Genomic DNA, 55,868 nt, shown 5'->3' on the forward strand with positions numbered 1-55,868 from the left:
AAATAACCACATCAAACACTTCCATAACAAATACAGACTAAATTATCCGCCAGTAATCAGCCGATAGCCGACAGGTTATTTCTACTAAAAAACAATGGGAACTCCCATATAATTACAGGAATCCCCACTTTTCAACTATTTCTAATCCTCAAACTGGATACTAATATGCTACCGAAAGCGGAGCACGTAATTTTTGAGCATACTCCGCCATATATTTATTCCAGACATCAGCTGTCTTGATGGCAGCCTTATCCCAGGCAGAACCCCAGTAATAAGTATATTCAGAACCCGGTTCATATTCGCTGATAGCCAACACATGACCGTCGGCTCCTCCACGTTCTTTCTTTTCCTTTTCCGAGAAAAGAACCGCTTTAGCTTCTTTTACCTGTGCGGGGAATGCAGCGCCGACAAATATCTTGCCGTTCGCACCGCTACGGTCGGTTGTCGGGTCAACGTAAGTGATATAACCGTTTGCGGCATCTGCTACAACTGCACCGTCCGGTTCACGCAAGACGAGTCCGGTAGTCACAGGCATTGCCTCTTTCAGATTAGTATATGAGATAACTGCCTTATTGAGGTATGAGCCTGCATCCAAAGAGATGACACGTGTTTCTATCACGTTAGAATCACCACGAACCACAAGCGGGTTGAATTCCAGCTTTACAGTAAAGCGTAGCGGGCCGTTATCGAGGATTTCCTGAGTACGATAGCAGTAAGGATAGATAATCGTATCGCCAGCCATCAAAGCAGCCGTACCGCCGCCCAATGTAGGGCCTACGGCGTAGCAGTCCATTCCGTAACCATGATCAACATGGTAAGAGATGGCACGCCCCAGTTCGGCAGCCGCTTTCGGGTCTGTCTTTTTCAGTTCAGCTATCTTGGCACGCTTCTCCTTATTCAGTTCTTCAGCATACATACTTTCCAGGACAGGCTCGGTAGTATTATACTTCGTGAAGATATCGTAACCAAAGCCACGCTCGTTTCTTGCCTGTAAAGCAGGGCCATAGGCACGGAAACCTACGAGATCGTTCTCCCAGGCAACGTCATCCAGGCGTTCGGGGTAATATTTACCACAGGCAATTACGTTGAAAGGTTCCGGAGTACCCGGTTGGATGGTATAAGTAGCTGTGCCGTTTGCTTTTACCGTAGCAGGGAAAACGACTTTCTCGTCATATGTCACCTGGTAAGGCACTTGCTGACCGTCAGCGTCAAGTACTATAATCTGTGCCGTGTCTGCCAGTTGCAACTTTGCAACTACATCACCCATCGGTACTTCAACCATTTCCCCTACACGTTCCAAAGCCAGGGGATTGGTCACTGTGACCGTCATTGTCTGTTTACTGTCGGCACAGGAAGCAAAAGCCGTCAAAGCAACAGCAAGCAGAAAAAATATCTTTTTCATGATTGATTCTTATTAAATAAAAAATAAGGTGACAGATGAAAAGAGGATGCTCTTTGCCATTCTATCACCTTACGGATTAACTTTCTATCTTGTATTATTTCGGTTGTTTTCCGATATAAGCGAGGATACCACCGTCTACGTAAAGAACGTGACCGTTGACAGCGTTAGATGCTTCAGAAGCAAGGAACACGGCAGGGCCTGTCAGCTCTTCCGGATCCAACCAACGACCAGCCGGAGTCTTGGCGCAGATGAATGAATCGAACGGGTGACGGCTTCCATCTGCTTGCGGCTCACGAAGAGGAGCAGTCTGCGGAGTAGCGATATAACCCGGGCCGATACCATTACATTGGATGTTGTATTCACCATATTCAGAACAGATGTTGCGAGTCAGCATCTTCAGACCACCCTTAGCGGCAGCGTAAGCAGATACAGTTTCACGACCCAGTTCAGACATCATAGAGCAGATGTTGATGATTTTACCGGCACGTTTTTCCATCATAGCGGGAAGAACAGCCTTAGCAACGATAAACGGAGCGTTCAAGTCGATATCGATTACACGACGGAAATCAGCAGCATCCATCTCGTGCATAGGAACACGACGGATGATACCTGCATTATTTACAAGAATATCAATTGTACCTACTTCTTTAGCGATAGTAGCAACCATAGCCTGTACAGCCGGTTCGTCTGTTACGTCACATACATAACCGTGAGCCTTGATACCCTTTTCTGCATAAGCAGCCATACCTTTGTCTACCAACTCCTGATTGATGTCGTTAAAACAAACAGTAGCGCCTTGTTCTGCAAAAGCAGAAGCGATAGCAAAACCGATACCATAAGAAGCACCTGTAACGAGAGCTACTTTACCTTTCAAAGAAAAATTCAAATACTGATTCATAATTTTTTGTTATTAAATTAAGAAAACTTATTGTAGTTGTTTATTTCAAGTCTGTTATTAATGAGAAGTCCTGGTCGCCGTAGTCGAGGTTCTCGCCGCCCATACCCCAGATAAAGGTATAGTTGTGAGTAGCGGCAGCCGAGTGGATAGACCATTCGGGCGAAAGAACCGCCTGGTCGCCTTTCATCCAGATGTGACGCGTTTCGTCCACTTCACCCATGAAATGGCAGATAGCATGGTCTTCAGGAATTTCGAAGTAGAAATAAGCTTCCATACGACGGCTGTGTACGTGAGCCGGCATCGTGTTCCATACGCTTCCCGGAGCCAGTTCCGTCATACCCATCTGGAGTTGGCAGGTAGGCAATACCTGATTTACCAGCATCTTATTGATGTTACGATGGTTGGAACCTTCCAAAGAACCCATTTCAGCCACTACTGCATCGGCTTTCGTCACCTTGCGGTCGGGATAGTTGCGGTGTGCAGTCAGCGAGTTGAAGTAGAACTTGGCGGGATGCGTAGCATCCTTGCTTTCAAAAGTCACTTCACGGTCGCCCGAACCCAAATAAAGGGCTTCTTTATAATCAAGTTCAAATTCAGCGTCGCCTGCTTTCACGATACCGGGGCCGCCCACATTGTAAATACCCATCTCGCGGCGGGTCAGGAAGAACGGGGCTTTCAGCGGGTCAATCGCTTCGAGCGTCAACACCTCTCCTACCGGAAGAGCTCCACCCACAACCATACGGTCATACATGGAATACACCATATTCACTTCATTGGGGACAAATATCTTTTCGATTAAGAAATCTCTGCGGATTCTTGTAGTATCATAACTTTTTGCATCCTCAGGATGCGCAGCATAGCGAATTTCATAGTTCGTTTTCATACCTTATCTATTTATAGTTATTGAATAAGTTCTCTTTCTACGTGCACGTCGTTTACGTACACGGTGCAAAAATAGCAAAAGAAAACGGGTTAACCTTGCAATTTTGTTCCAATTATCCACCAAAAATGTCCATAATTGTTGCAATGTACACTTTTTTAACGAACTATAATACGATTGGAAGGAGATTTTCACCTATATGAAAGAAAAAGCGCGAAAGCTTTACTTTTTTTAGTATTCCGGAACAAAGTCATCAAACAGGAGGTAAACCAGATATCCGACCTCTTTCGTAACATCGCCATGAACCGTTCACAATTACCGTCCGCCTAGGAGCATACTTTGGCGGATGAAAAGAGACAGGAAGATATATTCAAGATACAAACCACACATTATCAACCGATTATTCATCTGTGTAGTATAGAAATAGTAGTCCGATTCTCCATTTTTTTCATCCTGACGTATTCGATACGATGCCCGGAATTTGAGTGAATAACAAGAAAAGCTTTACTTTGCCCCAAAATAAAAAAGCTATGAATCACTCCTTACTCAAAAAAACAGTATTCAGTCTCCTGTTGGCGTGTGCCACATATATATCGGGATATGCCGCGCCTGTCCGGGCGACCGCCACATTCTCCTACCATCCCGATTCGGTACGTGCGATATTAGAAGAAGAGCAACGTGCCGCATTCAATCATTTCTGGCAATTCGCCAATAAACAGACCGGTATGATTCACGCAGGCACAAACGTCAATAACAAGAACCTGACCACCGGTGGCAGCGGCTTCGGCGTCATGGTGATACTGACGGGAATAGAACGGGGATGGATTACCCGCAAAGAGGGGGCAAAGCATATTCTCACACTTGTACGCTACCTGGATAAAGCCGAACGCATAAAAGGGGCATGGTCGCACTGGATGAATGTAGAGGGGAAGCCTGTCAAGTTCGGCAAACAGATAGAATCCGGCGACCTGGTAGAAACGTCTTTTATGATGATGGGGCTTTATGCAGCCCAGGCTTATCTGACGGAGAACAACGCTGTAGAAAAAGAGATACGGAAAACAGTGGACAGTTTCCGTAAAACGATACAATGGAATGAGTTCGTGCACAACGGAGAACTTTACTGGCTATGGGAACGTACCAACGAAACGTTTACATTGCCGCTACGCGGATACAACGAAGCATTGATTACCTACATCCTCGCCATGGGTGCCCCCGACAAGTATGCTGTCGATGCGGATGTATACAAAAACGGATGGCAGCAGAACGGCAAGATATTCAAGCCCCGGCAGGCGCACTACGGTTACCCTTTTGTTATGGGAACCCATCTGAGCGGCCCGCTCTTCCTGTCACACTATTCGTTTTTGGGGATGAATCCCAAGACAATGCAGGACAAATACGCAGACTACCAGCAATATGGCACATACCACGCCATGATACACAGGCATTATTGTATGGAAGAAGCGCCCGGAGAATATCAATACGATGCGTTCAACTGGGGACTAAGTGCAGGTTCAGGCCCCAATCAGCCTGTCAAGAAGGGGTACAAGCCGCGCACTCCGAAACGCGATGACGGCGTGATAGCTCCTACCGCTGCCCTTTCGTCCATGCCTTACACACCTTTCTACTCCATACAGATGTTGCTCAACCTGCATTACAACTGCCCGCAGCTACGCACTCCGGGGGGATTCGGCGACGGTTACAGCCTTGTGGACAACTGGTACTTCAAAGGTAGAATCGCCATCGACCAGGCACCGGTTGTTATTATGATAGAGAACTACCGCAGCGGCTTCCTGTGGAAACTGCTAGCCAATCATCCCGACATCCGGAAAGGAATGGAAAAGGCAGACATACATCTTCCCGTCCATCCCACAGGCTTCCCGTATGCGATTGCGGATACGCGCACAGGCTATTACGATATGCTCCGTCACCCGGACAGGAAAATGTACGAACTGGATTTTTATCTGGAAGAAGCAGGTACAACCTCTTTCCAGATTGCAAACGAAACCGGTACGCAAGTTCTTTCGGAAATCCGGGCGGAAGAGTATCCGCGAGGTCTCAACCTGCTCTCTTTCGACCGCAGCAGGTTGAAAGATACAAAACGCTGCATCATCCGTCTGCTGAAGGATGGCAAAGTGAAAGCAGAAATAAAAGTCCAACTCAACTAATCCCCTTATCGAATATGAAACTTCAACCGATACTCTGTCTCTTCCTGCTGGCTGCCGCCTGTTCGTGCAGTTGTTCGGACGAACCGGTCTTCCACTCGGACGAACAGCCGGAGCTACCGTCTCTCCCTGCCATTACCGAAGGGAGCTATTTTGCCGATTCACTGGAATATACGCCGGAGAAACAAAGACAGACACTGACCGACATACAGCAAGGTTATTTCCGTTTCTTCTATGAAGACTATCAGAAAGATAGCAAGATGGCGCTTATCGGTACGGAACGTCCCGCAATAAACGTGGCGTTAGCCGGGTCGGCTTATGCCGCCACCGCCATTCCCGTAGCCGTAGAACGCGGATGGATAAGCAGGAAGGAAGGAGCACAGCGCTTCTTGGATATGTGTACTTTCCTCAACAGAGCCGAACGTTATCACGGTGCATGGTCGCACTGGATGAACGGAAAGACGGGAGCAGGCTCACCTTTCAACCCCAAACAGCAGTCGGCAGGCGATTTGGTAGAGACTGCCTTTATGATGATGGGATTATTCATCTGTTCGGAGTACTTTGACTCGGAAGACGCAACGGAAACCAATGCAAGGGAACTTGTGGCAAAGTTCCACAACGAAATAGACTGGAACTTCTACACCAACGGCGAGCCAACCCTCTATTGGGCATGGGACAAGAACCTGGGCTTCGCCCCATTGAAAATAACCGGTCCGTGCGAAGCTCTCCCCGCCTACTTATTGGCATTATCCGCCCCCGAAGAGTTTGCCATTACAGAAGATGTATACACTCACGGATGGCGCGGGAAGAAGTTCTTCAACGAGGGACGTACTACCTACGGATACACGTTCGAACTGGGTGGAGAAGAAAAAGGCGGCCCGCTCTTCACCACACAACACCCGTTCTTATGGATAAACCCTTTCATCTATCAGGATAACTATGCAGATTATTGGGAGTTCTGCACCAACCACGCACTGATAAACCGGCAATACTGCCTGAATGACGCCCCGAAAGAGTATCTGTACGACGAGCGGAACTGGGGGTTGAGCGCTTGTTACGGCCCGGCACCGCTAGGCTACAAAGGTCGTTCACCCGCGCAGGGACGCGATGACGGCACTATTTGCGCCACAGGAGCCATGGGAACCGTCACGGTCACTCCATTCTATGCCCTGCAAGTCATTAACTCGCTCTACCAAACACCCGGCATGAAAGGAACTTACGGCATTACAGACGCGTACAATACAAGCCTGGCTTGGGCAGACTCCCGATATTTATCCATCTCCGTAATGCCCATCGTGTCCATTATCGAAAATTACCGTACCGGACTAATCTGGAAACTGGCTTGGCAAAGCGAACCTATCCGCAAGGGACTTGAACTGGCAGGATTCAGGGAATCCGCCTATACGGAAGGATTCTGCCAGAACCCCGTCAATCTTCAGACAGGGGCGGCCGATTTGACCGCACACCCCGATACGGAGAAGTACATGATACGATACTGGAGCGATACAGCCTCAGCGAATATCCATTTCACCCTTAGCTGCGGAGACACGGTGCGCAAGGTTATCCCCGACACAGTAGACAAAGGCATCAACACCCTGCTGCTTCCCTACGGCCAATGGAGCAAGCGCGCATACCGCCTGAACATGTATAAAGACAATAAATTAACAGACACTTTAAACATTAACCTAAGATGAAAACCCCATTCCTTCAAAAGGGCATCAGCACGGCAGCCCTCTCTCTGGGCGCCGTAGCCGCCTTTGCCGCAGAAGACCGCCCGAACATACTCTACATCATGTCCGACGACCATTCTTTCCAGACCATCGGCGTATATGCGTCGGTACTGAAAGACTACGTGAAAACTCCGAATATCGACCGTATCGCGCACGAAGGAGTCAGGATGGACAACTGTTTTGTCACCAACTCCATCAGCACCCCTAGCCGGGCAGCTATCCTGACGGGACAATACAGCCACCACAACCAGGTATATACCCTCGCCGACGAACTTCCCGCCGGACACCCTTCCATGGCAAAGGAACTCCAAAAGAACGGTTATCAGACCGCCATCATCGGCAAGTGGCACATCGGCACACAGCCCGAAGGGTTCGACTTTTACAGCGTCATGCCCGGACAAGGCAAATATGAAAATCCCGGTTTCATGGAGAGCGGACTTCCTTTCGACGTGAAACATGCCGTACGCACCCAAGGCTACTGCACGGACGTCATCACGGACAAATGCATCGACTGGATGGAGAAAGCGGACAAAAACAAGCCCTTTTTCCTGATGTGCCACTTCAAAGCCCCACACACGCCTTTTACCCCGGCGGAACGTCACAAAGACCTGTACAAAGACATCGTGTTCCCCGAACCGGACAACCTGTACGAGAACCTCGACAACCGCCCCATACTGAAATCCGTACACAACAAGATTTCCAGCGGACGCTTTGCCGACAAGACATTGCCCAAGGAAGACAGGGTGAAAGATGCCTATCAGGAATATATCCGCACTTACCTCTCTTGCATCGCCGGAATAGACGAGAACGTAGGACGCCTGCTCGAATGCCTCGAAAAGAACGGGCAACTGGACAACACCATCATTGTCTACACTTCCGACCAAGGCTTCTACATGGGCGAACACGGGCTTGTAGACAAACGGCTGATGTACGAAGAAGCACTGCGTATGCCCCTGGTCATCCGCTACCCCCGGAAAATACGGGCAAATACCACCTGTCAAACTTTCGTGCAGAACATTGATTTTGCCCCGACACTCCTTGAATATGCAGGTATCCGGACTCCCGGTTATATGGACGGCAGAAGTTTCTGCGCCTCTCTCACCGGGAAAAAGGCCCCCGATGCACGGAAAACAGCCTATTACCGTTACTGGATGAACTTCAAGGGCTACAACATCCCCGCTCACTACGGGCTGCGTACCGACCGTTACAAACTGATTTATTTCTACGGCAAATCCTGCGGAACGAAAGGTTCCATCGACAAGCCCGGCTTCCAGCCTGTATGGGAGTTCTACGACTTACAGGAAGACCCGCACGAAATGACCAACCAGTACGGGAACAAGAAGTACGAGAAAGTGATAAACGAATTGAAAGAAACACTCCGGCAGACTCAGGAAGAAGTCGGAGACAAGCAATAATCAACAACCTATAAATTCACCAATATGAGAAATACTATTTTTATCCAATGTGCCGTCGCACTCGCCACCACGCTATTCATCGGCGGATGTTCCGACGACGATGACGCTGCACAGGGCGGAAACAAGCAAGGCATCACCACCACCGAAGCCGTCATCCCGAAACCTCTGCAATGGAATACGGATAATACCATTGCCTTATACGCGAAGAAGGCGGACGCTGAAAAGACACTCTTCTACACCGAAGAATCGCAAGTGAACCGGGCTACGTTTGAAGCGGTCAAGAAAGCGTTTCCCACCCCGCAGGAAGGTGACTATATACGTGCATTCTATCCCGCAGGAAAAGCCAAAGAGAAAGCAAACGTGACAGGTACTCTCCTGCCCGCCCCCGGTACCGACCCTACCGATACTCAATACATACTTACCCAAAAAGGAAATGCCACAACAGGGCATCTTTCTGCTTTCTACTATATGTATGGTGTCAGCACCTATGAAGAGGGTATCATCCAACCGATTGAATTTCAGCCGCAGATGTCCGTACTGACATTCAAAATCACATTGCCCGAAGCACTCATCCCTTCGACATTGGAAATCAGCACCGGCGGCAAGGATTTTATCAAGTCGGTCAATTGCAACAATTATCCGGCCGATGCCGCAAACTTCAAACTGACAACCAACGAAAGCACTAACAAGGTAACGTTGAACCTGAAAGATTGCGGCACCTTGCAGAAGTTGGAAGCTAATCTGTTAATCGTCCCTGTCGACTTGAGCGGCAAGCAATTCACCGTATCCGTTACAGATGCAAATAATGAAGTCTACACCGCTACCCTGGAAGGTATCACCTTCGAAAAAGGAAAGCAGCACACGTTTGAAATAGCCGTAGCCAAAGACGAAGAACCGGAGCCGGAACCAAATGATGACTACACCCAAACGGGAGAAGGTACAGCAGAAAGTCCCTGGATTATCACAACTGCCGGACAACTGCGTGCTATCAGCCGCGACTCGCACGAAGGCGATGCTATCACAGACTTTGCCGGAAAATATTTCAAACTGGATGCCGATATTTCCCTTGACGGAGAAAACTGGGAACCTGTTGGAAGCAATACACTTCCCTTTGCCGGTATATTGGACGGTAATAATAAAACAATCAGCGGAATGAAGATTTCCGGAACAAACACATCAAAAGGTATCGGATTCTTCGCCCATACCAAAGCCGCTAAAATCATGAATCTGACTATTGCCGGCTCCATCAATATCACAGCAACGGATGCCACTCAGACGGGAGGATTGATAGGACAAGCTACAAACAACACCATATTATCCGGTAATATTCGTTCGGAAGTCGACATAACTGTAGAAGCTACGGTGAAAGGAGATATAAAAACCGGAGGAATAATCGGTGAATTAGCAAGTACTTCATCGGTGGAAGGTTGTAACTTATCCTACAAAGGAAATATCAAAGTGGATAATCAGGGAACACAAAATGCCCACACAGGAGGAATCATCGGCGGGATGGTATCAGTCCCTGCCATTAACGGCATGGCTGATGCAATATGTACCGTTGAAAAGGGTACTACCATCTCTACTGAATCCCAGACAGGAACCGTATGGCTCGGAGGATTCTTGGGCAATTCCGCTCCCGGCTTACTAGCAAAACTTCCTGCCACGACTTCCCAGATGCTAGGAATATTATCAGCCAAGGCAAATGGAACCAAAGATGCCATCATCTGCTACATGGTAGGATGGAGCCAAAACGCAGCAACTACCAAAGGCTTCAGCGAGGTTTTCAAAAACAATGCCAACTATACTCTGGAAGGCTCTACCGTAACTTCAGCAAGCGGTAAGGCATATAAAAACGGAGAAGAAGTAGCCGCACCGTAAGAATGAGCATATTCCCGGCTTATGCCTATATATGGGTACTACAGTGTCCATATATAGGCAAAGCCGTGTCAATGTATCGGTATCATAGTGTCTATATACAGGCACAACCGCATATAAGTAAGAATAAGTTTTCATATCTCCCTTTGTACCGTTGCCAAAGTTTTGTATTTTTGCAATGAACTTCCTATACGATGTTGCAACTATGAAATACATTTGTGCGCTCATTACCATATTATTTGCCACAGCTACCGCTTTGGCAGCTTCCATCCCTTTCGTCAAGAACTTCACGAACAAGGAAGTGATGTGTCAGAACTGGGACATCGGACAAGACAGTAAAGGCATTATCTATATTGCCAACCGCTACGGCCTGGTATGCTACGACGGAAAGACATGGCAGACCTATACCACCAACGAAAACCGGACTATCCGTTCCCTGCATATCGCACCGGACGACCGTATCTACATCGGCAGCTATGAAGAATTCGGCTACTTCGAAAGAAACGAATACGGCAAGCTGGTCTACTCTTCCATCTCCTCTCTGTTCCGTCACAAGGAATTGAAGAACAAGGACATATGGAGCATCGAGCAGGAAGAGAACCTGATTTATTTCCAATCTTTTGCCGGATACTTTTCTTTTGATACCCAATCGAGGAAAGTAGCTTTCTACCCGGTAAAGAACATGATGCAACGCCTGTATAAGGTAGAGAACAAAATCTATGCGGTAGTCCAGGACGAACTTTACCGGCTGGAGAAGAACACCCTTACCAAACTGCCCGCCACCAGTTCTCCCCTTCAAAGCCCCGTACGTAGCATATTGCCCTACGACGGCAACCGCCTGCTCATCCAAACGGAAAACCAGGGATTCTGGATTTACGACCAGGGACAATATACCCCGCAGGCAACCATCAACAAAACCCCGAACATCTCCGGAAACAATGAAGCGCTCTATGCCGGAAACGGCAACCTGCTGGCAGGAACGCGCAGCAACGGGCTGCTCTGTTTCGACCCGCAAGGCAGCCTGCTCTACAAACTCGACTATCAGACCAAATTACAGCATAACACCGTCCTGTCCCTCTTCAAGGACAAATCCAACAACATCTGGATTGGACTGGAAAAAGGGCTCTCACTTGCCTTTACCAACGACTCTTTCTCCTTCCACTATCTGAAAGAGAACAATATCGGCTCTATCTTCGACGTCGCCTTGTGGAATGATTATCTCTATATCGCCTCTAACCAAGGCCTGTGGCGGATAAAAGCCGGCACGTTCATGTCTCAGGAACAAAACTTCTCCCCGGAACGGGTGAACCTGCCGGGCGGCTTCGTACAGAAACTACTGAAAACCAACGAAGGGCTTATCATCGGGCACAGCAAAGCCACCTACCTGCTGAACAGGCAGAACCAACTGTCCGAAATGTATCCCACCGGCGGGGCACTGGCAGGAACGGAGATTCATTACCCGCAGCAGCGCAAAGGCTTCCTGCTGGGCAGTTACAATTCTATAAATCTCTACGACATAGAGCCGTCCGGCAACTACTTATTCCGCCAACGGCTCACCAACTTCAACGGCTACCCGCGATACATGGAATTCGACAATAACGGAAACCTTTGGGTGGCTCACACGCGAAAAGGCATATACAAGCTGAAAATGGACAGGAACCGGACTGAATTTACCGGAAATGAATTTATCTCCTGCATCGGAGATTCAAGCCGCACGCAGATAGGCGTATTCAACGTCGGCGGAAGAATTGTATTCACTGACGGAAAACAGTTCCATACCTACAATGACCTCTCGGACTCTATCGTTCCTTACGACCGCCTGAACACTCATTTGGAATTTATCACCCACACCAGGCATATCGTAAAGGTGGACAACACCTATTACTGGTTTATCACGGACACGGGAGTCGCACTGGTCAATATGGCGGCTTCCGACACTCCGGTGATAGAAAAAGTACTCTTGTTCGACAACTACAACCTGCGGATGCACAAGGACTTCGAAAGCATCGTGCCCGTCACGCCCGAATATTCCATCCTTTGTGCGGAGAATGTGCTCGTAGTCATCCCCAACAAACCGGAAGCCGCCCCGTCTTCCCCCAACCAGGAATTGATTTTCAACCATATCATCTCCTACAATATATTGAAAGACGAGCAACAGAGCCTTCCTGTCCGCACGGAAGATACCGTCCATCGGCTGACGTCCGATTTTAACAGCTTGGACGTCCAGGTGGCATATCCTGCCTATAATGAGAACATCCATTTTCAGTTCAAGCTGGAAGAGAACGGCATAGAGAAACACTGGCAAGAGAAACAAAATGCGCCTTCCATCAATATCCAGCGGCTTCCGGCAGGCAACTACTGTCTGAAATGCAGGGCTATCGACGAAAAAGGGACAGCCGTGGCTACCGCTTCTTTCTCGTTCAGCATATTGCCGCCATGGTATCTGAGCCCGTGGGCATATGTCGGCTACATCTTCCTTCTGGCGGTGATTCTTCTGGCTATTTATGCAGGTGTCCGCCGGAGAACGTTACGCCAGCAACGCCACATCATCAAAGAACGTGAACAGCAAATCATCGAGCTTGAAAACAAAAGGCTCAACGACGAAATCCTGTTCAAAGGCAAGGAGCTGACGCAATCTACCATGACTATCATCGAGAACAACAGGACACTGCTCGCCATCAAAGAGGAGATAGAGAACCACAAACGGATGCTGGGCAGCCAATACCCTAACAAATACTATCAGAAGCTGATAGACATGATAGACAATGCCACTTCAAAAGGGAAAGAGTGGGATCTGTTCCTGTCGAACTTCGACCTGATTCACGAACATTTCTTCAGGAATCTCCGGCAGCGTTTCCCCGAACTGACACCCAACGACCTGAAGTTATGCGCCCTGCTGCGCTTGAATATGAGCACGAAGGACATGGCGGATATGCTGAATATAGGAGTGCGTGCAGTAGAAACAGCTAGATATCGTTTAAGAAAAAAGATGGAACTGGATTCGAATGTCGATTTGGTACAGTTCCTCATTGATTTCTAAGTGTCCGGGGAGTTGTTTCCGTTTCATAATCCGGCGTATCACAATCTACTTATTATTAACTACTTAACAAGCATAAAAAGCAGAATGAAGTAGTGATGTAGTATCCGTTTTCCTAAGAAAATCCGGGCTGACGTAACCAAATGGCACTGTTTGTTTTTATGTCTCGCCAAACAATGTTTTTCTTTGCATCACAACGAAAAATTAATGCAATTTATGAAAACAGTCGCCAAGAACAAACTATTATTAGGAGCAGTGCTTCCCCTGCTCCCACTTACCGGAACTCATGCGCAGAATAAAGCCAAGGAGTCCGCACCCAACATTCTCTTTATCATGTCCGACGACCATGCCGAGAAAGCCATCAGTGCCTATGGTTCCGAATTCTCCCGCCTGGCTCCCACCCCGAACATCGACCGGATAGCCAACGAAGGAGCGCTTTTCGAAGCCAATTACTGCTGCAACTCCCTGTCGGGCCCCAGCCGCGCTTCCGTGATGTCCGGAAAACACAGCCATGCCAACGGCTTTATGCGAAACGGAAACAAGTTCGACGGTTCGCAGCTATTAGTGCAGAAAGTATTCCAGGCAAACGGATACCAGACTGCCCTCATCGGCAAATGGCACCTCGTCACGAAACCTACCGGATTTGACTACTGGACTATCCTGAACGACCAGGGTGAATATTACAACCCCGACTTTATCACCGAAAACGACACGGTGCGCGTAGACGGATACGTCACGGACATCATCACCGAGAAAACAATGGACTGGCTGGAACACCGCGACCGGAGCAAGCCTTTCTTCATGATGATGAACCACAAGGCCGTACACCGTAACTGGTGGCCTGCCGAACGCCATTATCACTTATATGACAATGTGGACTTCCCTGTTCCCGAAAACTACTTCGACGACTATGAAGGACGCGAAGCCGCCAAGAAGCAGAAGATGAACATCTATCGCGACATGTACGAAGGACACGACTTGAAGATGAACGTGGCCAAAGGAAGCGATTCCCTGCGGTTCGACCCGTGGAAACACCTGAACCGGCGGATGACACCCGAACAATGGAAGCGGTTCAACGACAACTACCGTTCGAAAAACGACTCTTTCTGGGAGCAGAACCCGCAGGGGAAAGACCTCGCCATCTGGAAATACCAACGCTACGCACGTGAATACATGGCTACGATTGCCTCTCTTGACGAAAGCATAGGCAAAATGCTGGATTACCTGAAGAAGGAAGGGTTGCTCGACAACACCATCATCGTATATTGCAGCGACCAGGGATTCTATGTAGGCGAGCATGGATGGTTCGACAAGCGCTTCATGTATGAGGAGTCCATGAAAATGCCGATGATGATGCGTTTCCCCCCGAAAATCAAGGCAGGAACACATATCACGAAACTGACACAGAACATCGACTTCGCTCCCACTTTCCTGGAGATGTGCGGCATTGATGTCCCGAAGGAGATGCAGGGCGTGTCTTTCCTGCCACTGCTGGAAGGCAAAAAGACACCGGACTGGAGAAAGTATCTATATTATCATTTCTATGAGTTCCCCGGCTTCCACAGCGTGCACAAGCATTATGGAGTGAAGGGAGAGCGTTACAAGCTGATGTACTTCTATCAGGACAAAGTATGGGAACTCTACGACTTAAAGAATGACCCGACGGAAATGCATAATATCTACGGCCAGAAAGGTACGGAGAAAATAACGGCAAAGCTGAAAAAGGAACTGGCCAAGCTGCAACAGCAGTACGAAGTGCCTCAGCGTTGCATGGAATAATCATTTTATGACTCTTAAATTCAGAAAGATATGAAAAACAATATGTATGTCAAGCTTATGTGCAAGACGCTGTTCACGATTTGCCTGCTTATGATAGCGGGATTGTCGCAAGCGCAGAATATCGAAGTGAGCGGAGTGGTACTGGACGAAGCGGGGGAACCGCTTCCCGGAGTATCCATTCAGATAAAAGGAACCCAACGGGGCGCTACTTCAGGAATCGACGGGGGCTTTACTTTCAAAGCAGGGCCGAGGGCTACACTGGTCTTCTCATTCATCGGTTATGAGAAACGGGAAGTGGAACTGAAAGGACGGAGCAGGCTCCGTGTTCAAATGAACCCGACAGTCAATCAGTTAGACCAGGTAGAGATTGTAGTCGGCTACGGCTCGCAACGGAAAGAGGACTTGACCGGAGCCATCTCCACCCTTTCCGGAAAAGAACTGAGCGAAGTCCCGACCGTGAACCTGCTCGATGCCATCGGAAGCAAAATCCCCGGAATGCAGGTTTTGGGAACTTCCGAACCGGGTGAGACGGCTTCTGTCAGAATACGCGGCGTAGGCTCTTACAACGACTCGGAACCTATCTGCGTAGTGGACGGACAGTTTATGACACTGGAAGAGTTGAATGCCATCAATACAAGCGATATCCTCTCTATCACCGTACTGAAAGATGCTTCCGCCACCGCCATCTACGGTTCGAGGGGAGCCAACGGAGTAATCCTTGCCACTACCCGGCAAGGCTCCGGCGAACAGGGAATCACCCGTGTGAACGCGTCCGTTAACTTCTCGCTGTCCGAAATGGAACGCTTGCTTCCATTGGCGAATACAAGCCAGTATCAACAGATACGTAACCTTGAATATCTGGCCAACAACTATCAGAACGCGGATGCCGCCAACTCCATTCCTTACCCCGAATGGCAGACGGCAGGCAAAGGTACTGACTGGCAAGACCTTGCCAACCGGACAGCACTGACGGGAAACTATCAGGTCAGTGTTTCGGGAAGCACGAAAAAAGCCAATTTCTATGCCGGACTGGGGTATCTGCACCAGGAAGGGGTGATAGAATACACCGACTACAAGCGCCTGAACGCAAAAATCAACGCCTCCTACCAGCTCTATAAAAACCTGAAAATTGGTGTGAACATGCTCTTTACCACCGACAACAAAGGCGGAGTGGAAAACAATGTTTTCTCCCTGACCGGAAAGCGGTTGCCGGACGCTCCCGTATATAACCTGAGCAGTGACAGCGACAGTGAGAACGACTTCAACGGAGGAGACAACAACCCGTATGCCCTGTTGCACTACACACACGACCGCTACCGGAAAATCAACAGGTTCAACAGTAACTATTTCCTGGAATGGAATATCATCAAGCCGTTGCAGTTCAGGACATCATTCTCCACGACTTACGCCAATACCGAGGAAAAGATATTCCTTCCGGCTTTCATGGAAAACGTGGAAGACTCCAACTCGCCTTACAAGATTTCAAGGCTGACTCACAACAGCGCCAACAACAACTCATGGCAACTGGAGAACACGCTGACCTACAACCTGCACAAGAAAGACCACCGGCTGACAGTTATGGGCGGCTTCACCATGCAATATTACCGTACGCAATATGCCAACCTGTTCGCCACCGGACTGCCGTGGGAAGCCTGGAAGAACCGTAACTTATGGTATGTAGGGCAAGGAACATCCGTGACCGGCGCCGACGGTGGTTCGGAAAAAAGCTATGTGTCCTACCTCGGACGTATCACTTACACTCTGAAAGGGCGTTATAACGTGATAGCCACGGGACGCGTGGACGGCTCTTCTTCCTATCCCAAGAACAACCGCTACGGATTCTTCCCGTCATTAGGGCTCGGTTGGACAATGTCCGAAGAGAATTTCCTGAAAGGTGCCCGATGGATGGACAAGCTGAAACTCAGGGCGAGTTACGGCGTAGTGGGCAATGACAAGGGCGTAAGCAATGCACAGACACTTTATGCCAATAGCGTAAACATTGTCACAGGCCCCAACAATGATATTTATTCGACTGACGCGCTGAAATTAATGTACGACACCACCCTGTCTTGGGAAGAGATGAAATCTTTCAATCTCGGTGTTGATTTCACCGCTTTCCGCAACCTCTTTTCCGTATCGGTAGACTGGTTCTACAAGGAGACGTCGAAAGTGATGATGCCGTTGCTGATTCAGCCGTCAAAGTTTAATGTGACAAGCAATATCGGAACCGTGACCAACAAAGGACTGGAATGGAACGTTGCTTATTCCCCCAAACTGGGGAATGTAAACAGTATGTTTACCCTGACAGGCTCTACCGTGAAAAACAACGTGAAAAAGATTAATGATAATATCGGCGGTATCAGCAATGCCCCCAACCGGACACTGGAAGGCTATCCTATCGGGAGCTTCTGGGGATACAACGCTATCGGAGTCTTTCAGAATGACGAACAGTTGGCAAGCCTGCCGCATATCAACGGAACACGTGTGGGAGAACTGATATTCGAGGACGTAAACGGTGACAAGGTGATAGACACCAACGACTATGTGTACCTGGGGTCTTATATCCCGAAAGTACAGCTCGGATTCAACGCGAAGTTCTCTTACAAGGGTTTTACACTGATGGCAGACCTTACCAGCGGACTGGGGCACAAAGTCTACAACCGGCGCACCCAATACCGTCAGGATGCACAGAACTTTACGACTGCCATGCTGGATGCCTGGCACGGTGAAGGCACGTCCTATCACACGCCGCGCGTATTTGTCCGCGGAGACGCGTCATCCCTCGACAGCAGTTATTTCATTGAAGACGGAGACTATCTGAGCATAGCCAACGTGCAGCTCTCTTATGCTTTCCCCAGAAAACTGCTGAAAAAGATTCGCATGAACAACGCACGTATCTTCCTGTCGGGAGCCAACCTGCACACGTTCACCAAAGCAACCGGATACAAGACGCAAATCAGCTCCACCGGCAACGCCAACAGGGGCGGTATAGATGATTTCGGGCTCTATCCCGACAACCGTACTTTCACAATAGGTACTTCCTTTTCATTCTAAACTTAAAAAACAAGCATCATGAAGAACAAAAGAATCATTATAACTGCTGTCACAGCAGGTCTGCTTGCCGGATTCTTATCCTCTTGCATGGATAACTTTCTCGATAAACCGGCACACAACATGACTCCTTCCGTCTCCCTGAACGACCCCGTCAGGCTGAGTTCGTCCGTTTACAGTGCCATACTCACATTAGGCGAAGGACAAGGGGACGCTTTCAGCAGCATGGGGGAAATCGCTTCGGACAATGCGCTAAGAGGCTCTATACTAAGCGATGCGGGAAACGTGACGCACAACCGTATGTACAACCAGTTCCAGAACTTCTACGGGATTGCCCCTTCTTCCACCAATTTCATCAATGACATATGGACAGCGAGCTACAAGGGCATCGACCGCACCAATATCAATATCCGTGCACTGGACAGTTACTTTGACGAGTTTATGAGCAAGTACAAGAACGGGCTGATTGCCGAAAACAGGGTGGTACGCGCTTTCTTCTATATGATGTTGGTCAATACATTCGGAGAGGTCGTCATCCTGCCCGAAGAGGGGGATATCACTCCCGCCGAATATGCCAGGCTGACCAATGACAAGTCCGTCACGCAACTCTATGATTATATCGTGGAAGATTTGCGCCAGGCTGTGAAGTACATTCCCACCAAACAGGAATGGGCGGAGCTATACGGCATCAACTGGCAGGGACATACTCACTTGGGCTCTGCACAAGGCTTATTGGCAAAAGCCCTGCTCTACCAAGCCGCCAACGAACTCTACTTCAACCATGACCAGGAGAAAGCGGAAAAGTGCTATCAGGAGATTGTGGAGATTGTCAAAGCAATGGAAGAAGAGTATCCGCTATACGGCAATTTTGAGGAAATATTCCGGAGAGCAGGCAATTATTGCTCGGAATCCCTTTTCGAGATAGGGACGGAATCTACTGCCAACGGCGACACCCGCTTTGCCGGATGGCGGCCTTCACAACCGAGGTCGTACAATGGATACGGGCGTGTAGCCCCTACGCTGAACCTCATCAACCAGTACGAGAAAAACAGCACGGGAGAGATTATTGACGCGCGTTATTTCGGAACGGTTCTGTTCGGCGTTACCAATCCGCTCAGCGGCATGGCGCATCCGGGCAACAACAGTCCGTTCCGGAAGATAAACGGTGACTTGATTAACGGGGTGGCATTCAACAATAAGAACCTGCTGGCTACCGGATGGCCGAACCGCTATTCGAGAAAGGCAGCGCAGGAAAAACCGGTCAGTACGAGCAATACTCCGCAGACAAATCTGGGGGGAAGTAATCTGAAATTACTCCGCATGGGTGAAGTCTTGCTGATAGGAGCGGAAGCCGCATATCACGCCGGAGAGGACGGACTGGCTGTCAGATGGCTGAATCTCGTGCGGAAACGGGCGAATCTGGAAGATTCTCCGGCAACATCGGGTACAGCACTACTGGAACAGATATGGAAGGATAAACGCCTCGAAATAGCCCTTGAATGGAGCAACCGCTATTATGAACTGGTGCGCATAGACAAACTGAATCCCGGCTATATGATGGCAGCTATGGATGCCAAAGTGAACGACGAGTTCAACGGCATCGAACAACACCTGAATAATACAAACGGGTGGAACGCCATCAACAAGCCTAATTTCCCGATTACCCAGGAGAATTTCAGGACACTGATTCCTCTTTGCAACAAGCTGGAAGTGCCGCGCAATTATACCATGCCCATTCCTACCGCCGTATTATCGGATATGCTGAATGTGAAACAAACTCAATATTACAGATAAAAACTCATGAAACGAAACTTTTTGTACATAGCTGTCTTCAGCCTGCTTACACTATCGTCGTGCGGCAACCGGCGTACGACAACGGATGACTCCGACCGTATAATCGCCCATAAAGTAGACTCTCTCTTGAAAAAGATGACATTGGGGGAGAAGTTGGGACAAATGATAATCTATCCCACCAAAGGCAATATAACAGGGCCTACGGGTTCGGTAGACAACATCGAGGAACTGATAAAGGAAGGGAAATGCGGCAATCTGTTCGGTGCACTCACTGCCTCGGAAGCCCACAGGCTGCAAAAGCTGGCGATGGAAAACACCCGCATGAAGATTCCTTTGTTATTGGGTTGTGATGTCATCCACGGATACAAGACTATCTTCCCCGTCAACCTGGGCATCTCAGCTTCATGGGACTTGGAAGAGATAGAGCGCTTCGCACGGATATCTGCGGAAGAGGCTTCTTCCGTCGGGCTGCACTGGACGTTCTCTCCGATGTGTGACATCAGCCGCGACCCACGCTGGGGACGTGTGTCCGAAGGTTCGGGCGAAGACCCTTATCTCGGCGGGCTTATCGCAGCGGCAATGGTACGGGGATATCAGGGGGAGGATTTGTCGAAAGACAATACCATTCTTTCTTGTGCCAAGCATTTTATCGCTTACGGTGCTGCGCAGGCAGGACGGGATTATCACACGGTGGACATCTCCGAACGGGAACTGCGGGATACCTATCTCCCACCCTTCAAGGCTGCCATTGATGCCGGAGCCGGCACCGTAATGAGCGCATTCAACGAATATGACGGTGTGCCCTGCACGGCAAACAGCTTTCTGATGCGTGACCTGTTAAGAAAGGAATTAGGCTTCAAAGGTTTCGTCGTATCGGATTATACGGCTGTAAAAGAGCTGATAGCACACGGTGTCGCCGATAATGACAAAGAAGCCGCCTGTCTGGGCATGAATGCAGGAGTGAATATGTGTATGGTGGATAATCTCTATCTTTTCCACGGCGAGAAGCTGGTGAAAGAAGGAGCGGTTAGCGAAGAGACTATCAACGAGTTATGTGCCGAGATTCTGACAATAAAGTATAAATTGGGATTGTTCGACAATCCTTATCGTTACGGAAGTGAGGAAAAGGAAAAGAATACGCTGTTCAACGACAGTAATCTGTTCGCAGCCAAAGAACTGGCTAAGAAATCGATGGTATTGTTACAGAACAAGGATAACGTACTTCCCGTAAAAGAGGGAAAGAAAATTGCCCTTATCGGCCCCTTTGCCAACCACAAACGAGAAATGCTAGGTTCATGGGTGCTTGCTCCCGACCCGAAACGTACCGTCACTTTCCTGGAAGGCTTGGAAAGCAGGTACGGACAACAGAATGTCTACTTCGCTCCCGGCTGCCGGATACACGAAGAGATACCCGACGGTTTCAAGGATGCCATAGCCCAGGCGCAAAAAGCGGATGTGATTTTCTACACGATGGGACTATCCCAAAAGGAAAGCGGCGAAGCGTCAAGCATGACTTCATTAAAACTGCCGGAAGTGCAGATACAATTGCTTGAAAAGCTGAAAGCGACCGGAAAACCGGTTGTTGTCCTGCTTGTGGCAGCCCGTCCCATAGAGCTTAAAGAGGTGGCGGACAGGGCCTCCTCTCTCCTGCTCACCTGGAATCCCGGCACGATGGCAGGAACGGCACTAGGAGAAGTCGTGAGCGGTGATTACAATCCTTCCGGCAAGCTGACGATGACTTTCCCGCTAGTCACAGGTCAAGTCCCCCTCTACTATAACATGAAGAATACGGGTCGCCCGCTAGGTCTGAAATCCGTATCGAGCGAGAAGTACAAGTCACGCTATATCGACTGCCCGAATGAACCGCTTTACCCCTTCGGATATGGCTTGAGCTATGCCACATTCGAGTACTCGGATATTCAACCCTCTTCTGTCATTGCCGAAGAAGGAGACAAACTCCAATTCAGCGTGACCGTCACCAATACGGGCAAGGTAGACGGTGAAGAGGTGGTCCAGCTTTATGTATGCGATATGAAAGGTAGTGTAACACGCCCGGTAAGGGAGCTCAAAGGCTTTAAGAAGGTTCTAATCAAAGCCGGAGAGAGCCGGAAAGTCACATTCACCCTGTCGCCCGAAGACCTTTCCTTCACACGCAAGGACATGACTTGGGGACAGGAAAAAGGTGAATACAAACTATGGATAGGCGGAGACTCCAATGCAAAGCTAAAAGCTTCTTTCACCATTAAATAGCTCCAGCTATTGACTTTCCCCTTTTTATTTTGTATCTTTGAAGAACCAAAATAAGAGAAAAGCAGTATGAGTTATATAAAAATCAAGACATAATAACACATTATCGAACATATATTTCCATATATGGAAGAACTACAACGGGAGAAAATCAGCACTGATTTTCTCCCGTTTTGTTTATATTATTCCTATAATATCCCGAAATTTCCCAAAAATAGTTTTTAATAAACTTGGATACCGTTTATAATAAACCCTCCAACTATTTATTAAAAACAGTATCCGGGTTTATTATAGAACTGTAAAGATATTATTGCTGACTAAACAGAGACTTATTCGCAAAAGAATAAAGTAATCATTAAAACAGTTAATATTATATACAAACAGTGCGTAATAGTTTTCTTACAACAGATAAACTATTACTGAAATCAAGATGATAAAGTTGAAATTATGCCGCTTTACAGGCAGCAATAAAGAATAGAAGAAAAAAGAAAAGCCCCAAAAGATTTCTCTTTCGGGGCTTTTCTTTAGTTGGACTACCAAGATTCGAACTTGGACAAACAGAACCAAAACCTGTTGTGCTACCATTACACCATAGTCCAAACTTATTGCACTTTCTGTTAAAAAGCGGTGCAAAGATAGAGGTTTGCAAGCAAACCTCCAAATATTTCATTCATTTTTTTACTTTGCTACCCAATAAATCGTGAATTATTACTTCGCAATCAGCAAATAATAGTTCTTTTTACCGCGTTGAACAAGTAGATATTTCTCATCAAGCAGGTCGGCAGTTGTTATAACCTGGTCAAAAGCAGCCAGCTTCTCTTTATTCAACGAAACGCCACCGCCTTGAACCAACTTACGCATTTCACCTTTCGAAGCAAATACAGCCGCATTATCCACGAACAGGTCTACCGCCTTCACTCCTTCTGCCAATGCATCACGGGAAATCTCAAATTGAGGTACTCCTTCGAATACAGCCAGCAAGGTATCTTCGTCCAATTTACGCAAAGCGTCGGAAGTGGCATTACCAAACAGAATGTTTGATGCATCTACCGCTGCGTTATAATCTTCTTCCGAATGAACCATCACTGTCACTTCTCTAGCAAGACGTTTCTGAAGGATACGCAAGTGCGGAGCTGCCTGATGTTCGGCAATCAATGCTTCAATTTCCTCTTTTTCGATAGAAGTGAAAATCTTGATATAACGTTCGGCATCAGAGTCGCTCACGTTCAGCCAGAACTGATAGAACTTGTATGGAGAAGTATAACGGGGATCCAACCAGATATTTCCGGATTCTGTCTTTCCGAACTTGCCACCGTCAGCCTTTGTTATCAGCGGGCAAGTCAGCGCAAAAACCTCTCCCCCATTGGTACGGCGAATCAATTCGGCACCGGTAGTGATGTTCCCCCATTGATCGGAACCACCCATCTGCAACTTACAGCCTTTTGTCTCATATAAGTGAAGAAAATCGTATCCTTGAAGCAACTGATAAGTAAATTCGGTAAATGACAGTCCGTCACGCGCCTCGCCATTCAGACGGCGCTTTACAGAGTCTTTTGCCATCATATAGTTCACAGTGATGTGCTTACCTACTTCGCGAACAAAATCAAGGAAGCTGAACTCTTTCATCCAGTCGTAGTTGTTCACCAGTTCGGCACGGTTGGGTACATCCGACTCGAAGTCGAGGAACTTGGCAAGTTGTTTTTTAATACATGCCTGATTGTGACGCAATGTCTCCTCATCCAGCAGGTTGCGTTCTGCCGACTTACCGGAAGGGTCACCAATCATACCTGTAGCGCCACCGATCAGTGCCAACGGTTTATGACCGCAGCGTTGGAAATGACGAAGGATCATCACTCCACAAAGGTGACCAATGTGTAGCGAATCGGCAGTCGGGTCGATACCCAAATAGGCAGTCACCTGCTCTTTGATTAACAACTCTTCCGTTCCCGGCATGATGTCCTGCAACATGCCACGCCATCTCAATTCTTCTACAAAATTCATCGTATTACTCTTTAATTATTAGTTTTTTTATTGTATTTCAATCCTGTATGCGACAAAAGTACGACTCTTTCTCGGAAGTTACAACTCCTACGCCTTAAAAAAGACATTTTGAATATTTCCGCAGACAGTCTCACGCAGCACCTCAGCTTCTACTCCACGCACTTCGGCTGCCCGACATAGAATTTCTTCAATATCAAGCGAACTCTCATCCGTCTCCAGGAACAAGCGGTCGTCGGGTATCAGTTTCATCGTTTCATCGGGATAATGTTCCCCCAAAGAGAGATAGAACCCTTGTTTCAGCAACTGCGCCGCCTGTTCAGGCTTTCCCCGGAAACCGTGCCATATCCAAGGTTGCTTGGGTTCAAACTGTTTTTTCGCTGCCAACAGTTGGTCCATCGCTTTTACACAATGGATTATCAACGGCAAACCGTATGTTTCCGACAATTGTATCTGCATTACAAATGCCAGTGTCTGAAGCGCCATCGAAGTATCTGTCAATCTATCCAATCCCGCCTCTCCTATGGCTACCACCCGCTTATCGGGTAATCGTTCAATAAGAAAATCCAGTTGTTGGTCGAAATTAGCCACTGTCAGTTTCCAGGGATGGATGCCGACAGAATAATAACAGCCTTCCTGAAAGGACGAACCTTCCGACAACCAATAGTTAATGATGGATTTACACTCAAAACCGGCTTCCTGCTTATGGGCATGGATATCCAAAATAGCATTAATCATCTTGCCTTCCATATCTGATTCTTTATTTTATTAATTTCAAGGTACTGGGTCATAGCCGGATCCTCCCCAGGGATGACATCGCAGGATACGCCGCACGGTCAGATACAGCCCTTTCACAGGGCCGTGTTTCTTAATCGCTTCGACTGCATAAGCCGAGCAGGTTGGTGTAAACCGACACGAAGGAGGTGTCAGCGGCGAAATACAAATCCGGTAAAAATAGATGGGAATAAGTAGCAAGAGCGAAAATATCCATCTAAAAAATCCTTTCACAGATACCCATATAGCGGATATCCCGGAACCACGGGATTTCATGAGGACAGTTTTTCGGAGATGCGCGAAAGCGCTATTTTCATTTTCTCTTCCAATTCGGCAGTAGCAATAAGCTCGTCCGACAGATAGATAAAGGCGATAGCCAGACGCTTTTCCCGACGCTGCAGCTCACCTATCAGAAGTTCTTTGTTTTTCCGGTAGGCTTCTCGTATCTGACGTTTCACCCGGTTGCGCTTTACCGCCCGCTTAAACCGCCGTTTCGACACGCTGATAAGTATGGAAGCCGAAGCCTCGCCTTGTTCGACAGGCATATATACAACACGTATCGGAAAGATGGAAAACGACTTCGAAACGCCGCCCTCAAACATCTTTCCGATCTGTATTTTACTATTCAGCCTTTCGGCTTTGCACAAAGTATATATACCCACTCTGCTTATTTATTGTTTTCCTTGATAAACATGTCGAGTGCTGCCGTCATTGACGGAGCCTGCACCGTAGGCGCTTCAAGATCCAGACGAAGTCCGGCATCACGTACAGCCTGCGCGGTAGTAGAGCCGAAAGTTCCGATTTTAATCTCTTTCTGATTGAAATCAGGGAAGTTCTTCTTCAAAGAAGTCACCCCTGCCGGGCTGAAGAACACCAACATATCATAATCAAATTCTTCTTCTGATGTAAAGTCGTTGCTCACTGTGCGGTACATCACAGCTTCCGTATGCTGAATACCGTTCTTGTCGAGCAGGTTTTTCACATCATCATTGTGTACGTCCGACATCGGGACGAGGTATTTCTCAGTTTTATGCTTCACGATGGAAGGAATCAGGTCTTCAATCTTTCCAGTAGCCCCAAAGAAGATTTTACGCTTGCGGTATTGCACATACTTCTGAATATACAATGCCACTGCTTCCGTCACACAGAAATACTTCATTGTCTCGGGAATCGCAACACGCAGTTCTGTACACAAACTGAAAAAGTGGTCGATAGCATGACGCGAAGTGAATATAACGGCTGTGTGGTCGAGAATCGAAATTTTCTGTTGCCGAAATTCTTTCGCCGAAAGACTTTCAACCTTGATAAACGGCCGGAAATCTATTTTTACGCCATACTTCTCTGCTATGTCGTAATAGGGAGATTTCTCTGACGCAGGCTTAGGCTGCGACACTAGTACTTTTTTAATTTTCAACGTCCTAAAATTTTATTAGCAAAATATTGTTCACTTGAATCATACCCTGGTAGAGTAGCAGACAAGGTATGATTTCTAGAGCGCAAAAGTACACAATTAAAAGGAAAAGCTCGCTAAACTGATGAAAAAAAAGCTTTATCCACTTATAAAACATCAATATTTTAGCGAAAATTAGAATTATAGAACCAATTATAATCAAATTGGTAAGACTTAGGTCGAAATAAACTAGAAAAAGCACGAACGGGAAAAGGGCAAATCCGGCATAATATATGAGTGCAGAATAAGATTCCAGCCACATATTTGTCCTATTTTTATCAAAGAACACCCATCCCAAAAACATATAAAGCAACCATTTTAGTAAGAAATAAGCCAGGCAGAAACCCACATAAATTCCCAGCAGAAGGAGAGGGGATACATGGCTCATCAGGGCAGGAGAGATATCATGAAAATAATTGAAAAATGTGATTCCTGCCAACACGCAGGTCTGCAATACAAGTACAAGAAGATAACGCATGTCAGCCGCTGTGGAGCTATCAAAGATGCTTGCCCGTTCACGATGCAGCACAAAGTCTTTTACTTGTTGAGAGAGAAATTTCTTTCCGCGCGACAACGCGATGGAAGACAGGAAGAAGCAGACCAATAATGTCAACGAAATCGCATCGTCCGTACGGGGAGAGTAGGGGATAGGGGTTCCCTCAAAACCTGAACCAACTTCCTGCACGGCATGAGTCGCAGCCAATTGCAGGCTATCACTATCCGCCTTTGCCGAGACAAACCGCCCCTGTTTGAAAAGCAACAGAGTATCAGTTCGTTGAACGCCTATTGTACCGCCTATCATATAGCTGCAAATTTACGAATGGAAACATCCCACACCGGAGTCTCATAAAGGAGTTTTACGGCTTCCTCAGGCGTCCGGGCTACTTTCCATATATCTCCGTGCTGCTGGCGCATAAAATTCTCTTCAATAGCCTTTTCAAGCATCTCCAGCAACGGGTCAAAGAATCCGTTCACATTGATAATAATAATAGGATTGAGGTATAACCCCAATTGTTTCCAGGTAATAATCTCAAGCAGCTCTTCAAGTGTGCCGCATCCACCCGGCAAAGCAATGATACCATCACTCAGATTTGCCATCTTCTGTTTGCGTTCGTGCATGGATTCTACTTCTATCAGTTCCGTCAATCCTGTATGGTGCCAGTTCTGCTCTACCATAAAATGAGGAATAACACCGGTCACTTCGCCACCATTTTTCAAGACCGCATCTGCTACGGAACACATCAGGCCAATACTTCCGGCTCCATTTATCAAGCGGATACGATGTTCGGCAAGCAAACGACCGAGTTCTTCGGCTGCTCTAAAGTAGACGGGATCTATTTTGGTACTGGAGGCACTATATACGCATACGGAATTTATTTGGTTCATCTTCATTACACTATCCATGGAGTTATATTATATCGTAGGCGCAAAATTACGAAAAAATTCCGTTATTCGTATTTATCTTAATCAGAGATAACAGTTATACCAGCTTTCTCTAATCGTCTATTATACTTATTAGTCTATATACTCAAAAAAGTCTTGGACTTCCGAAACAGAAGTCCAAGAATCTTTCTCACAGTGAATACATCTATTACAGATATCACATCTACAAACAGACGTATCGAATTGTTGCTAAATGAACTTTATTATTCGAATCACCAGTTCGCTCGAACACCCAACCAGTCTTCAGCAAGCCAATTCATAATAAGTGATTTAAACTTATTTTGTGTAATATACCTAATTACCACTAATACTTTTCGTAAGGTATATTAAGCCCACGAGTCAAAATCAACCGATTCTTTCCCCTTTCGGTCAACATCCAATCGCCATTTCAGCAATGCACTATATATTCAATAGCGGGGCTTTCAAACGTTAATAATTTAGGTCTATTATGTAATTGCAAATATTTAATCCAATTCAAATTCTCCAGTAAAGGTATTAGTTGGAAGTTGTATTTCCAAAACGTACTTACCTTTTTTCTCACCGATGAGATTGATATTAAGCTTTTCTACATTCAAATTAGTAGATGTATAAACCACTTCCTCTGTTTCTGCATCCTTTATGATGATTGTCACAGTATTAACAGGTGAAAGAAGATCAATGGATACCATCGGGCTTTCAACAAAAGCAATAGGGGAGATAGGGATAGAGCGATGCTGTGCTGGTATTTTATTTCTCAATTCAATTTGACGCAGAGATTTCATTTCCCGCGCAAAAGAAGTCGTATTTACCTGAAGTAAAATGACCAACAAAAACAGAAGTAAAAATTTAGCTTTCATAATAAATGTATTTAGAATTTCGCTCCAAAAATACACAGATAGAGTTAAAAAAACGATTTTTATACGGTAACAATGGTAACAGCCCTTCATTTAAAAGTGAAATAAGCTAAAATGAAACCATTATATCCTACTGATTATCAACTCCAAACACACGCTCAAAAATTTGCGCATCCATTTTATTCTTTATACGGCTTTTACGTGTTTTAAGAGCATCAGACGTAGCTCCCATCAACTCCATCATGACAGATTTTGAACAACAAAGCAATGAAAGAACACAATAAAATACATCATCACCTGTTAAAGTCGGATAACGCTCCTGCAAATTCATCATCACATCAACAAACGAACTAGAAATAGCAGAACGCATTTCTTTCCTGAAGCTACGCATTGCTAATAATTGTTTAGGAGTTGCTTTCTCCAATGCTTCTAATTTATCGTAACAATCAGTAGTTTTAAGCATGGATATACATAATTGAATCTGCTGCTCTGTCAACTTTGACCGCTTCTTATCAATGTCCTCTTTATTAGACTCGGAATCTTCTTCTTTTAATAACATATTATCCACTCGCTTCTGAGTCAATTCATTTTGTAAAGCTATATAGCGTTTCTTTCTTTTTCTATCATTCCACATAAAGTAAAATACACATATAATCATCAATGAGAAAAAAGAAACTCCCAGACTAAAAAACAGAATTTTAGTACGTTCTGACAACAACCTTTTGTGCTCCTCTAATTGATGTTTATCCATAAGCCTATTAAGTTCCTCATTGTCGGTCATGATTTGAATTGAATCATAAAGTATCTTATATGCATCTATATTCTCAGTTGCAACTTTCCATTCACCCTTCTTTTTAGCTATTTGGTACATTCCATTATAACAAGCAACCTTTCCATAAATATCAAGCGAATCCATATTTTTACTAAAAAAATAACTGGCAGAATCCAATTTATTCAAGTTAAGCATAATTTTTGCTTTCAACAAATAAGCATTAGCCACCCTATCCTGACCTACTACTGCTATTGCTTTTGACGCATACTTATCCGCTTGAATATAATCTTTCTTTTCATTATAAACCATAGCTAAATCATGATAAAGTGCTCCTATCAAATTAGAATCTTGATCTGCCAATGCATAATCGAGAGCTTGTTGATAATAACATAATGCACTATCCTGCTCATTCTGTAGTAGAAATGTACGCGCAATACCTCTCAACGGGTATATCTGCCCACTTTTCCCTTTTAATATCTGATAAGCTGAACGATAAGACTCTGCCGCTACACTACTCAAATCTTCTTCTTCATAACATTCCGCCAAATTATCATATATCATTGCTAAAAACTCATCTTTAACAGGCATCAACCGAATTGCCGCCAAATATTCTTCTACAGCAAAAGAAGTATATCCCCTATCCCGATAAGTAGCTCCCCAATAATAGTGGGCTTTTGCTGCACGCACACTCTTTTTTCTATCTCCATAGTATTCAACAGCCGTTTTTATCAACGAATCATCTTCTAAGGTAATATAGTTCTTATACCTTGCCTGCGTTAGTAAGAGCGCATAAAGCGCCCTGTCGGCACGCGGCAATTCCTGTGGAAAAGAAATTGATTCCAAAACAGACAAGGCACTATCAGGATATTCTTCCATTAATGAATCAGCACACAATAATAATGGATTCTTCACTGAGGAAGAACATGAGGACAGCGATATAGATGCCCCAATGCCACCTATGCAAATAAATAAACAACAAAGGACCAATAAATGGTGTCCGGAAAAGATATATTTTATTTTCATTTGGCAATTGTTCATTTCACAAAACAAAAATAGCAAATTTCACCAAGACGTACTTAGTATCCAAAATACATTTATTTAAATATAACTTATAAAAAAACAAGAGCCACAATTCCACTTCCCCACAAAAGGAAAGCAAAATTGTGACTCTTTTATATAACAAGCTAAGCTTTAAACCGCCTTACAAAGCAAAAGCAGCTTTAATCTTATCAACATAATCGAGTTTCTCCCATGTAAAGAGTTCCACGTCGACCGTCTTGTCACCTTCATAACGAGAGAAGAACTTCTTCGTAACCACCTGCGGTTCGCGTCCCATGTGACCATAAGCGGCAGTTTCCTGATAAATAGGATTACGGAGTTTCAAACGTTCCTCGATAGCTTTCGGACGAAGGTCGAACAACTGGTCAATAATACGGGCAATCTCGCCATCAGTCATATTCACATGAGAACGGCCATAGGTATCCACGAAGATGTTAATCGGGCGAGCCACACCAATAGCATAGCTTACCTGTACAAGCATTTCGTCCGCCACGCCTGCCGCCACCATGTTCTTGGCGATATGGCGTGCTGCATAGGCTGCGCTGCGGTCCACCTTGCTAGGGTCTTTTCCAGAGAAAGCACCGCCACCATGAGCACCCTTGCCACCATAAGTATCAACGATAATCTTACGACCTGTCAGGCCGGTATCGCCATGAGGGCCACCGATAACAAACTTTCCGGTAGGATTGACATGATAGATGATTTTATCATTGAACAGCGCCAATACCTTATCATGATGAATAGAAGCAATCACACGAGGCATCAGAATTTCGATCACATCACGGCGGATGATAGCCAGCATCTCTTCGTCAGCTTTCAACTGAGCAGCCTGCGAGTCATCTTCCGGCTGGATAAAGTCATCATGTTGTGTAGAAACAACGATTGTATCAATGCGGACAGGAGTCCCGTTGTCGTCATATTCGATAGTAACCTGGCTTTTCGCATCGGGGCGGAGATAAGTCATCACCTTGCCTTCACGACGGATATCAGCCAGCACTTGCAGAATGCGGTGTGCCAAATCAAGAGAAAGCGGCATATAGTTTTCCGTTTCATTCGTTGCGTAACCGAACATCATACCCTGGTCGCCTGCACCCTGTTCCATCGGGTCCTGACGTTCTACACCGCGGTTGATATCGGGGCTTTGCTCATGAATGGCGGACAACACACCACAAGAGTTACTTTCAAACATGTACTCTCCTTTGGTATAGCCGATTTTCTTAATCACTTCGCGTGCGATGAGCTGGAGGTCAACGTACGCTTTTGTTTTCACTTCACCCGCTAGCACCACTTGTCCGGTAGTCACTAGTGTTTCGCAAGCTACTTTCGAACTGGGGTCGTAAGCCAACAGTTTGTCAAGCACGGCATCCGATATTTGATCGGCTACCTTGTCGGGGTGTCCTTCTGACACCGATTCGGATGTAAATAAGTATCCCATCTTTCTTAAATTAAGAATTAAAAAATAAGAATTAAGAATGAGAGGGTAGGAGAGGTGAGTGCTGCAAGGAGTAAACCGTAAAGCGTCGGTAAGACGTGTTTTAGCATTTTTTTCCGTGGTTGCAAGCTACTCAAATCTGTCCACACTTCCATTTCGGTTGCAAAGATAAAGAGATTTCGGAGATAATGAGTATCTTTGACCCGTATTTAACACATAAATAAATTTAAAATGATTCTAAATAAGAAAGTAAGAACTCTCTTCGTGCTGGCACTCTATGTCGGATTCACGATTGCTATTTACGCCATTGTCTGTCACTTCATCAACCGTGAGTTCCGGGACATTGAGTTGCTGTATGCAATACTGATAGGTTGCCTGGCATACTTGCCGCGATTTATTGCCGACAGAAAGAAGAAATAAGTTCTTTCATCGTTTTTCCCAATATCGGGTGCACCACATCCGGCGCAATCTCCGCCAACGGCAGCATCACGAAGTCGCGCTCTGTCATTAAAGGGTGAGGGAGATTCAGTTCCGCTCCGGACGGAGAGGTCACAGACAACACCAAGTTTTCATAGAGCAACAGGTCAATATCAATCAGACGGTCGCTATATTCACCATTGACTGACTTTTTCGTGCGCCCCAACTCCCGCTCAATCACTTGCGTCTCCAGCAATACAGCTAATGGGGACAACTCAGTTTCTACGCAAGCCGCCGCATTCAGAAAACTGTTTTCTGAAGCAAAGCCCCAAGGGGCGGTAACGTAAAAAGCAGACAGGGAAACCACTTTCCCTATCTGCTCTCCTATCTTTTGCACGGCATCCCGGAGATTCTGTTCTTTGTCTCCCAGGTTTGTGCCAAGCCCTATATATACTTTTGCCATTATTTGTCCAGAATCAGCATTGCATCTCCGTATGTACCGAAGCGATAGCCTTCCTTCAATGCTACATGATAAGCATCCATCACCTGCTCATAACCGCCGAAAGCAGCCACGATCATCAACAATGTAGAAAGCGGCATATGGAAGTTGGAAATCATTGAATTGGCTACGGTAAATTCATATGGCGGGAAGATAAACTTATTAGTCCATCCTTCAAACTCCTTCAGATGACCGTCCGTGCTGACTGCGCTTTCGATAGCACGCATCACCGTTGTACCTATCGCACACACATTCTTACCGGTATCTTTCGCACGATTAACGGTTTTCACCGCTGCTTCGTCTACAAACATCTGTTCAGAATCCATCTTATGTTTCGTCAAGTCCTCCACGTCGATGTCGCGGAAATTACCCAGACCTGCATGCAAAGTAATATACGCAAAGTCCACACCCTTGATTTCCAGACGCTTCATCAATTCACGGCTGAAATGCAGGCTGGCAGTCGGAGCAGTCACCGCACCCTCGTTCTTAGCGAAGATAGACTGGAAACGTTCCGCATCTTCCGGCTCTACGGGACGGTTGATGATAGTATGGGGCAGGGGAGTTTCACCCAATTCATACAAAGCTTTCTTAAATTCGTCGTGAGGTCCGTCATAAAGGAAACGGAGCGTACGTCCACGGGAAGTAGTATTATCAATAACTTCGGCCACCATTGAATCGTCCGGTCCGAAATACAACTTGTTACCGATACGGATCTTACGGGCAGGGTCTACCAATACGTCCCACAAGCGAAGTTCCTCATTCAACTCACGCAACAAGAACACTTCGATACGGGCACCCGTCTTCTCCTTGTTACCATACAAACGAGCTGGGAATACCTTCGTATCGTTGAATATAAACACATCCTTGTCATCAAAGTAGTCCAAAACTTCCTTAAACATCTTGTGCTCAATCTTACCTGTATTACGATGCAACACCATCAAACGAGACTCATCCCTATATTTCGTAGGATGCAGGGCAATCTTATCCTCGGGTAACTTAAATTTGAATTGTGATAATTTCATATCTATTCCTTATTACGTTAATTATTTTCTTCCTCATTTTCTATTTCCTGTCCGTCAATCCACTCTTTAAAGTGTTCGGGATTCAGACAGTCTTCCAACCGGACATCCCCCACACGGGTACGAATCAGTCCGGTCAGATGAGCTCCGCTATGAAGCGCTTCGCCAATGTCGCGTGCCAATGCACGGATATACGTTCCTTTGCTGCATACGACACGTATTTGAATCATCGGCTCCGGAGCATCCAAGCGGCATTCCAGCAATTCAATCTCGTCGATAACAAGCTGCTTCGCCTTTAGTTCGACTTCCTCGCCTTTCCGCGCCAGTTCGTAAGCACGCTTTCCATCCACCATACAAGCGGAGAAAGCAGGCGGAACCTGTTCTATCGTACCGATAAAGCGCGTCAGCACCTCTTCCACCAACTCCCGCGTGATATGTTCGGTAGGGTAGGTGGCATCTATCTCATGCTCCAAATCGTACGACGGCGTGGTAGCCCCCAACCGGAGCGTAGCAACATACTCCTTCGTATGATATTGAAACTCTTCTATTCTCTTCGTAGCCTTGCCTGTACATACAATCATTACCCCTGTCGCAAGAGGATCCAACGTGCCGGCATGACCGACTTTCAGTTTTTTCACCCCTATCCGCCGGCAAATATGATAGCGGGCGTGCCCTACCACCTTAAATGAAGTCCAGCCAAGAGGCTTATTAAAAAACAGTACTTCTCCTTTTTTAAAATTCATCAGCTCAATATAATCGTTACCAATCCTGCTATCGCGCAATAGATAGCGAAATAGATCAGTTTTCCTTTCTTCACCACATTAATCATCCACTTACAAGCCAGGCAACCTGCCACGAAAGCAGCCAGGAAGCCGACAATCAGCGACAACGCAGGAATATCACCTACCACATCTTCGCCTTTCATCATCTTCATTCCATCAAGCAACGCTTCCCCCAGGATAGGCGGAATAACCATCAGGAAAGAGAATTGTGCCAGTTTCGCCTTGTTATCACCCAACAGAAGTCCCGTAGCAATGGTAGAACCCGAACGAGACAACCCCGGCATGACCGCACAAGCTTGTGCGATACCGATAATCAAAGCATCCTTCATCGAGATTTTTTCTTTCTGGCGCGGCTTATAGTAATAAGAGAAAGTCAGCAGGGCGGCAGTCAACAACAACATACAACCCACAATCAGCAGTCCCGAACCAAAAATCGCTTCCACATAATCCTTAAAGAACACTCCTACGATACCAATCGGTATCATTGAAATCAATATATTGATGACATACCGCGTCTCATCGTTCATCTGGAACTTGAACAGCCCGCGGAAAATCCAATCTATCTCCTTCCATAAAATCACCAGTGTGCTGCACACCGTAGCCACATGCACCACAATCGTGAATGCCAGATTTTCTTCACCCTGTATTCCGAACAATGCCGACCCGATGGCCAGATGACCACTGCTGCTTACGGGCAAATACTCAGTCAATCCCTGAATCAGTCCAAGGATTAATGCTTCTAACCAACTCATAATTTCTTTTTATTCTTCTTTAATTTTAGGCACTTCGGTCATTTTAGGTTTACGCAACACGGCGTATATCATAGACAAAAAACCAAACAGGCAAACGACGGGCGCCACCTTTATTCTGCGTACACTGAAAATATCCGGTTCGAAAACCGTTTCGGACGACGAGGGCCCCGACATCAACAGGAAACCGATAATAACAATCACCATTCCTATCGCGAGCAAGATAAAGTTCACTTTATCAAAGGCAAATTTCCGCTTGTCAGACATAGTTTATTTTTTCTTTTTGAATTAAATATAGTATAAGCTGTTCGCTTTCATTCTCAGATACTTGTTCATGGAGAAATAGGCGCACAGCCACGTTATTACAATCCCGAACACCAATACACTCGCACATACAACCAGCATAACCTCGGGAGTGATGACCTGAAGCAATTCCTGCTCGTACGTCACAGCCCAGTAGGCAGTCCCCATCAATATGGCATCGGCAATCACGGCTGCCAGTATCCCGCTCCATACGTTCTTCCGGAGAAACGGCCCCCGGATGAATCCCCAGCTCGCCCCCACCAGTTTCATTGTATGGATGAGAAACCGTTTGGAATAGATGGCAAGCCTTATCGTATTGTTTATCAAGGCAAAGGATATAAAAGTGAGCACCACTGCCAAAGCGAGCAGCACCAGGCTGATATTCCGTATGTTGTCATTCACGGCATCAATCAGTTCCTTCCGGTAAAGCACGTCCTGTATATTGGAGTTTTTCTTTATCAGCTTCTCTATTTTCGCGATGCTGTCGGAGTTGGCATAATCGGAGTGCAGCTTGATTTCGATGGAAGCGGTGAAAGGGTTATATCCCAAAAACTCTTCGGGGTCGGTGCCCATCGCTTCCGTCTGCTCTTTCAAAGCCTGCTTCTTGGAGATATATTCGGATTGCTTCACGAAAGATTCCTTGTTCAGCTTCTTCTGAAGTTTCAGAATATCCGCTTCCTTCATGTCATCGCTGATGAGAATGGAGAAACTGATATTCTCACGGACATACACGGAAAGGTTATGCGCCGTAAGCACGAAAAAGACAACCAGCCCCAACAGCAGCAACACCAGCGTCGTACTGATACTCGACGTAATGAACTGCATGTCGAAAACCGACCCTGACTTATATTTGTTTTTACTTCCCATGCGCTATCTCTTTTTCCGGAATACGTAAATCATAGAACTACTCCGCTCTTTCCGTCCCAAAGCATTGAACCAGGCAAGCGTTCCGGCATACATTCCTTTCAGAAAGCTACTCGAACTGCCGCGGTGCTTCTCACTCAACATGGATACGTAGAACGCATCGAACGGCATCGGATGGCGTGCCGCCATAATAAACCCATGACGGGAAGCCAACTGCTGTATAGTGCCCGGTGTGAAATGCCAGAGATGCCGGGGAACATCATAAGCCGCCCAATACTCACCGTAACGCTGCGCGTCATAAGAAGAGCAGTTGGGCACTGCCACAATCAGCACGCCTTTTTCTGTCAGCAATTCACGAAGCATCTCCCAAGTTTCGCCGAGATGTTCCAAATGTTCCATCACGTGCCAAAGGGTGATTACATCAAAGCTATCGGGAGCAAACTCCTTCAAAGCCGATTCGGGCTTCACCTCCAGTTCGAAATGCTCTTTCGCAAATTCGCGTGCCTGCGGACTCTTCTCCACCGCTTCTACTTTCCAGCCACGGCGCACCATTGTATTAGCGAAATAACCGGTTCCCGTACCTATATCGAGCAAACGCCCCGTCTTACGATGCGCCTCTCGGGCTACCAGGCGCGCTTTGCGGCCCAGCATATAGGAACGTACATAATGGTAAATGCTATTCATCGCGCCCTTGCGCGTATCCGTGTGGGAGATATAGTCGGGAGTCTCATAATACTTGCCTATCTCTGCCTCTACGGGAACGCCTTGCGTGAATATAAATCCGCAGTCCTCACACGAATACAGTTCAAACTGTTCGCCCGAAGCATAAAAATCCGTACAAGTCATGACGCGTTTCAAGTGCGTACTGCCACACACCGGACAAGCATTTATACTGAGTTTCTCCATTAATTCCAAACAAAATTAAGTGTTGTCCCGAATCACAAGACAACACTATACCCGAATTTGGTGCAAAGAAACAAATAAAAAGTGATGTAACGGGCTTTTGTTAAGGACTTTTAATAGAAGATTAGAAAGTCAGGTTAACGGAAAAGCCCATATTCCTGTAACTGGGTTGACGGAAGAAATCAATCCCCTGATACCAGGTTCCGGTGCTTGCCGTAGATTCCGGGTCAAACGGAGCTTTATTGTATAACATAAGCAAGTTACGCCCCACTAGCGCCACCCGCACGTCTTGTATCCACTTCGCCCATCGGTTGACGGGAATATGATAGGCTATCGACATTTCGGCAAGGCGGATATTGGTGGCGTCATATGTATACATCGCCCCTGTACGCGCCCCTCCTACCGTCTGGTAATAGTTCTTAGCCGGAATATTCACACCACTCACCCAAAGACCGCCATTATCCCGGGCTACAGCCGTAGCTTGAGATACTCCAAATTGATCCATAACCGCTTGAGTCATCGACAACCCCACACCGCCGAAACGGGCATGAATCACGAAATCAAGTTCCATGCCTTTCCAGGCGAAGCTGTTTGTCAGCCCCATCGCATATTTTGGGTCAGCATTACCAGCATAGACATAGTCCCGGGTAGGAGTAACGTTCTGAGAAACTTTATCAACAACGACATTTCCCTGCGCATCTCTCTGTAAATCGGTAACATATATATCACCAATCGAACCACCTTTCTTCAGCGGAATATACCAACTGCCACCTTCTGCCATCTTAACTTCATCCAACACTACATCTTCACCCGTTACAGGATTTTTCCGGACTTCTCTGAGCTGTTTTATTTCATTCTTATTGATAGAATAAGTCAAACACGCGTTCCACTTCACCTGTCCGATATTCATATTTGTCCCCAAGACGAGTTCGAAACCTTTATTATCAATTCTGCATCCGGTATCCATTAAATAGAGATCTGTAGGAGAATCTGTAGAAGGATAAGGAACAGAAACATATCCCCCAAACGGCAAATCAGAGGTAGATGTCTTATACATTGTAAACGCCAAGCTGATCTTATCATTAAGGAAACCTGCATTCAGCCCTATCTCGTGAGATTTCGTACGTTCAGGTTCAAGATTATTATCAACCAATCTCGGCTCCAAACCTACTCTTTCCTTGTTCAGGAAAATATAATCGGTAAAACTATTGCCTGTTTCACTATAAGTATAATTAAGTTTTAAGAATGAAAGGATCCTGTCGGGATTGGCGGACAGCCACCCGGTCGGCACCACAGACACTCCTGCCGAAGGATAGAAAACGTCGGTAGAAGAGCGCGAATCATCGTCATCCCAGAATTTAAGCCATTCCATTCGTCCACCCAAATCCAGAAACAGGCGATTTTTATATCCCAGTTGCGCAAGCATAAATAACGAGGTAGTCCGGTCATGATAATCCCGCTGCAGATGCATGGAATACGCCCCTTCTCTTTTACTTAATGCGGACAGTTCAAAAAGATTCAGCGTTCCCAACTCTCCTCCACTGTTAGAATAATCAAACTTTGTATCACAGACCGAATTGCCTAAAGTAGCATCGATTGAAAAATCGCCCATCGCCTTGCGGGCATTGAGCAAGAATTCAGAATAGATCTGCGTGTTTTTATTCTCATTCTCATAGTACGTGCCCAACCGACCGGCAAATACAGTAGATGCATAGAGTTTTTGAGTTCCAAACTCCTTATCCCGGTCATATTGGATCCGCCCTGACACATTGAGCCAGGAATTCAAATCAAACTTAGCCCCTATGCCGCCTATCAAACGTTTTTTCTTCCTATTATACATATTACGGTTTATTGTCCAATAGGGATTCTGCATACCTAGCCCCATTTCTCCCAAAGGCCAATACTGCGCATTACCACCCAACTCCGGATCGTAAACCTCAAAAAGATCTTTATAACTATATTTTTTATCGCTACTGCCCGGGTAGACGGGAATTCGTTCCAGCAACACATCAGGAAGCAGATAAACCGGAACCAACGGATTGCCATACATGCCTTGTGACTGCATATTCTGTTCAGCAGTATGAATATACCTCAGGTTAACGTCAAGTTTCAGCCTATGACGTAATAAAGAAGAGGTGTTGCGTAACGAAAAGTTATAGCGACCTACATCGTTATTGGGAATAATGCCGGTGCCATTCATTGTGATAGCCGAAACACGGGTCTGATTATATTCATTCCCGATAGAAAGGGCAAGAGAGTTGTTGATAGAATGTCCGGTACGGAAAAAATCTGCAGGATTCCACGATTGGGGATGACTTAATTTCTCTCCCCATCGCCAGTTGTAAGTCTGCTGGAATTCAGGCATGACTAACGGTGAACTGAAAGTTGTACTGTTTCCCACTTTCACCCTTAGCTTTCCGGCATGCGCCTTTTTCGTGTTAATCATCACTACGCCACTGGCAGAACGACTGCCATATAGAACAGAAGCCGCCGCAGTACTCAATACTGATATGTTTTCTATATCATCCGGACAGAAAGCTGCTATGCCATCGCCAGTCTGCCCGCTGCCCCAGTAGATATTATAAGGCTGCCTTGCCTCCAACCGTGGCAAAGGCACACCATCCAAAGTGAACAACACATTATTGGATTTCAAGATGGAACGGTATCCACGTAGCACCATTCTCGCTGAACCTCCCACACCGGAAGCGCCAGGGTTGATAGTTGTACCCGCCAACCTTCCTATCAGGGAATTCACAAAATTAGCGTCTCTGACTTTCATCAGTTCAGTGCCGTCAATCTGCTGCGAAATGTCCGATGACTTCAGCGTATCTTGCGAAAGATTCGTTTTGCCAGCAATAGAGCTTTGTATAAGATGAGTAGAATTTTCCTTTTTATTCCCTGCATAAAGCATAGAAACAGGTACAATAGTTGATAGCAATAAAGCAATTCCAATCTTTTTCGCTGTTGATACATACATAGTATGTAAATAGTAGCGGTTAGTCAAATCTTTTACGTTGTGTTCTTTCATATCTCATTAAAAGTGTTGCATTGATGTATTTACAAAGCTACTGAATTTATTTGTAAATATCCTACTTTCAGACATACTTTATGAGCACAACCTCTTTTCATCTTATCATACTTCCATCTATACAACACACACCGATATAAATAGATTTATGTCAGAGCAAGACACTTACCAACCACGAAATTTACGTCCTCTCTCATCCTTATCATAGACACCTTTATTATAAAACACTCTCCGCCCATTCCCTAATTTTAAATTCCGTGCGTTCGAATCTACTTCCATATAATTGAAGAATCTTGTATCATCATGTAATATTCTAAAATTTGTCGGCACTCCATTTACTTTCAAAAAACAGAAGGTTGAATCACAAAACAGCCTATACATTGACATCCACACATCCTGTTCCGGCAATTTCTGGAGAAACCTATGTGGTGATTCACTATCAAACCTCGGAAAATCAGCCCCATGAGGTTCAATGACGGCAGGCAGGGAGTCTCTCAAAATTAATCTCAAAGTATCCGCCCCATTCACTACCGCATAGCTCAAGTCATTCAAATTATTATTTGATAATATTATGGTTGAGTCTGTTTGATTTTTTAATTGAATCATTCCAAAAAAACTTTCTATATAATGCTTCAAGCTATCCACCACGAGATCATCCAGTTGGAAAAGCAATGAATCAGCAACAGCAATATTATGGCTATGCAAAGCCATAGAAAGAGGACTTCCATGCTGAAAGCTACCCGATAAATACTCCCAAAGTTCCGGATACTCTGTTACATAACCAATGTATTCAGCTCTTTCTTTTACCAAAACATGTTTATTCTCATACTTTCGAATAGCTAATAGCCAAAAACCTTCATCACTGATATACTCATTGCTCCAAAAGGTAGAATCCGAAACGATGCCTTTCTCATATAGTTCCGTTCGAGACATTTCCGGCTCTTCCAATTTGATAAAACAAAAATACTTATCTTTATATTTTATCACTTTGGAAGGTAGCTCGTCCGTGCGAGAAGCAGGAGAATCCGAGGCCGAAATACTATAAATTACACTTGAATCATTAGATACTCTTTCCATTACTTCTATATATTGCGTCTGCAAATAGCCGCTGTCTACCAATAATGCTATCTGGTCGACTACGCGTTGATGTATCTCTTTAAGAGAAGTAGAGGGGGATGTACATCCCCCTAATAAAATCAATAAAAAAAACAATCTACACTTCATCACTTATTATATATTAAACTCTTTATAAAATCATATACACCTGTCTTGGCAACAACTGGTGTCGCCTTGACATTACTCTCTGTATTATTATATTCATAAAATGTTTTATTTGCCTGAAAATACACAAAGTTTTTACTCTTTGGATTGGCATTTTTCAAATCACTTCCATAACCACCCTTAGTTCCTTTTGGGTCTGGATGGGAGTGAACTGCCACCTTTTTTTCTCCTTTAACCTTAAGAATGTTTTTCTCCGAATCTCCATTGCTTACATTATTAGCCTGTTGTTTAGTTACAATTATGGAAGTGTTCTTTCCATCCGATTCAAAAACACTCAATGACCATTCCACTTTGGTATTTTCAGCTACAAATTGAAATAAATTGGCAGCATCGGTCAGATTTGAGGTAGAGCCAAATGATTTTTTACCACCCAATTGACCTTGGATATCTACCATATTACCAAGCAATCCTTTCTCACTCATTTCAATGCTATTTTCACCTTTTGGTAACTTTTCATTTCCAGAATATGTATATAATACATCTTTGTCTGTGTACCCTTTTAAGTGCGTAAGCCTTCCTGTTTCACTCACTACATAATCATCCTTTCCATCAATATCAATTCTTAACACCGGATTATTCTTGCAATACGTATACGGACTCCAATTATAATACTTCTCGCTTGATGGATCCACCGCATGCCATCTTCCAATCGCCACATCATACATACGCGCCCCATAATCATACCAATCTAGCCCCCCTTTTCTATCCAACTCCTTACCATTATACTTGTAAGGCTGCACAGAATTAGTAGAAGAAGCCATCACCCCACCGAACGGATAATAATCGTTCACTTCTTCTACCTTTCCATCTTTGTCTACAACCACGCGATTATTACCTTGATGGTCTTGAATGAAGTAGTGATACTTATTGTCATTCAAAGAGATATAACCGGCTTCCGTCAACAATCGAGCCGGAACACCATTTTCATAGATCACATTGCCGCAATAATCCGTCATGGTCGTATCGTTTCCTATCACATGCGTAGTACGAAGTTTCGTACCTTCTGCATCATACAGGCAAGAAACACTGTTTCCATTCTCAAATTCAACTCGACACGGTAAATTTAAATAATTATATTGAATATCAACAATTTTCTTATTCAAATCTTTCGTTAAATTTCCATTAGGATCATAAGAGTACTCTGTTAACTGATCTGTCCCATCTTTGAATTCAAAACTACTATCATATACTACTGCCTTTGCACTATCTAATACAGCTCGCAGTTGATTACCACTATATACAAAATTTAAGTTATCGATTAATCCATATACATTGTCAGAAATCATTCCACAACGTTTTAAACCTAAAATGTTTCCTTGTTTATCATAGCCAGTAATTTGTTCATCAAAACTTCCCACCATTTCATTCAAAAGTTCTCCTTCAGCATATGAAGCATTAGTCATTCGATTCAGATCATCATATTGAAATTTATATCCATGTATTAACAAAGAATCTGTACTCCAAGTCATAGCACTTATATTACCATTATAACAAGGAGTGCCAATACTATCTGTATAATACAAGCTCTGTATAAAATAGGGAGTATCAATCTTAGTCACCCAATCACGAACATTATAAGCATATTTTTGCTTCAACATACCATTGTGAAGCAACTTCTTCGACAATCTACCTAAATCATCATATTGCAGTTGACTCAAATCAACAGCTGCCAAAGAATCTAATTGATAATCAACTTTTATAAGTCTCTCTACTTGATCATAAAAATAATTATATATCTCTGTATGCTTTGAATCGTGTATATGTTCCATATTAATACTTAACGGTTTCCCTGTATATGTATATTCAGTACGTATAATATCATGCCATCCAGCCCGATTAGTTACTTGACAAACAATCCGCCCTCGTACATCATAATAAATTGCTTTATATAATGATATTGTTGTGTTATCATCCCCTAATACGCGAACAATAGTACCAGTCTTGAGACCTTTAGCATCAACAGTGGGTATTGGAAAATATGACGTTGAGAACCCTCTACGTGATAAACAGTCATATGTGTCATAATAATTAACAGTCAACGCCATAGGGTCAACAAGTTCTATATTAGTTATATATCCACTATCGTCAACACCCGCAGCTGTTGTCAAATCACAAGTTACCAATCGTTTATCAATTCCAGATATAGTTTGATTCAAACATATACCTTGAAGAACTAAACGTTGAAATTTATCATACAAATAGAAAGTCCATTGAGGAATATCCAAAGAACGTTGATTACCATCCTGTGAGAAAATCAGCCGATCAGCCTGATCATAAATATAATACACCCAATCACAGCCTGGCATTTTTTTTGCTATACATCTATTACAAGAATCATACTTATATAAATAAGCATACTTTTGCATTACATCATTCTCTTCAGTAATATCTAAACCATCAGCTAACATATCTACTGCTAATGGTGGGCATACCACACGCAAATTCCCATAACTATCATATACAAAATAAGTATCAATTACTTCTTGACCATCCTTTTGACGAGTCATAACTAATTGTCCATTTTTATTTTTAAATTCAATATATATTTTACCATCTTCATCCCCAGTTTCTGTCACAAGAAGCTCTCCATCCGGATAAGTTCCAACAACACTAACCAGAATACTATCCCGCTCATCAGTCGTCGTAAATATCCGACAAGGATATTTATCACCATTAACACCATATATTACCTCTACTGCTTTTTCATTGGCATGCCACAAACTACCAGCTCCGTATTTACGTATCGGGCGAGCCAAAGGAGAAGATTCATACATTTGCATCTCATAAGGAGTCTCACTTTCACCATAATACTTACAAATTAAATCCTGAACAGTTTTGGGATAATCAAATATAGGAAAGTCACTATGAGGAGTAGGTAACATAAGCCATTCTTTTTCTAATAAATTACGAGAATTATATGTAGAAAGACTTACTAAATCTTTCCCATTTCCACCCATGTACCTCAGTTTCTTTTCACTCGGTTGTCCAAGTGCATTATAAAACTGTACAATCTCAATCCCCTCCCCATTAGCAGAAGTCGCTGTTACAGTTTTGATATAATTATGTCCATGCACTTCAATTACGCAGAATTGCAGCATGAGTATTAACATGTATAAATATTTAATTTTCATTTCAATACAGTTTAGCTAAATTATATGTATATGATTCTATTATATTTTTACCTCCCTTATTCTTATAACCCCGCTGTATCAATTGACCAAGACTATTGTAATCGTAGTAAGTAGTCAACCCTGAAGGAGCTATTTTTTCAATAAGCCCCACTAAAGGCTTGTATTTATATGTACTCACTTGGGCGGTTTTTAATTGATCACGAAGAGAATTTATCGCTTCCCAATCTGCTACTGATGGTTCCACTAATTGTGAAATATTATCAATTCTATTCTTATCCAAATAGTTATATATATCGCTCAAAGAAGCATTTACAATTTCTGCAATCGGATATAATGCATTATATCCCCACAGATATGAAATTACAGTTCCGTCAATACGTGTATATTGCAACAAATTGCCATACAAATCATAGCTATCATAACTATATTCAGTACGCATATCATCATTCGTACCATACGAATGCTTTATCTTTTTAAGACAAATAGAATCATCTGGATAATAATACACAAACCGCTCAGTCGCTTTCCCATTATTAAATATATCTTTTTGTACAATAGTTTGCACCATATTATGTCGCTGAAGCGCTGAATTAGGTTTTGGATAAGTATATCTTTCACCTTTCTCTCCATTGAGACTATTAGTAGTTTTCATTGTAGTTAATCTATTCAAAGAATCATATTCATATAAAGTAGAAGTTAACACAGGATTATTTCCTTGAAGATCATACTCCGATACATCATATCGTATAGGCTTACGAAGTTCATAGTGTATATTATAAAATTGAGAATCAAATATCCGCGATATACTACCATAATGCTCACACAGTCGAGGAGCACCTGTTTTTCCTGGATAATTTTCAAAAAAAACTTTTTGTTTTACATGTAACCCCTCATAATACATATTCTTTAAAGTATTATGTTCCCACTTTTCCTTTTTTATAAGTACACTATCCTGATTATATGTCATACGTGAAATCAACTCAGGATTTACCCACCAATCATATTGCTTAATATGCATTTTTCCATATCCTATATAATTAAAAAATGAGAATAATCCATCATTAGGATAAGCATTGGGATTATGTGTATATCCCGGATCATATTCCCGCTTGGGAGCATAGATAGACACAATCTGTCCTAGATAAGAGTGTGTCGCCTGATCATATTGCTTACGAGCTACCTTATTATAGTGTATTTTAGAAATCATATTCATTTCACTATTTAACGGATAAGTCGCATAGATTTTTACAGCCTGTCGAGTTCCCAAAGCATAGCTATCTTTTTCACCAAAAGGCAGAGCCTCCCGAGTTGAGAAGAAGAAATATTCATCAACAAAACATTGCTTAAGATCAGAATGTGCCCCTGACAAAGAGCCATTACCATCATCACCATATATAAACTCTGTAATAATAGGATGCTCTGCGGTTTCACACGATGATTCTATTTTCTTTATTCTTAATCCACCACCTTTATAACCATAATTATATTGATTACTTTCATATGTATAATAAGTAGATCCACCCAAAGGATTATTCACACTTTTTAAAGAAAAAGCGATGGGAGGGTTTTCATTAGTAGAACGATCAAGAAAAGGGACAGTAAAAGCCAAATTACCAAATTCCGTTTTGCGTCCACTAGCTTTAGTCGCCTGCTCTAGTATTAAATCATGAGCGAACTCATTATGCAAGAACAATCCTTTATATATTGAGCTCCCAATCGATTCATAATAGCCAAACTTGTAATACCCCCATTGATCGGGATAGGCAGTCGCTAAAGAAAGCTCCGGCAAATAATAGTTAAAATTATATACGCCTCCATTTTTATTGTCACTTCCTAATATTTCAATACGTTGAAGCAAACGATGCCAAGGAGAAGCTTCTGATTGAGCACCATCACTATAAGGAAATGTGAAATAACTAAATCTAATTCTCTTAAGACACTCACCTGTCATTTTATCTACAATAATAATTTCAGATAACACATGATCACTGTTGGAGTACGCTTTTGTACGTTTAAATGAAATCTTAATGCGGTTTGTTTCTACAGAACTAACCAACTTAAGCCAAGTTTTATCAAGATAATGGTCACGTTGATCACTAAATGCACCATTGTACTTAGTCACAAGATTAGGATTTACATAATTAGGATAGTTATATGCAAAATGAAAAGGAGCATCCGTCATTGTATAAATCATCTCCGAATCACGCACAATATTCACATAGTGGTTAGCATAATTAAAAACAATAGAGTCATTATAAGGCGTTTCAATACACGACAAAAGCCACCCAGTATCTACAGTACTTCTTACCATAGGACAATACATGGATTCCCTCGATTGCGCAGATGCCCCTAATAAATATTTAACCCCATTTTCATCTATTATTGTAGCACTCTTTATTATGCCATCATAGACACCATCATTCAACTTTACTATATCCGAATTATCACTTAACGCAGTTATTCCCAAATTTCTTCTATCAGTCAATAAAAATTTTCCACTAGTAGTAGGCAACATATACATAAAATGATCATACTCCCCATCTTTCATATGCTTAACCACACTTGGTTCAATATTCGTAGCTTGTTCAGGAGTCAAGCAAATACTAGCCAAAAGAGAATCTTGTGAATACCCATCGCATCCGTCCATTCCACTCAAACAATTATGAAGAAGTTGAGAATCATATATTTCCGAATAGTCATCAGGTCTCCCATAAATAGTTCTACTTACCCGATAACCTCCCGTACTAATACTCCATCCAGCTCCTATATCCCCGTCAAATTGCTTATATTTAATACCAGAAGCATGATAATTTAGAGTTATAGGAACCACTACCCCTTTTATTTCAATAGTATATAAAGGAATGGAAATCTCAGGCAGACCGTAATACTCTGTTACTGGATGATTTATATACTGTTCAAATATTTGTGATTGGGGAGAAGAAGGTGTAATCTGTGCGGGAAAACCTTCTATTATATTCAAAGCTTTATTTTGTGAGAAAGCCATCATTGAGCACCCCAACAAGATATAAATAAATATATATTTCAAATATTTCATATCGTAATTTTTAGTTATTAAAAAGATTAGAAACTCCTCGCCATAAAGAAAACTAATTTACACTTTTGGCGAGAAGTTATACTCGTCAAATAATTCTTTTACAGATTCATCGCATTAGCGCCCAAAACGCCTGCCAAAGCCGAAGCTACTGCGATAACCACTTTCAGGATCATATCCCATACTGACTTCTTCATTGCCATAATTTACCTCCTTTCCGTTTCTTTAATTTGTTGTGTTACTCTGTGTTCTTCCGTGCTCTCCGTCTGTGCTGTGAACTCTCCGAATTCCTCGAATTCCTTCGCCACATCGAAGCACGGGCACTGTTTAATCCACTCTTCCGGTTCTATCTCACCGTTTCCGTTCAAGTCCGGCGACAGGTCGCGGTGCCCGCATACCCGGCAGCCGGGAAATCTCTCTTGCAATTGCCCGACGAGCTGCCGGAGCGTAGAGCGCTGTGCCGGAGTCTGGGTATCTGCCGGGCGTCCCCGGCAGTCCAGACCACCTTCATAGCAGATACCTATCGAGTGAGTGTTGAAGCCTTTCACGTGGGCTCCGATGCGTTCGAGCGGGCGGGTGAGGTGTAACGTTCCATCCTTGCGGATGTAATAATGATAGCCTGTTCCGTTGAACCCGCGACGCCGGTGCATCAAGTCCAAAGCTTCCGGTGAGAGTGTAGAATCCCTCCGCGTGGCGCTACAATGCACCACGATTAAATTGATAATTCGCATGTTAGTGGATAATTAGTTTACTAGTCTAGTTAAAACTTCGTTTAGTTAGTCAGTCATTCGTGTTTGTGTTGCGCCATACAGACAGTTTATGCTGCCGGATCCGGGTCCGGAGTTTCCCCACCATCACCATCTGAACCGCCACCATCGGGTTTACCGCCATTTCCGCCACCCGAAGCCGAGGTATCGGCAAGGTCAAAACGGACACACTTGGCGCCTGTCACCAAAGAGCGGGTAGCCGTAGTACGGTCGGGGTTCTTGGTGTAGTTGGGCAGGAAGCGGACGGTAAGGGAAGCCTGGGCAGCCGATACTTTTTCCGGCAGTTCCACACCTTTTCCGTTGGACTTCATCACCATGCGGAAAGTTCCGAAGCCGTCAAGCGTTACACTTTCCGATGCCTGCAGGTGCTGTGCAGCCACTGTCACCAGGTTATCAAGCGTGTTCTTCACGTCACCCGTGGAGAGAGACGAGTAAGCGGCTATCTCTTTGGCGAGTTGGGTAGTTGTCACGTTGGCCGTGTATATCACACGGGGATGAAATAGTTTCTTTTTGTTTTTGTCTTCCAGAACCGACTGGAAGGGTTTGTACAATACTGGCATAATTGTAATAGTTTTTTGTGTTGATAAATTAGTTTAGTTTTGTCCTTAAGCTTAATGACACTGTAAAGATACGGGTATTTTTCAGACTGACCCAATCATTTTTTCAAAGTGCGTTCATAAATTAATTAATTACGCTCAAAAGATAATGTCCCGGCAATTTGATTTTCCCATTACTCCCCCGGATGTTGCTGAAGCCCTTCCACACCGGGTGTCCGATAGCTCCGAAGTTGCTTTTCAGGATAATGGCATATTGCTCGGAAGGCGGAATCTTATAAAAGCGAAGGGTCTCCAGCAGCCCCTCGAAGTTACGCTGCATGCCGTCGCACGGTGGTTGCAGACTGTCAATGTCTTCCTGCGTCATCACCCTCCTTCTTTTCAAATTTTTTCCTCCTCCGTCCTCTCCTTGAGGAGAGTCAGAGAGGTGGTTTAATTTGTTTTGATTTGTTTTTGTTTGTTTTTCTTTGTTTTGTGTACCCGATGTCGCAATTTCGGCTTCCATTGTTGCAGAACCGGTGCTTGATGTTACAGAATCACCAGTTGACGTTACATCATAAGCTGTTTTGTTAACAGCATCATCCGCACTGCTCTTGCCACTTTGAGAAGATTGGTAGGATGCAAGTTCTTCTGCTTCCAACAGGCAGTAAGCCGGTTCTATCAGCGAGCTGCTGCGGCGCTTGGTGATAAAGAGATACTGCCGCTGAATGTCTGCGGAAGTAAGAATGCCGTATTGCCGGAAAAGCCCGGCATCAAACAGCCCACATTCCACGGACAAGGCGATGATACGTTTCACATCATCCATATCCGTACTGTAAAGGCCGTCTGTCAGTTCGTCGTAAAACTCATCATTGACAGAGATATAATACCCTTTTCCGGCATAGATGTACGACAACGTTTCTACCAATGTGGCAAAAGCGGCGTCACCTTCACGTTTCATGACACGACGCACCATGCGATCGTGCATGAAACTGGTGCTCATGGGGAAATAATCCAGTCCCCGTTTTATTCTTCCCATAGTGCGCGTAGTTTTTCCTTTTCCTGCTTCCGGCGGATGCTGTCCGCCACCACTTGCCGGGCATGGCGGATGAGAAACATACGTAAAGCATAATCCTTCACCTCGGTTATCACCGGATAGGAAAGGGGTTTGTTTTCAAATGATATACTTTTGTCCTGATTACGATGCCTGCGTGCGTTTGCCTTACGGCATTCTTTGCAGTAGTTGTCCGGAGTCCGGGTACGCTGGCTCATATAGAAGGCTTCCTGTGGAAGCTCCCGCTTGCAACATCCGCAGATGTACAGAGATTGGTTCATGATGGTTTCCATACTGCTTTTCTGTTTTTATAGTTTTCATATTTAAATTTCTGTTTGTATATTGGATATATATAGCTTGCGCACAGGACATATAGTTGCTGTATATTGGGGATATATCGGCTGCACATTGGATATATAGATGCTACACGCAGGATATATAGATGCTGCAAACGGGCTCAATATTGCTTCCGTCCATCCGGCACGGTTTTCTTAGAAAGGCGGTGGATGAGGTATTTTACAACCTTTCGTAAACTTTTTGTAGTTTCTCATGGTTTTTCTATTTTAAATTTATAATTTTGAAACATATTTCTGATTTCTTCGCTACAAAGATAAAATAGTTTTCACATAGAAAACAAAAGATTTTAGAAATTAATTTTCAAAAAGTAGATAACAGATTATCAATGAGCAATTAGCGAGTTTATGAATTTTTACATCAAAATTAAACGATAATAGAATGGATACATTTCTGGATGTTACAGGAATCGTGAAGCGTGCCAAACAGGCTCTGAACTTCAAGAACGACAGTGAATTAGCTGAATATTTAGGTGTTTCACGTGGCACAGTATCCAACTGGTGCGCACGAAACAGCATAGATTTCCGCCTGCTGCTTAATAAGCTGGGGAATACGGTGGACTACAACTGGCTGCTATTAGGAAAAGGAAATCCGAAGCACCAGCCGAGATTCTGCGAAAGCGAACTGGCAAGGGGAGAAGTGGAGATTATACACAATCCTAAAACAGTAGAACCGGTAGATGACCGAAGCGTGATGCTATACGACATCACAGCAGCGGCAAATCTGAAGACATTATTCACCAACAAGCAGCAGTACGCACTGGGAAAGATATTGATTCCGAATATTTCCGTCTGCGACGGGGCGGTGTATGTAAGCGGGGACAGCATGTATCCCATACTGAAATCGGGGGACATCATCGGATATAAGGAAATCAGCAGTTTCGACAATGTCATCTACGGGGAAATATACCTGGTGTCGTTCATGATTGACGGAGACGAGTATCTGGCGGTGAAATACGCCAACCGGTCGGAGAAGGAAGGATGCATCAAACTGGTGAGTTACAATACGCATCACGAACCGATGGATATCCCGTTCGCGTCCATCAATGCGATGGCAATCGTGAAATTCTCCATCAGAAGACACATGATGATGTGAAGATAACGGTTAATGGGGTAGTGATTAGTGATTAACGGACTCACTAATCACTACCCCATTAACCACTAATCGTTAATCCACCTCTTCCCCTTTCAGTGTAGCCGAGCTGGCTTCCGTGATACGTACATTGACAAAGTCGCCGACGCGGTGCGTACCCCTGTCGAACACTACGACACGGTTCTGCTCCGTACGGCCGAACAGTTGCTCGCGCGAACGCTTGGAAACGCCTTCCACGAGGACTTCATACGTCTTGCCGATGCAACGCTGGTTGGATTCGGCAGACAGGCGGTTCTGTAAGGCGATAATTTCATTCAGGCGGCGGACTTTCACATCTTCCGGCACGTTGTCCTCAAGATGTTTCGAAGCATACGTTCCCGGACGTTCGGAATATTTGAACATAAAAGCGGCATCGTATCCGCACTCTTCCATCAGGGAGAGGGACAGGGCATGGTCTTCTTCCGTTTCAGAATGAAAACCGGAGAAGATGTCCGTTGTCAGTCCGCAGTCGGGAATGATGCGCTTGATGGCGGCTACCCGTTCGAGATACCATTCGCGGGTATATTTACGGTTCATCAGTTTGAGTATGCGGGAACTGCCGCTTTGTACGGGCAGGTGGATATGCTTGCATACGTTGGGCACTTGCGCGATTACTTCCAATGTTTCGTCACTCATATCCTTCGGGTGAGAGGTGGTGAAACGGATGCGTACGCCCGGAGCAGCTTCGGCAACGGTGCGGAGCAGCATCGGAAAAGTGACCACTTCGCCTGTCGGCTTCTCGAAACGGTAGGAGTTGACGTTCTGTCCCAGCAAGGTGACCTCCTTATAACCTTTCGCCACGAGATCCGCCACTTCGTTGAGGATGCTTTCCACGTCACGGCTGCGCTCGCGTCCACGGGTGTAGGGGACGATGCAATAGGTACAGAAGTTGTTGCAGCCACGCATAATGGACACAAAACCGGAAATGTGATTGCCGCAGATACGCGAGGGAATCACGTCCCGATAGGTTTCGGTGGTGGAAAGCTCCACGTTGATTGCTTTCTCGCCGGCTTCTACGGCAGCAATCAGGTCGGGCAAGGTCAGGTAGGCATCCGGACCCACTACGAGATCGACATGATGATTCGTAATCAAATCATCCTTCACCCGCTCGGCCATACATCCCAATACACCTACAATCAGGTGCTTCTTCTTTTTCTTCAGCGAGTGGAAAAATTCCAGGCGGTTCAGAATCTTCTGCTCCGCATTGTCGCGGATGGAACAGGTGTTCATAAACACGGCATCGGCCTCTTCGAGCGTTTCGGCTACGGAGTATCCCGCCATCTGCATCACTGAGGCAATCACCTCGCTGTCGGCCACGTTCATCTGGCAGCCGTAAGTTTCGATAAACAACTTCTTGTTGTCATCGGTCGTTTCAGTTGCGGATTTAAAGTCCGCTCCCGTTAATTCGTTCATATTCAAATTATAAATTAAAGATTCGGCTGCAAAGATACGGCTTCGCTTTCAATAAGTGGTAAATTGGCACAAAAATAACGCAAAAACTTATGGTTTAGAATGCTAACTTGTAATTTATGTTAAGGGAATAAACATTTTCCGGTGATATTCTTGGCAATTTTAATTTTATTTTTCACATTTGTGCAATGAAAGAAACATTAGATTTTTTCATAGTTAAGGTTTAGGTTAAAAAAATTAAGGGGAGCTGTGAAGCTGCCCTTTTTTCATAATAAAAAGTTAGTCCGAACCGGATTTTATACGTATCTTTGGCAGATTACTAATTAGCAGTGAAACACAATGGAAGATTTCTTGAAATTTCTCTTGATAGCAGGTGTCATTCTTGTGGGAATATTCAAAGAGGTGAATAAGAATAGTAAATCAAAAAAAGCTACTAACAAACGCCCCGCTTCCCCCATACCGTCGCCTACTCAAATAGAGCCGGACGATGTTCCCATGCCCGAAGCGTGGGGCAGCCCCAAGTCGCTGGACGAATTGCTCCGCCCCATACCCGTCGAACCGCCGACTCCGAAAAGGTCTTCACAACAAGCTTTCAGGCAGGCACCAAAGCAAAAGCAGAAGCAGAAAAAGAAAAAAGAAGAAGTATCCGTTGCCGCATCCATAGCGAACAGCGCCGCACAGGATGCACTGAACACCAGGCAAGGCGCTCATTACGACGCTCCTCACGAATCATCAGACAAGAAAGAAGACTTCACCATTCATTCGGCTGAAGAAGCCCGCCGGGCTATTATATGGGGAGAGATACTTCAACGGAAATACTGACCGGAATTACGAGGGCATGTTTCAGGCACGGGAAAGTAGCGTAACCCGTACATGGAGCCTTTATAATAAAGCGAATAATTAACCATAAAATATCAACTGTATTTTAACACGAAATTATACTATTTATGTCACTCAACCTTATTTCGGCAGCAGAAGCTGCAAGCCTTATCAAACATGGCTACAACATCGGCCTGAGCGGATTTACTCCCGCAGGAACGGCCAAGGCTGTTACAGCAGAACTCGCAAAGATTGCGGAAGCGGAACATGCCAAAGGAAATCCATTTCAGGTAGGTATTTTTACAGGTGCGTCTACCGGGGAGTCTTGCGACGGCGTGCTGTCACGTGTAAAAGCTATCCGCTACCGTGCTCCTTATACCACAAATTCCGATTTCCGCAAGGCCGTGAACAACGGAGAGATTGCCTACAACGACATACACCTCTCACAGATGGCACAGGAAGTGCGCTACGGATTCATGGGCAAAGTGAACGTAGCCATCATCGAAGCCTGCGAAGTGACTCCGGACGGAAAGATTTATCTGACGGCTGCCGGCGGTATTTCCCCGACTATCTGCCGTCTGGCCGACCAGATTATCGTGGAGCTGAACAGCGCACACAGCAAATCCTGCATGGGACTGCATGACGTGTACGAACCGCTCGACCCGCCTTACCGCCGCGAAATACCTATCTACAAACCGAACGACCGCATCGGACTGCCTTATATCCAGGTAGATCCGAAGAAAATCGTAGGCGTAGTGGAAACCAACTGGCCGGACGAAGCGCGTTCTTTCGCCGCCGCCGACCCGTTGACCGACAAAATCGGGCAGAACGTTGCCGACTTCCTCGCTGCGGACATGAAGCGCGGCATCATCCCGTCTTCTTTCCTTCCGTTGCAATCGGGCGTAGGAAACATCGCCAACGCCGTGCTCGGCGCACTGGGACGTGACAAGACAATCCCCGCATTCGAAATGTACACCGAAGTGATTCAGAACTCCGTAATCGGCCTGATTCGCGAAGGACGCATCAAATTCGGAAGTGCCTGCTCGCTGACTGTCACCAACGACTGTCTGGAAGGCATTTACAATGATATGGATTTCTTCCGTGACAAGCTGGTGCTCCGTCCGTCGGAAATCTCCAACAGCCCGGAAATCGTGCGCCGACTCGGTGTTATCTCTATCAATACAGCTATTGAAGTTGACCTGTACGGCAACGTGAACTCAACCCATATCGGCGGTACGAAGATGATGAACGGTATCGGCGGCTCAGGAGACTTCACACGCAATGCGTACATCTCTATCTTCACCTGTCCGTCGGTGGCCAAAGAGGGAAAAATCAGCGCCATCGTGCCGATGGTATCCCACCACGACCACACGGAGCACGACGTCAACATCGTTATCACCGAACAAGGTGTTGCCGACCTTCGCGGCAAGAGCCCGAAAGAACGCGCGCAAGCCATCATCGAAAACTGTGCGCATCCTGACTACAAGCAGTTGCTTTGGGATTACCTCAAAATGGCCGGTGGCAAGGCGCAGACCCCGCACGCTATCCAGGCTGCACTCGGCATGCACGCAGAGCTGGCTAAGAGCGGTGATATGAAGAATACGGACTGGGCTGAATATGCCAAGTAAATAAAGCATAGGATTTACAGCATCCTGCCCTATGCAATTATAATTGTATTCTCTGGTAAACAAAATCCATGTGTTTTTGTATATTAGAGAATACAATTTTTTTATATCGTACT

The 55,868-nt window shown here is 45.1% G+C and carries 42 protein-coding genes, 1 tRNA gene and 1 pseudogene; 13 read left to right on the forward strand and 31 right to left on the reverse strand.

Annotated elements, in window-relative coordinates; genetic code table 11:
- Positions 1 to 160: 160 nt before the first annotated feature.
- The 3 genes from ACGHVY_RS24235 to kduI form a co-directional block, all read right to left on the reverse strand.
- The gene (locus tag ACGHVY_RS24235; RefSeq protein ID WP_308745336.1) at positions 161 to 1,402 is read right to left on the reverse strand and encodes a DUF4861 domain-containing protein; all 1,242 of its coding nucleotides are present in this window, start codon (positions 1,400 to 1,402) and stop codon (positions 161 to 163) included.
- A gap of 94 nt (positions 1,403 to 1,496) precedes the next feature.
- The gene (locus tag ACGHVY_RS24240; RefSeq protein ID WP_294553844.1) at positions 1,497 to 2,300 is read right to left on the reverse strand and encodes a gluconate 5-dehydrogenase; all 804 of its coding nucleotides are present in this window, start codon (positions 2,298 to 2,300) and stop codon (positions 1,497 to 1,499) included.
- Between the two features lie 40 nt (positions 2,301 to 2,340).
- Positions 2,341 to 3,183: a 5-dehydro-4-deoxy-D-glucuronate isomerase gene (gene kduI / locus ACGHVY_RS24245; RefSeq protein ID WP_390602075.1), complete on the reverse strand. Its 843-nt coding sequence runs from the start codon at positions 3,181 to 3,183 to the stop codon at positions 2,341 to 2,343.
- Positions 3,184 to 3,710: 527 nt separating this feature from the next.
- On the opposite strand from kduI, the gene ACGHVY_RS24250 reads away from it, so the two are divergent.
- The 9 genes from ACGHVY_RS24250 (at position 3,711) to bglX (ending at position 22,273) form a co-directional block, all read left to right on the forward strand.
- Positions 3,711 to 5,345 carry a glucoamylase family protein gene (locus tag ACGHVY_RS24250; protein ID WP_390602076.1) on the forward strand — a complete coding sequence of 545 codons (1,635 nt, stop codon included), beginning with the start codon at positions 3,711 to 3,713 and terminating at the stop codon, positions 5,343 to 5,345.
- Between the two features lie 14 nt (positions 5,346 to 5,359).
- Entirely contained in the window at positions 5,360 to 7,036 is a 1,677-nt protein-coding gene (locus ACGHVY_RS24255; RefSeq protein WP_390602077.1) for a glucoamylase family protein, read from the forward strand.
- A complete protein-coding gene (locus tag ACGHVY_RS24260) occupies positions 7,033 to 8,487 on the forward strand; it encodes a sulfatase (RefSeq protein ID WP_390602078.1) in 1,455 nt (484 codons plus the stop codon). The genes ACGHVY_RS24255 and ACGHVY_RS24260 overlap by 4 nt, the downstream gene beginning before the upstream one ends.
- Before the next feature lie 24 nt (positions 8,488 to 8,511).
- Positions 8,512 to 10,365 (forward strand): fimbrillin family protein, encoded by a 1,854-nt coding sequence (locus ACGHVY_RS24265; protein WP_390602079.1) that lies wholly within the window; start codon positions 8,512 to 8,514, stop codon positions 10,363 to 10,365.
- A 202-nt stretch (positions 10,366 to 10,567) separates the two neighbouring features.
- Positions 10,568 to 13,402 carry a triple tyrosine motif-containing protein gene (locus ACGHVY_RS24270; RefSeq protein ID WP_390602080.1) on the forward strand — a complete coding sequence of 945 codons (2,835 nt, stop codon included), beginning with the start codon at positions 10,568 to 10,570 and terminating at the stop codon, positions 13,400 to 13,402.
- Positions 13,403 to 13,615: 213 nt separating this feature from the next.
- Positions 13,616 to 15,178, forward strand: coding sequence for a sulfatase (locus tag ACGHVY_RS24275; RefSeq protein WP_390602081.1), 1,563 nt, complete (start codon positions 13,616 to 13,618; stop codon positions 15,176 to 15,178).
- A gap of 30 nt (positions 15,179 to 15,208) precedes the next feature.
- Positions 15,209 to 18,232, forward strand: coding sequence for a SusC/RagA family TonB-linked outer membrane protein (locus ACGHVY_RS24280; RefSeq protein WP_390602082.1), 3,024 nt, complete (start codon positions 15,209 to 15,211; stop codon positions 18,230 to 18,232).
- An 18-nt stretch (positions 18,233 to 18,250) separates the two neighbouring features.
- On the forward strand, positions 18,251 to 20,023 hold the full coding sequence (locus tag ACGHVY_RS24285) for a RagB/SusD family nutrient uptake outer membrane protein (RefSeq protein ID WP_390602083.1): 1,773 nt from the start codon (positions 18,251 to 18,253) through the stop codon (positions 20,021 to 20,023).
- 6 nt (positions 20,024 to 20,029) lie between these two features.
- Positions 20,030 to 22,273, forward strand: coding sequence for a beta-glucosidase BglX (gene bglX / locus ACGHVY_RS24290; RefSeq protein WP_390602084.1), 2,244 nt, complete (start codon positions 20,030 to 20,032; stop codon positions 22,271 to 22,273).
- Positions 22,274 to 22,798: 525 nt separating this feature from the next.
- Here bglX and ACGHVY_RS24295 read toward each other — a convergent pair.
- From ACGHVY_RS24295 to metK, 11 genes are all read right to left on the reverse strand, one after another.
- Positions 22,799 to 22,869 (reverse strand) — tRNA-Gln (locus ACGHVY_RS24295).
- Positions 22,870 to 22,978: 109 nt separating this feature from the next.
- Entirely contained in the window at positions 22,979 to 24,271 is a 1,293-nt protein-coding gene (gene tyrS / locus ACGHVY_RS24300; protein ID WP_308745347.1) for a tyrosine--tRNA ligase, read from the reverse strand.
- An 87-nt stretch (positions 24,272 to 24,358) separates the two neighbouring features.
- Positions 24,359 to 25,018 (reverse strand): TatD family hydrolase, encoded by a 660-nt coding sequence (locus tag ACGHVY_RS24305; protein ID WP_390602085.1) that lies wholly within the window; start codon positions 25,016 to 25,018, stop codon positions 24,359 to 24,361.
- Positions 25,019 to 25,042: 24 nt separating this feature from the next.
- A complete protein-coding gene (yidD, locus tag ACGHVY_RS24310) occupies positions 25,043 to 25,318 on the reverse strand; it encodes a membrane protein insertion efficiency factor YidD (protein ID WP_308745349.1) in 276 nt (91 codons plus the stop codon).
- Complete coding sequence (rnpA, locus tag ACGHVY_RS24315) at positions 25,315 to 25,704, reverse strand: ribonuclease P protein component (protein WP_308745350.1); 390 nt, start codon at positions 25,702 to 25,704, stop codon at positions 25,315 to 25,317. Before rnpA ends, yidD begins: the two co-directional genes overlap by 4 nt.
- 5 nt (positions 25,705 to 25,709) lie before the next feature.
- The gene (locus tag ACGHVY_RS24320; protein ID WP_308745351.1) at positions 25,710 to 26,456 is read right to left on the reverse strand and encodes a uroporphyrinogen-III synthase; all 747 of its coding nucleotides are present in this window, start codon (positions 26,454 to 26,456) and stop codon (positions 25,710 to 25,712) included.
- A gap of 4 nt (positions 26,457 to 26,460) precedes the next feature.
- A complete protein-coding gene (locus tag ACGHVY_RS24325; RefSeq protein WP_390602086.1) occupies positions 26,461 to 27,294 on the reverse strand; it encodes a DUF4271 domain-containing protein in 834 nt (277 codons plus the stop codon).
- Positions 27,291 to 27,878 carry a TIGR00730 family Rossman fold protein gene (locus ACGHVY_RS24330; RefSeq protein WP_308745357.1) on the reverse strand — a complete coding sequence of 196 codons (588 nt, stop codon included), beginning with the start codon at positions 27,876 to 27,878 and terminating at the stop codon, positions 27,291 to 27,293. Before ACGHVY_RS24330 ends, ACGHVY_RS24325 begins: the two co-directional genes overlap by 4 nt.
- Positions 27,879 to 28,399: 521 nt before the next feature.
- Positions 28,400 to 28,771: a DUF3244 domain-containing protein gene (locus ACGHVY_RS24335; protein ID WP_390602087.1), complete on the reverse strand. Its 372-nt coding sequence runs from the start codon at positions 28,769 to 28,771 to the stop codon at positions 28,400 to 28,402.
- A 127-nt stretch (positions 28,772 to 28,898) separates the two neighbouring features.
- Positions 28,899 to 30,416, reverse strand: coding sequence for a tetratricopeptide repeat protein (locus tag ACGHVY_RS24340; protein WP_390602098.1), 1,518 nt, complete (start codon positions 30,414 to 30,416; stop codon positions 28,899 to 28,901).
- Positions 30,417 to 30,741: 325 nt separating this feature from the next.
- Positions 30,742 to 32,034, reverse strand: coding sequence for a methionine adenosyltransferase (gene metK, locus ACGHVY_RS24345; RefSeq protein ID WP_308747412.1), 1,293 nt, complete (start codon positions 32,032 to 32,034; stop codon positions 30,742 to 30,744).
- A gap of 228 nt (positions 32,035 to 32,262) precedes the next feature.
- Here metK and ACGHVY_RS24350 point away from each other — a divergent pair, with 228 nt between their 5' ends.
- Complete coding sequence (locus ACGHVY_RS24350; RefSeq protein ID WP_308746318.1) at positions 32,263 to 32,451, forward strand: hypothetical protein; 189 nt, start codon at positions 32,263 to 32,265, stop codon at positions 32,449 to 32,451.
- On the opposite strand, the gene folK is transcribed toward ACGHVY_RS24350, so the two are convergent.
- The 16 genes and pseudogenes from folK to ACGHVY_RS24430 form a co-directional block, all read right to left on the reverse strand.
- A complete protein-coding gene (folK, locus tag ACGHVY_RS24355) occupies positions 32,426 to 32,911 on the reverse strand; it encodes a 2-amino-4-hydroxy-6-hydroxymethyldihydropteridine diphosphokinase (RefSeq protein ID WP_390602088.1) in 486 nt (161 codons plus the stop codon). The genes ACGHVY_RS24350 and folK overlap by 26 nt on opposite strands.
- Positions 32,911 to 33,969, reverse strand: a complete 1,059-nt coding sequence (gene queA / locus ACGHVY_RS24360; RefSeq protein WP_308746320.1) for a tRNA preQ1(34) S-adenosylmethionine ribosyltransferase-isomerase QueA — start codon at positions 33,967 to 33,969, stop codon at positions 32,911 to 32,913. Before queA ends, folK begins: the two co-directional genes overlap by 1 nt.
- Positions 33,970 to 33,986: 17 nt before the next feature.
- On the reverse strand, positions 33,987 to 34,709 hold the full coding sequence (truB, locus tag ACGHVY_RS24365) for a tRNA pseudouridine(55) synthase TruB (protein ID WP_390602089.1): 723 nt from the start codon (positions 34,707 to 34,709) through the stop codon (positions 33,987 to 33,989).
- Positions 34,709 to 35,500, reverse strand: a complete 792-nt coding sequence (locus ACGHVY_RS24370; protein WP_022139148.1) for an undecaprenyl-diphosphate phosphatase — start codon at positions 35,498 to 35,500, stop codon at positions 34,709 to 34,711. The genes truB and ACGHVY_RS24370 overlap by 1 nt, the downstream gene beginning before the upstream one ends.
- 9 nt (positions 35,501 to 35,509) lie before the next feature.
- The gene (locus ACGHVY_RS24375) at positions 35,510 to 35,764 is read right to left on the reverse strand and encodes a DUF3098 domain-containing protein (RefSeq protein WP_390602090.1); all 255 of its coding nucleotides are present in this window, start codon (positions 35,762 to 35,764) and stop codon (positions 35,510 to 35,512) included.
- A 21-nt stretch (positions 35,765 to 35,785) separates the two neighbouring features.
- Positions 35,786 to 36,667: a cell division protein FtsX gene (locus ACGHVY_RS24380; protein ID WP_390602091.1), complete on the reverse strand. Its 882-nt coding sequence runs from the start codon at positions 36,665 to 36,667 to the stop codon at positions 35,786 to 35,788.
- A 3-nt stretch (positions 36,668 to 36,670) separates the two neighbouring features.
- The gene (locus tag ACGHVY_RS24385; protein ID WP_308746324.1) at positions 36,671 to 37,570 is read right to left on the reverse strand and encodes a methyltransferase domain-containing protein; all 900 of its coding nucleotides are present in this window, start codon (positions 37,568 to 37,570) and stop codon (positions 36,671 to 36,673) included.
- A gap of 121 nt (positions 37,571 to 37,691) precedes the next feature.
- Positions 37,692 to 40,595, reverse strand: coding sequence for a SusC/RagA family TonB-linked outer membrane protein (locus tag ACGHVY_RS24390; RefSeq protein WP_390602092.1), 2,904 nt, complete (start codon positions 40,593 to 40,595; stop codon positions 37,692 to 37,694).
- Positions 40,596 to 40,760: 165 nt separating this feature from the next.
- On the reverse strand, positions 40,761 to 41,819 hold the full coding sequence (locus tag ACGHVY_RS24395) for an Imm65 family immunity protein (RefSeq protein WP_390602099.1): 1,059 nt from the start codon (positions 41,817 to 41,819) through the stop codon (positions 40,761 to 40,763).
- A complete protein-coding gene (locus tag ACGHVY_RS24400) occupies positions 41,819 to 45,007 on the reverse strand; it encodes an RHS repeat-associated core domain-containing protein (protein WP_390602093.1) in 3,189 nt (1,062 codons plus the stop codon). The genes ACGHVY_RS24395 and ACGHVY_RS24400 overlap by 1 nt, the downstream gene beginning before the upstream one ends.
- 1 nt (position 45,008) lies before the next feature.
- Positions 45,009 to 48,062, reverse strand: a complete 3,054-nt coding sequence (locus ACGHVY_RS24405; RefSeq protein WP_390602094.1) for a hypothetical protein — start codon at positions 48,060 to 48,062, stop codon at positions 45,009 to 45,011.
- 98 nt (positions 48,063 to 48,160) lie between these two features.
- Positions 48,161 to 48,256, reverse strand: a complete 96-nt coding sequence (locus tag ACGHVY_RS24410) for a smalltalk protein (protein WP_005681936.1) — start codon at positions 48,254 to 48,256, stop codon at positions 48,161 to 48,163.
- A pseudogene (locus tag ACGHVY_RS24415) lies at positions 48,253 to 48,790 on the reverse strand (N-acetylmuramoyl-L-alanine amidase). The gene ACGHVY_RS24410 and the pseudogene ACGHVY_RS24415 overlap by 4 nt, the downstream one beginning before the upstream one ends.
- 86 nt (positions 48,791 to 48,876) lie before the next feature.
- Complete coding sequence (locus ACGHVY_RS24420; RefSeq protein ID WP_308746329.1) at positions 48,877 to 49,386, reverse strand: HU family DNA-binding protein; 510 nt, start codon at positions 49,384 to 49,386, stop codon at positions 48,877 to 48,879.
- Positions 49,387 to 49,507: 121 nt separating this feature from the next.
- Positions 49,508 to 50,398, reverse strand: coding sequence for a DUF4373 domain-containing protein (locus ACGHVY_RS24425; RefSeq protein WP_390602095.1), 891 nt, complete (start codon positions 50,396 to 50,398; stop codon positions 49,508 to 49,510).
- On the reverse strand, positions 50,386 to 50,706 hold the full coding sequence (locus ACGHVY_RS24430) for a hypothetical protein (RefSeq protein ID WP_308746331.1): 321 nt from the start codon (positions 50,704 to 50,706) through the stop codon (positions 50,386 to 50,388). The genes ACGHVY_RS24425 and ACGHVY_RS24430 overlap by 13 nt, the downstream gene beginning before the upstream one ends.
- Positions 50,707 to 51,148: 442 nt before the next feature.
- Here ACGHVY_RS24430 and ACGHVY_RS24435 point away from each other — a divergent pair, with 442 nt between their 5' ends.
- Entirely contained in the window at positions 51,149 to 51,862 is a 714-nt protein-coding gene (locus ACGHVY_RS24435) for a helix-turn-helix domain-containing protein (RefSeq protein ID WP_308746332.1), read from the forward strand.
- A 72-nt stretch (positions 51,863 to 51,934) separates the two neighbouring features.
- Here ACGHVY_RS24435 and miaB read toward each other — a convergent pair whose 3' ends face one another.
- Entirely contained in the window at positions 51,935 to 53,311 is a 1,377-nt protein-coding gene (gene miaB, locus ACGHVY_RS24440; protein ID WP_390602096.1) for a tRNA (N6-isopentenyl adenosine(37)-C2)-methylthiotransferase MiaB, read from the reverse strand.
- Between the two features lie 336 nt (positions 53,312 to 53,647).
- Here miaB and ACGHVY_RS24445 point away from each other — a divergent pair, with 336 nt between their 5' ends.
- Together ACGHVY_RS24445 and ACGHVY_RS24450 are read left to right on the forward strand one after the other, a co-directional pair.
- A complete protein-coding gene (locus ACGHVY_RS24445; protein WP_308746334.1) occupies positions 53,648 to 54,130 on the forward strand; it encodes a ferrichrome ABC transporter substrate-binding protein in 483 nt (160 codons plus the stop codon).
- A 125-nt stretch (positions 54,131 to 54,255) separates the two neighbouring features.
- Entirely contained in the window at positions 54,256 to 55,755 is a 1,500-nt protein-coding gene (locus ACGHVY_RS24450) for an acetyl-CoA hydrolase/transferase family protein (protein ID WP_390602097.1), read from the forward strand.
- Positions 55,756 to 55,868 lie beyond the last annotated feature (113 nt).

It is taken from the genome of Bacteroides sp. f07, from assembly GCF_042854785.1.
GTDB lineage: Bacteria > Bacteroidota > Bacteroidia > Bacteroidales > Bacteroidaceae > Bacteroides.

Excerpts from the sequence above, each read along its gene's own strand:
- bglX (WP_390602084.1), top strand. The coding sequence starts at position 20,030 with ATGAAACGAAACTTTTTGTACATAGCTGTCTTCAGCCTGCTTACACTA.
- ACGHVY_RS24280 (WP_390602082.1), top strand. The coding sequence starts at position 15,209 with ATGAAAAACAATATGTATGTCAAGCTTATGTGCAAGACGCTGTTCACG.
- ACGHVY_RS24410 (WP_005681936.1), bottom strand. The coding sequence starts at position 48,256 with ATGAAGAAGTCAGTATGGGATATGATCCTGAAAGTGGTTATCGCAGTA.
- ACGHVY_RS24435 (WP_308746332.1), top strand. The coding sequence starts at position 51,149 with ATGGATACATTTCTGGATGTTACAGGAATCGTGAAGCGTGCCAAACAG.
- ACGHVY_RS24450 (WP_390602097.1), top strand. The coding sequence starts at position 54,256 with ATGTCACTCAACCTTATTTCGGCAGCAGAAGCTGCAAGCCTTATCAAA.
- ACGHVY_RS24375 (WP_390602090.1), bottom strand. The coding sequence starts at position 35,764 with ATGTCTGACAAGCGGAAATTTGCCTTTGATAAAGTGAACTTTATCTTG.
- ACGHVY_RS24420 (WP_308746329.1), bottom strand. The coding sequence starts at position 49,386 with ATGCCAGTATTGTACAAACCCTTCCAGTCGGTTCTGGAAGACAAAAAC.
- ACGHVY_RS24250 (WP_390602076.1), top strand. The coding sequence starts at position 3,711 with ATGAATCACTCCTTACTCAAAAAAACAGTATTCAGTCTCCTGTTGGCG.
- ACGHVY_RS24425 (WP_390602095.1), bottom strand. The coding sequence starts at position 50,398 with ATGGGAAGAATAAAACGGGGACTGGATTATTTCCCCATGAGCACCAGT.
- ACGHVY_RS24235 (WP_308745336.1), bottom strand. The coding sequence starts at position 1,402 with ATGAAAAAGATATTTTTTCTGCTTGCTGTTGCTTTGACGGCTTTTGCT.
- ACGHVY_RS24255 (WP_390602077.1), top strand. The coding sequence starts at position 5,360 with ATGAAACTTCAACCGATACTCTGTCTCTTCCTGCTGGCTGCCGCCTGT.
- ACGHVY_RS24240 (WP_294553844.1), bottom strand. The coding sequence starts at position 2,300 with ATGAATCAGTATTTGAATTTTTCTTTGAAAGGTAAAGTAGCTCTCGTT.
- ACGHVY_RS24270 (WP_390602080.1), top strand. The coding sequence starts at position 10,568 with ATGAAATACATTTGTGCGCTCATTACCATATTATTTGCCACAGCTACC.
- ACGHVY_RS24330 (WP_308745357.1), bottom strand. The coding sequence starts at position 27,878 with ATGAACCAAATAAATTCCGTATGCGTATATAGTGCCTCCAGTACCAAA.
- ACGHVY_RS24385 (WP_308746324.1), bottom strand. The coding sequence starts at position 37,570 with ATGGAGAAACTCAGTATAAATGCTTGTCCGGTGTGTGGCAGTACGCAC.
- folK (WP_390602088.1), bottom strand. The coding sequence starts at position 32,911 with ATGGCAAAAGTATATATAGGGCTTGGCACAAACCTGGGAGACAAAGAA.
- ACGHVY_RS24380 (WP_390602091.1), bottom strand. The coding sequence starts at position 36,667 with ATGGGAAGTAAAAACAAATATAAGTCAGGGTCGGTTTTCGACATGCAG.
- ACGHVY_RS24340 (WP_390602098.1), bottom strand. The coding sequence starts at position 30,416 with ATGGAAGAATATCCTGATAGTGCCTTGTCTGTTTTGGAATCAATTTCT.
- ACGHVY_RS24335 (WP_390602087.1), bottom strand. The coding sequence starts at position 28,771 with ATGAAAGCTAAATTTTTACTTCTGTTTTTGTTGGTCATTTTACTTCAG.
- ACGHVY_RS24395 (WP_390602099.1), bottom strand. The coding sequence starts at position 41,819 with ATGAAGTGTAGATTGTTTTTTTTATTGATTTTATTAGGGGGATGTACA.
- ACGHVY_RS24305 (WP_390602085.1), bottom strand. The coding sequence starts at position 25,018 with ATGGAAGGCAAGATGATTAATGCTATTTTGGATATCCATGCCCATAAG.
- ACGHVY_RS24370 (WP_022139148.1), bottom strand. The coding sequence starts at position 35,500 with ATGAGTTGGTTAGAAGCATTAATCCTTGGACTGATTCAGGGATTGACT.
- truB (WP_390602089.1), bottom strand. The coding sequence starts at position 34,709 with ATGAATTTTAAAAAAGGAGAAGTACTGTTTTTTAATAAGCCTCTTGGC.
- ACGHVY_RS24405 (WP_390602094.1), bottom strand. The coding sequence starts at position 48,062 with ATGAAATATTTGAAATATATATTTATTTATATCTTGTTGGGGTGCTCA.
- queA (WP_308746320.1), bottom strand. The coding sequence starts at position 33,969 with ATGAAATTATCACAATTCAAATTTAAGTTACCCGAGGATAAGATTGCC.
- yidD (WP_308745349.1), bottom strand. The coding sequence starts at position 25,318 with ATGAAATCCCGTGGTTCCGGGATATCCGCTATATGGGTATCTGTGAAA.
- tyrS (WP_308745347.1), bottom strand. The coding sequence starts at position 24,271 with ATGAATTTTGTAGAAGAATTGAGATGGCGTGGCATGTTGCAGGACATC.
- ACGHVY_RS24285 (WP_390602083.1), top strand. The coding sequence starts at position 18,251 with ATGAAGAACAAAAGAATCATTATAACTGCTGTCACAGCAGGTCTGCTT.
- ACGHVY_RS24260 (WP_390602078.1), top strand. The coding sequence starts at position 7,033 with ATGAAAACCCCATTCCTTCAAAAGGGCATCAGCACGGCAGCCCTCTCT.
- ACGHVY_RS24265 (WP_390602079.1), top strand. The coding sequence starts at position 8,512 with ATGAGAAATACTATTTTTATCCAATGTGCCGTCGCACTCGCCACCACG.
- ACGHVY_RS24275 (WP_390602081.1), top strand. The coding sequence starts at position 13,616 with ATGAAAACAGTCGCCAAGAACAAACTATTATTAGGAGCAGTGCTTCCC.
- miaB (WP_390602096.1), bottom strand. The coding sequence starts at position 53,311 with ATGAACGAATTAACGGGAGCGGACTTTAAATCCGCAACTGAAACGACC.
- ACGHVY_RS24430 (WP_308746331.1), bottom strand. The coding sequence starts at position 50,706 with ATGGAAACCATCATGAACCAATCTCTGTACATCTGCGGATGTTGCAAG.
- ACGHVY_RS24390 (WP_390602092.1), bottom strand. The coding sequence starts at position 40,595 with ATGAAAGAACACAACGTAAAAGATTTGACTAACCGCTACTATTTACAT.
- ACGHVY_RS24325 (WP_390602086.1), bottom strand. The coding sequence starts at position 27,294 with ATGATAGGCGGTACAATAGGCGTTCAACGAACTGATACTCTGTTGCTT.
- ACGHVY_RS24350 (WP_308746318.1), top strand. The coding sequence starts at position 32,263 with ATGATTCTAAATAAGAAAGTAAGAACTCTCTTCGTGCTGGCACTCTAT.
- kduI (WP_390602075.1), bottom strand. The coding sequence starts at position 3,183 with ATGAAAACGAACTATGAAATTCGCTATGCTGCGCATCCTGAGGATGCA.
- ACGHVY_RS24445 (WP_308746334.1), top strand. The coding sequence starts at position 53,648 with ATGGAAGATTTCTTGAAATTTCTCTTGATAGCAGGTGTCATTCTTGTG.
- ACGHVY_RS24400 (WP_390602093.1), bottom strand. The coding sequence starts at position 45,007 with ATGAAAATTAAATATTTATACATGTTAATACTCATGCTGCAATTCTGC.
- metK (WP_308747412.1), bottom strand. The coding sequence starts at position 32,034 with ATGGGATACTTATTTACATCCGAATCGGTGTCAGAAGGACACCCCGAC.